Below are 57671 nucleotides of genomic sequence, written 5' to 3' on the forward strand. Positions count from 1 at the left end.
ATGCTCCTCTTACCGTTAGAATGCTTTTTTCGGGTTCGTATTGTGGGCGATGCACTCCCGCACTGCAACCAGATGAGCAGACATTAGCACGATCGTTCTATTTACTTGATACGGTATCGGCCTGCTTTTGACGGTCTTACCGCACCTGTCAACCGCATCTGTAATAACAACCGAACAAGGAACGACAATGGGCCGTTCGATTAATCTGGAAGGCAAGGTTGCGCTGATCACCGGCGCCTCGAGCGGGTTGGGAAAGCGCTTTGCTCAAGTGTTGTCGCAAGCGGGCGCCAAGGTCGTGCTGGCGAGCCGGCGAACCGAGCGTCTGAAGGAATTGCGCGCCGAGATCGAGGCGTCCGGTGGCGCGGCCCACGTCGTGTCGCTCGACGTGACCGATTATCAGAGCATCAAGTCGGCCGTCGCGCATGCGGAAACCGAGGCTGGCACGATCGACATCCTGGTGAACAATTCGGGTGTGTCCACCACGCAAAAGCTCTCCGAGGTCACGCCCGCCGACTTCGAGTACGTGTTCGATACCAACACACGCGGCGCGTTTTTCGTCGCGCAGGAAGTCGCCAAGCGCATGATCATGCGCGGCAACAGCGCGCAGAAACCGTCGTACCGGATCATCAATATCGCGTCTATGGCGGGCTTGCGCGTGTTGCCGCAGATCGGCCTGTACGCGATCAGCAAGGCGGCCGTCGTGCATATGACGAAAGCCATGGCGCTGGAGTGGGGCAAGCACGGCATCAACGTGAACGCGATCTGCCCGGGCTATATCGACACCGAGATCAACCACCATCACTGGTCGACGGAGCAAGGGCAAAAGCTCGTGTCGATGCTGCCGCGCCATCGTGTCGGCAAACCGGACGACCTGGACGGGCTCCTGCTGCTGCTGGCGGCCGACGAATCGCAGTTCATCAACGGCTCGGTGATTGCGGCCGATGACGGATTCGGGCTCTCCTGAGCGCAAACCGGCTCTGCCGCCCACGCAGTGCGAGCCGCGCGGGCCGGATTAGCGCCCGTTCGAAGAAACTGTTTTACGCGCTCTGGCCTTGGCGCCGCATGAGCGCGCACGCTATGTTGCTGTTTCTCCCTGTGCCGGCCTGCGTACCGGCTTCAACCTCGTTTCAACCCGATAAAGAAGTGCGATGAGCGATTTTCACGCTGTTTTTGAGATGTCGATGCCGATCCGCTGGGGCGACATGGACGCCTTCGGCCATGTGAACAACACGGTCTATTTCCGCTACATGGAGCAGGTGCGGATTTCCTGGTTCGAGCAGTTGGGTCTGGCCGGCAGCAATGCCGACGGACAGGGGCCGGTGATCGTCAATGCATCGATGGAGTTTCTCAAGCAACTGCATTATCCCGGCGACGTGATCGGCCGGATGACCGTGGCCACGCCCGGCCGCAGTAGCTTCGACACGGGGTTTGAGCTCGTGCGAGCGGATGACCCGAACACCGTGTATGCCCGCGGCGCAGCGCGCTGCGTATGGATCGATTACGCGGCCGGCAAGTCGGTGCCCGTGCCTGACCTGCTGCGCGCGACCATCGAGCGCGCTGTTTTGGTCAAGGCGGCCTGAGCGGCGATAGCGCGAATCCCGGCGCGCATCCGTCAGCGCCTCTTTTCAATGCCCGAGCAGGCGCTGCAATAGCTCCGTCGCGTTACCCGTATCGTATTTACGCATCAGCCGCGCCCGGTAGACATCCACCGTGCGCGGGCTGATATCCAGCACGCGGCCGATCTGCTTGCTGGTTTTCCCCGTCACCAGCTGCGCGGCGATTTCACGCTCGCGCGGCGTCAGTTCGACCGCCACGCGCCGCGTCGCGCTCAAGTCCTCGAAGGTCCAGACACCCGCGGCGTGCGCGTCGGCGCGCTCCTGCGCGCGGCCCGTCACGTGGCACCAGAACAGTTCGCCATTGGCCCGCTTCATGATGCGGTCGTCCGCGTAACTGCCTTGTGCAGTCATGATCGGCGGAATCCGCGCGCCGATCCGCTCGAATTCATCCGTCGATGGATACAGCACCTGGAACGACTGGCCGAGCAGCGACTCGCGCGTGCAGCCGAAAATCGACGCGAGTTCGTCATTGCAGTCTTCGATAGTCCGTTCGCGCGACAGCACGAGTCCGATCGGAGCGAGGTGGAACGCGGTTTGGTAATCCAGTGCGGGCATGGGCTGGCGGCAAGTACTTATGTATTTTTGCGTATTGTGCCGCATGGCGCGCGCAGCGTACTCTTTCGACCACACGATAACGCGGCCAAGCCGTCCGCGGCGGGCGTTTGCGCGGCGTGCAGGGAAACCTGACCGCACAGGCCGCCGGGGATGACTAGAATGACGTGTCGGGCTCGAGCCCGCGGAACGTCATACGGGCTGTAAAGATCCGGATTCGGGTTTCCATAAAGGAAGGGACAAACTGATGAACAAAGTCTATCCAGGCGCCGCCGAGGCGCTGAAAGACATCGTCAAGGACGGGCAGACGTTTGCCGTCGGCGGCTTTGGGCTGTGCGGCATTCCTGAGGCGCTGATCGGCGCGCTGCGCGATTCGAAGGTGCAGGGCATCACCTGCATCAGCAACAACGCGGGCGTCGACGGTTTCGGCCTCGGTCTGCTGCTCGAAACGCGTCAGGTCAAGAAGATGATCTCGTCGTATGTCGGCGAGAACAAGGAGTTCGAACGCCAGTATCTGGCCGGCGAACTCGAGCTCGAATTCACGCCGCAAGGCACGCTCGCCGAGAAGCTGCGCGCGGGCGGTTCGGGCATTCCGGCGTTCTTCACCAATACCGGCTACGGCACGCTGATCGCCGAAGGCAAGGAAACTCGCCAGTTCGGCGAAAACCACTACGTGCTCGAACACTCGCTGACGGCCGACGTCGCGCTGGTCAAGGCGTGGAAAGCCGACAAGTCGGGCAACCTGATCTACCGCCGCACCGCGCGCAACTTCAACCCGATGTGCGCGATGGCCGGCAAGATCACCGTCGCGGAGGTGGAAGAAATCGTCGAAGTGGGCGAGCTCGATCCGGACGCGATCCATACGCCAGGCATCTTCGTGCAGCGCATCGTGCTCAATGCGCATCCGGAAAAGCGCATCGAACAACGCGTCGTCCGCGCGAAAGGAGACTGATCATGGCATGGACTCGTGACGAAATGGCCGCGCGCGCGGCGAAGGAATTGCAGGACGGCTTTTATGTGAACCTCGGCATCGGCTTGCCGACGCTGGTGGCCAATCACGTGCCGGCGGGCGTCGAAGTGTGGCTGCAGTCGGAAAACGGCCTGCTCGGCATCGGCCCGTCGCCGACCGAAGAGGAAGTGGACGCCGACCTCATCAACGCCGGCAAGCAGACGGTGACCACGCTGCCGGGCTCGTCGATTTTCTCGTCGGCGGATTCGTTCGCGATGATTCGCGGCGGCCACATCAACCTGGCGATTCTGGGCGCGATGCAGATCAGCAAGAAGGGCGATCTGGCCAACTGGATGATCCCGGGCAAGATGATCAAGGGCATGGGCGGCGCGATGGATCTGGTCGCGGGCGTCAAGCGCGTGGTCGTGCTGATGGAGCACGTCGCGAAGGGCGACCAGCACAAGATTCTCGAAGAATGCACGCTGCCGCTCACGGGCGTGGGCGTGGTCGATCAGATCATCACCGACCTCGGCGTGATCGAAATCACGGAAGACGGTCTGAAGGTGACGGAGCTGGCGCCGGGCGTGAGCGTCGAGGAAATCAAGGCGAAGACGGGCGCGCCGCTCGATGTAAGCGCGGTGAGCTGAAGGGCTTGCCGTTGTCAGGCTGTCTGAAGCGGTCTGCAGCTGTTGGATAGGCCGTTGGGCTTGCCCTCGCGGCAGGAGGCGGCACAGTGGTTCCCAGGCGGGCGAGGCGTGAGTCTCGCCCGCTTTTGTTTGTCTGGCCCGTAGCCGCTTTGAGTTGTCCTATGCCGTCCGGCCGACTCTTGCCGCGCGGCAAAGCGGTTTACAATCGTTTGAAGATTGGATGCTTATCGATCCTGCTACGCCCAGGCCGAACCCGCAGCGCTTTTGCAAGGAACCCAGATGACCGCAACCACGTCCGTTTCCACCGCCGGGCGGCCCGCGCCGCGTCAACGCTATGTGCAGTGCGCGAGCGCCGGTGGCTTGCACCGCATCGCCTATGCGGAGTGGGGCGACCCGGCCAATCCGCGAGTGCTGCTGTGCGTACACGGCCTGACCCGTTCAGGGCGCGATTTCGACCGCCTGGCCGAAGAGTTTGCCGGCACTTACCGCGTGGTTTGTCCGGATGTCGCCGGGCGGGGCTTGTCATCGTGGCTCGCCAACCCCAACTTCTATGTCGTGCCGCAATACGTCGCCGACATGGTCACGTTGATCGCGCGCCTGAATGTCGAAACGGTCGATTGGTTCGGCACCTCGATGGGCGGCCTGATCGGACTCGCGCTGGCCGGCCTGCCGGAAACGCCGATTCGCAAGATGCTGTTGAACGACGTCGGTCCGCATCTGGAGCCAGCTGCGGTGAAGCGCATCGGCGACTATCTCGGCAAGCCCGTGCTGTTCGAAACGCTGCAGCAAGGCATCGACTACGCCGCGTTGCTCGCGCAGACTTTCGGCCCGCTCACGCCGGAAGAATGGCGCGAGATCAACACGCCGCTTCTGCACGAACAGGACGGCAAGTGGCTGTTCCGTTACGACCCGCGTATCGCGCAGCCCTTCACCGCGACCACCGAGGAAGCCGCCAAACTCGGCGAGGCCGCGCTCTGGCATTCGCTGGCCGCTTTCCAGGGGCCGGTGCTGGTGGTGCGCGGCGAGCAATCTGATTTGCTCTCGCGTGAAACCGTCGCGAAGATGGTCGAGACCGGACGCGCCGTATCGAGCGCGGAGATTGCGGGCGTCGGGCATGCGCCGGCGTTCCTGTTGGCCGATCAGATCGACATTGCGAGGCAGTTCTTTATCGGACCGGCCGCTGACGCGTCATAATATGCAGTTCCGCCCGGCGTCCCCAGACGGGGCGCGATGCGGAACGCATCTCCGATCAACTTTCAACCAACTTCAGGATCCTACATGGCAGTCATTCGTCACCACGTCGGCAAGCGCCTCTCGGAAATCGCCGTTCACAACGGTACGGTGTACCTCGCGGGTCAGATCGCCGAAGACGCGGATCAGGACATCACGGGCCAGACGCGCGAAGTGCTTGGCCACATCGACCGTTTGCTGGGCGAAGTGAACAGCGACAAGTCGCATTTGCTGTCGGTGCAGATCTTCATCTCGGACATGGCGCATTTTGCCGGCATGAACGCCGTGTGGGACGAGTGGGTCGCACAAGGCGCCACGCCGCCGCGCGCTACGGTCGAAGCGAAGCTCGCCAATCCGAAGTGCCTCGTCGAAGTCGTCGCGGTTGCTGCGCAGCGTAGCTAAGCCAGTCATGTGTTGTTGAAATTCCGTTGATTCGTTTGGCCCGGTGGGCCATCGCACCATGAATACCGAAATCGTTACGAGCACGCCGAACCCCCTCCCTTCTTTCGACGAGGCGATGGCGTTCGTGCGTGAACATGCGGGCGAGGTGCGGCTCTCATCGGGCGAAATGCTGGCGGATCACGCGGCGGGTACGGCGTCGATCATGCGCAAGCTCAATGTCGATCCGCCGGCGGTGCTGGCGGCGGCTCTGTTTGCGCTGACGCCGCATCTGCAAGACCCGGAGCGCGTGATCGCCGACAACTTCGGCGAAGAAGTCGCGCAACTGGTCGGCGACGTGCGCAAGCTGCTGCGCCTTGGCACGGTGAGCTTGCGCGCCGCTCAGAATGCCATGCCCGAAGCCGGGCGCGACGCCCAGGCCGCACGGCGCGCGCAGGTCGAGGCGCTGCGCAAGATGCTGCTCGCGTTCGCGCAGGATATCCGGGTGGTGCTGATCCGGCTTGCGTCGCGCCTGCAATCGTTGCGTTATTACGCGGCGGCGAAGATCACCCCCTCGCCGGACGTGGCGCGCGAAACGCTCGATATCTATGCGCCGCTCGCCAACCGTCTGGGCATCTGGCAACTGAAGTGGGAGCTCGAGGATCTCGCGCTGCGCTTCGAAGAGCCGGTTACCTATAAGCGCATCGCCAAGCTGCTCGACGAAAAACGCGTCGAACGCGAAAGCTATGTCGCGCAGGCTATCGAACGCCTGCAAAGGGAATTGGCCGCCGCGCATATTCGCGCAGAGGTGAGCGGCAGGCCGAAACACATCTACAGCATCTGGCGCAAGATGCGCGGCAAGGAACTGGATTTCGCCGAGCTGTACGACGTGCGCGCATTTCGCGTGATCGTGCCGGACATCAAGGATTGCTACACGGTGCTCGGCATCGTGCACAACCTGTGGCAACCGGTGCCCAAAGAGTTCGACGACTATATCTCGCGGCCGAAGCCGAACGGCTACAAGTCGCTGCACACGGTTGTGATCGGCGACGACGGTCGCGCGTTCGAAGTGCAGATACGTACGCAGGAAATGCATCAGTTCGCCGAATACGGCGTGGCCGCGCACTGGCGTTACAAGGAAGCGGGCACGCGCGGATACGCCGGCCAGTTCGCCGCCAACGAGAAGTACGACGAGAAGATTGCATGGCTGCGCCAATTGCTCGCGTGGAAAGACGAAGTCTCCGAAGGCGAGCACGGCGAGAAGCGCGCGGCGCAGCCGTGGGAGCAACTGCGTCAGGCCACGCTCGACGACGACCACATCTACGTGCTGACGCCTCAGGCGCGGGTGATTCCGTTGCCGCACGGCGCAACGCCCGTCGACTTCGCGTATCACCTGCATAGCGAACTGGGGCATCGCTGCCGTGGCGCACGCGTGGATGGCGCGATGGTGCCGCTCAACACGCCTCTGCAGAACGGTCAGACGGTCGAGATCGTTGCGGTCAAGGAGGGCGGTCCGTCGCGCGACTGGCTGAACCCGCAACTCGGCTATCTGCAAAGTCCGCGCGCGCGGCAAAAAGTGCGTGCGTGGTTCAACGCGGTGGAAGTCCAGGAGCACATCGCGAGCGGTCGGGCGATGGTCGAAAAGACCTTGCAGCGCGAGGGCAAAACGTCGGTCAATCTCGATCAGCTCGCGGCCAAGCTCGGATTCAAGACCACCGACGACCTGTTCTCGGTGGTGGGCAAAGAAGAATTCAGTTTGCGGCTCGTCGAGCAGGCGCTGCACGATGCGCCTCCGCCGGAACCCGTGGTCGAGGCGCCCGAGCAATTCGAAAAGCGCAGTAGTGGCGCGAGCGTGGCGCGCGGCGCGTCCACCGGCGTGCTGGTGGTCGGTGTCGACGCGTTGCTCACGCAACTCGCGCGCTGTTGCCGGCCGGCTCCGCCCGACGATATCTGCGGCTTCGTCACGCGCGGCAAGGGCATGTCGATTCACCGCAGCGATTGCGCGACGTTCCTGCGCATGGCCGAGCGCGCGCCCGAGCGGGTGTTGCAAACGGCGTGGTCGGCCGAGGTGATGAGTGGGCGCGGCCAGTCGGTCTATCCGGTCGATCTTTCGATCGACGCGACGGATCGGCAGGGCTTGCTGCGCGATATTTCCGAAGTGTTCGCGCGCGAAAAGATGAACGTGATCGGCGTGAAGACGCAGACGCGCCGTAACGCTGCGTTCATGCAATTCACCGTCGAGGTGTCGAGCGCCGCACAGATTCAGCGCGCCTGTACGCTGCTCGGTGAAGTGACGGGTGTGGTGCGCGCATCGCGCAAGAGTTGATATATGTTCGAGACGGTGCATCTTGGCGGGGGTATTCCGTGGGCGCGCACGAATTCGCGAGTCAATATTTAAAGTCGGCGCATAAAAGTACTTGCCAAGCGGTGTGGGGCTCCATATAATCTCGTTTCTTCAGGCTCGTAGCTCAGCTGGTTAGAGCACCACCTTGACATGGTGGGGGTCGTTGGTTCGAGTCCAATCGAGCCTACCAACGAAAGAGAAATTCCGGTTTTGCCGGGGTTTCGCAAGCTGCAGCAAGCGCCTTTGGCGCAAAAGGCGAATACGGTTATGACACCGCGAACGTTGACCGAAACCACTTCGGAGCGACGCTAGTCGAGGACCACTTTCGCCAATGTAGTTTGCAGGAAATGTGAATGCGGCCCCTCGAAAGCGGGGCCGCATTTTTTTTGGGCTTTTTCACCTGGTTGTATGTGCCGCCGCCGGTCGGCACCACGGAGAACGCAATGGTTTCGATACGTCTGCCTGACGGTTCTGTTCGACAGTACGAGCATCCGGTGACCGTCGCCGAAGTGGCCGCCTCGATCGGCCCCGGCCTCGCGAAGGCCGCGCTCGGCGGCAAGATCGACGGTGAGTTGGTCGATACGTCCGCGCTGATCGATCACGACGTGGCGCTCGCCATCGTCACCGAGAAAGACGCAGACGGACTCGATATCATCCGTCACTCCGCGGCGCATTTGCTCGCGTACGCGGTGAAGGATCTGTACCCGGAAGCGCAGGTCACGATCGGTCCGGTGATCGACAACGGCTTTTACTACGACTTCGCGTACAACCGCCCCTTCACGCCGGAAGATCTCGAGAAGATCGAAAAGCGCATGCAGGAACTCGCGAAGAAAGACGAGCCGGTTTCGCGCCGCGTGGTGTCGCGCGACGAAGCGGTGGACTACTTCAAGAGCATTGGTGAAAAGTACAAGGCCGAGATTATCGAATCGATTCCCGCTACCGACGAAATCAAGCTTTACTCGCATGGCGGCTTCACGGATCTGTGCCGCGGCCCGCACGTGCCGTCCACCGGCAAGTTGAAAGTTTTCAAGCTGATGAAGGTGGCGGGCGCCTACTGGCGCGGCGATTCGAAGAACGAACAGTTGCAGCGGATCTACGGTACGGCCTGGACGAAGAAGGAAGATCAGGAAGCGTATCTGCACATGCTCGAAGAGGCGGAAAAGCGCGACCACCGCAAGCTCGGCAAACAACTCGATCTGTTCCACATGCAGGACGAGTCGCCGGGCATGGTGTTCTGGCATCCGCGCGGCTGGACGTTGTGGCAGCAGGTCGAGCAGTACATGCGCCGTCGCGTGAACGACGCGGGCTACCTCGAAATCAAGACGCCGATGATCATGGACCGCTCGCTCTGGGAGGCGTCGGGCCACTGGCAGAACTATCGTGAAAACATGTTCACGACGGAATCTGAGAAGCGTGACTACGCAATCAAGCCGATGAACTGCCCGGGTCACGTGCAGGTGTTCAACCACGGTCTGCGTTCGTATCGCGATCTGCCGCTGCGTTACGCGGAATTCGGCTCGTGCCATCGCAATGAATCGTCGGGTGCGCTGCATGGTCTGATGCGCGTGCGCGGTTTCGTGCAGGACGACGCACACATTTTCTGTACCGAAGACCAGTTCATCAGCGAATCGATCGCGTTCAATACGCTGGCAATGAGCGTCTACAAAGACTTTGGCTTCGACAATGTCGAGATCAAGTTGTCGCTGCGCCCGGACGCGCGCGCTGGCACGGACGAGACATGGGATCGTGCGGAGCAGGGTTTGCGCGAAGCGCTGACGGCCTGCGGCGTAACGTGGGAAGAATTGCCCGGCGAGGGCGCGTTCTACGGCCCGAAGGTCGAATATCACATCAAGGACGCGCTCGGCCGTTCGTGGCAATGCGGCACGCTGCAGCTCGATATGGTTCTGCCGGAGCGTCTGGGTGCGGAATACGTTGCCGAAGACAACAGCCGCCGCCGTCCGATCATGCTGCACCGGGCAATCGTCGGATCAATGGAGCGTTTCCTCGGTATCCTGATCGAGCACCATGCTGGGGCAATGCCTGCCTGGCTTGCGCCAATGCAGGTCGTGGTGATGAATATCGCCGAAAGTCAGACCGAATATGCGCAAGCTCTAGCCCAATCGTTGCAAAAACAAGGGGTTAGAGTGGAGGCCGATTTGCGCAACGAGAAGATTAGCTATAAAATACGCGAGCACACGCTGGAAAAGGTGCCGTACCTGCTTGTGGTCGGCGACAAAGAGCGTGAAGCCCAAACGGTAGCCGTGCGTGCCCGTGGTGGTGTCGATATGGGCGTGATGCCCCTCGACACCTTCATTGAGCGTCTGCGCCAGGACGTGCAGTCGTTCAACTGAGCCACTTGGCAGCCCGGCTCGTTTTTTTAATTTTTAGAGGAAACGTAACATCGCTACTGATAAGTCTGCGCACCGCATCAACGGTGAAATTACGGCACCCGAGGTGCGTCTGGTCGGCGTCGAGAACGAACCGCTCGGCATCGTGAAACTCGCCGATGCGTTCCGCATGTCGGAACAGCAAGACGTGGATCTGGTCGAAATCGCTCCGCAAGCGGTCCCGCCGGTTTGCCGCTTGATGGACTACGGCAAGTTCAAGTACTCGGAAGCGAAGAAGCAACACGAGGCCAAGCTGAAGCAGAAGATCGTCCAGGTCAAGGAAGTTAAATTCCGCCCGGGCACGGACGACGGCGATTACAACGTCAAGCTGCGCAACCTCATCCGCTTCCTCGACGACGGCGACAAGACGAAAATCACGTTGCGTTTCCGTGGCCGCGAAATGGCTCACCAGGAAATCGGTATGCGCATGCTCGAGCGCCTGCGCACGGACCTCGACGAAGTCGGTCAGGTCGAGCAGATGCCGAAAATGGAAGGGCGCCAGATGATCATGGTGCTCGCTCCGAAGAAAAAGAAGTAACCGGCTGAAGCAGCGGCACGCCATGTGGCGTGCGCTTCGGTTGTGAAAGATTTAAACGGTGCGGCACCGGGTGTCCGGTGCGGTATCGGCAGGTTTCGGAACGGCGCGTGTGCAAATCAACGCGCGCCGCTTCCTGAAAAGCGGCTGCCGGCTGTTCAGGCGGTCTGCATACCAAGTGGAGTGGGTTTCGAAGGGCGGGTAATGGCCAACTGGCCGACCGCACACCCATATCCATCTAATAATGGAGTTGTCATGCCGAAGATGAAGACCAAGAAGAGTGCTGCAAAGCGCTTCGTGGTGCGTCCGGGTGGTACCGTCAAGCGCGGTCAAGCCTTCAAGCGCCACATTCTTACCAAGAAGACCACCAAGAACAAACGCCATCTGCGCGGTTCGACGGCAGTTCATGATTCCGATCTGAACTCCGTGCGCGCAATGCTGCCGTTCGCTTAACCCTTAACCGAAACTCATAGGAGCGAAACATGCCTCGAGTAAAACGTGGGGTTACCGCACGGGCCCGTCACAAGAAGATCATCAAGCTGGCCAAGGGTTACCGCGGCCGTCGCAATAACGTCTATCGCATCGCCAAGCAGGCGGTCATGCGCGCAGGCCAATACGCCTACCGCGATCGCCGCAACAAGAAGCGTGTGTTCCGTGCATTGTGGATCACGCGTATCAACGCGGCGGTGCGTCAGCACGACATGACGTACAGCGTGTTCATCAACGGCCTGAAGAAGGCTTCGATCGAACTCGACCGCAAGGTGCTGGCTGACATGGCTGTGTTCGACAAGGCTGCTTTTGCTGCGATCGTTCAGCAGGTGAAAGCCGCCGTTGCAGCCTGATTGCGCTTTGGGCAATTAAACTGCGTGGTTCGTTGCAGCGAACATCCGGTAGTCTCGGTGACGCTGCAGCAAAAACGGGGCTCCTCACCGAGCCCCGTTTTTGTTGGTAGAACCGGATTTGCTTCGATAGAACACTGACGTTGAAATGATGGGATCAATGGATCTGGACCAGATTGTCGCCGACGCGCAAAAAGCCTTCGCAGAAGCCTCCGACGTCACCACCCTCGAGAACGAGAAAGCCCGCTTTCTCGGCAAATCGGGTGCGCTGACCGAGCTATTGAAGGGCCTTGGCAAACTCGATCCCGAAACGCGCAAGACCGAAGGCGCACGGATCAACCTCGTCAAGCAACAAGTGGAAGCCGCGTTGACGGCCCGCCGTCAGGCGCTGGCCGACGCGCTGCTGAATCAGCGCCTTGCCGCTGAAGCCATCGACGTCACGCTGCCGGGTCGCGGCACCGGCGCAGGCAGTCTGCACCCGGTGATGCGCACGTGGGAGCGCGTCGAACAGATTTTCCGTACTATTGGCTTCGACGTGGCCGACGGCCCCGAAATCGAAACCGACTGGTACAACTTCACCTCGCTGAACAGCCCGGAAAATCATCCGGCGCGTTCCATGCAGGACACCTTCTACGTCGACGGCAAAGATGCCGACGGCCGCCAACTGCTGTTGCGCACGCACACCAGCCCGATGCAGGTTCGCTACGCGCGCACCAACACGCCGCCTATCAAGGTGATCGTGCCGGGCCGCACGTACCGTGTGGACAGCGACGCAACGCATTCGCCCATGTTCAACCAGGTCGAAGGCCTGTGGATCGACGAGAACATCAGCTTCGCGGATCTGAAGGGTGTCTACACCGACTTTCTCAAAAAATTCTTCGAGCGCGACGATATTCTCGTGCGTTTCCGTCCGTCGTATTTTCCGTTCACCGAACCGTCGGCCGAGATCGACATGTTGTTCGAAACGGGCAAGAACGCCGGCAAGTGGCTCGAAATTTCGGGCTCGGGCCAGGTTCACCCCACGGTGATCCGCAACATGGGCCTCGACCCGGAGCGTTACATCGGCTTTGCTTTCGGAAGCGGCCTCGAGCGGCTCACCATGTTGCGTTACGGCGTGCAAGACCTGCGTCTGTTCTTCGAAAACGACCTGCGTTTCCTGCGGCAATTCGCCTGAACCGCTCGGTCGAACGCGACAAGCATAGAGCGCGGCAACGCACGCAGTGCGAGCCGCCACAGCGTCCCCGGCAGGGCCCGATGAATCTCAGAACACCGAGTCACGCCAGCTGCTGCCGGACGTGGACCTAACCTGATCAGAACGTACACAGAACCATGCAATTCCCGGAATCCTGGCTGAGAACCTTTGTCGATCCGCAACTGACGACCGACGAACTGTCGCACGCGTTGACGATGGCGGGTCTCGAAGTCGAAGACCTGCGGCCGGCAGCGCCGCCGACCTCGAAGATCGTCGTCGGCCGGGTGCTGGAAGTCGTCAAACACCCTGACGCGGACAAGCTCAACGTGTGTCAGGTCGACGCCGGCACGGGCGCGACGCTGAACATCGTGTGCGGTGCGCCGAATGTGGCGCCGGGCATCAAGGTGCCGGTCGCGCTGGTCGGCGCGCAACTGCCGCCCGCTGAAGAGGGCGGCGCGCCGTTCGCGATCAAGCTCTCGAAGCTGCGCGGCGTGGAAAGCCAGGGCATGCTGTGCTCGGCACGCGAACTCAAGCTCTCGGAAGATCATAGCGGCCTGATGATCCTGCCGGAAGATACGCCGATCGGCCAGGACATCCGTGAAACCCTCAATCTCGACGACACCGTTTTTGAGATCAAGCTGACGCCGAACAAGGCGGATTGCCTCTCGGTATTCGGCGTGGCGCGCGAGACCTCGGCGATTACCGGTGCGCCGCTGCGCCCGCTCGTCATCAAACCGGTTGAAGTCAAGCTCAACGAGACGCTCCCCGTCAAAATTTCGGCGCCCGATCTGTGCGGCCGTTTCTCGGGGCGAGTCATTCGCGGCGTGAATGCCCGTGCCAAGTCGCCGCAATGGATGGTGGAGCGACTCGAGCGTTCGGGTCAGCGCAGCATTTCCGCACTCGTGGATATCTCGAACTACGTGATGCTCGAGTTGGGCCGTCCGTCGCATGTGTTCGACCTCGACAAGATCCACGGTGGCATGGATGTACGCTGGGGCCGCAAGGGCGAGACGCTCAAGCTGCTGAACGGCAACACGGTGGAGCTCGATGAAACCGTCGGCGTGATCGCGGACGAGCAGCACATCGAAAGTCTCGCGGGCATCATGGGCGGCGACAGCACCGCCGTCACGCTCGACACCACCAACATCTATCTCGAAGCCGCGTTCTGGTGGCCCGACAGCATTCGCGGTCGCTCGCGCAAATACAATTTCTCGACCGACGCCGGCCATCGCTTCGAGCGCGGCGTGGACTACGCGACTACCGTCGATCATATCGAACGCATCACGCAACTCATCCTCGACATCTGCGGCGGCGAAGCCGGCCCGGTCGATGATCAGATCGTCAACGTGCCGAAGCGCGAGCCCGTCACAATGCGCGTCTCGCGCGCGAATCGCATCATCGGCATCAAAATCGGCGCGGACGAAATCGCGCAGATTTTCACGCGCCTCGGCCTGTCGTTCGAGCAAGGTGAAGATACGTTCTCGGTGATGCCGCCGTCGTACCGTTTCGATATCGAGATCGAAGAAGACCTGATCGAAGAAGTCGCGCGTATTTACGGCTTCGAGAAAATTCCGGCGCGTCCGCCGGTCGCGACCAGCGAAATGCGCGCGACCAACGAAACGCAGCGGTCGATCCACGTGATCCGTCACGCGCTCGCCGCCCGCGATTACGCGGAGACGGTGAACTTCAGTTTCGTCGACGCCGAGTGGGAGCAGGACTTCGCCGGTAATGACAAGCCGGTACGTCTGCTGAATCCGATTGCAAGCCAGTTGTCGGTGATGCGCACTACGCTCTTCGGCAGCTTGATCCACGTGCTGCGCACGAACCTGAACCGTCGCGCGGCGGATCGCGTCCGCGTGTTCGAAGCCGGCCGCGTGTTCCTGCACGATCCGTCGATCAAGGCCGGTGAACTGACGGTTGAAGGCTTTGCACAGCCCAAGATGATCGGCGGCCTCGCGTACGGTCCTGCGCTCGACGAGCAGTGGGGCGCACCGACGCGCACGGTCGATTACTTCGACGTGAAGGGCGATCTGGAAGCCGTGCTGGCGCCGGCGGTCGCGCGTTTCGTCAAAGCGGAACATCCGGCATTGCATCCGGGACGCAGCGCGCGTATTGAATTGAATGGCCGCGCAGTCGGCTGGATTGGCGAATTGCATCCGCGCTGGATGCAGAAATATGATTTGCCGCATGCACCGATTCTGTTTGAAATCGAAGCAGAGGCGTTAATGCAGCGCGTATTGCCCACTCCGTCGGAAGTGTCTAAATTCCCGCCGGTGCGTCGTGATATTGCCGTGGTTGTCGATCAGAAAATCGAGGTTCAGGCACTGCTGGACGAGCTACAGAATGCTCAGTCCGAGCCCGCCTGCAAGACGGTTCAGAAGGTTGCGCTTTTCGACGAATTCCGTCCAAAATCAAACACTTCCGGTGGCTTGGCTGCTCACGAGAAAAGCCTTGCGTTCCGTGTGACCTTGCAAGATACTGGCGGAACCCTTCAGGATGAAACGGTCGATCTGGCTATTCAAACTCTGGTGGAACGTCTTGCTCGAGTATATGGCGCACGGTTGCGCGGATAACCCGCATTTAACAATTGCACGGCTGTTTCCGCATCCATTGTTTTCTGCTTGGCGCGCCATTTGATAGATATGAATGAAATGAACTCGAGTGATTTCGAAGCCCTTCTTACGGCGCAACGCAGCGCCATGATTCGCGATATTCCGACATCACCCGCCGTCGCTTCTGCTGAAACGCCGACACTCACCAAGGCGGAACTCGCGGAGTTGCTGTTCGACAATGTCGGGCTCAACAAGCGGGAAGCGAAAGACATGGTCGAAGCGTTTTTCGAGGTGATCCGTGATGCTTTGGAGAGCGGCGACAGCGTGAAGCTGTCGGGGTTCGGCAACTTTCAGTTGCGTGACAAACCTCAGCGTCCCGGCAGAAACCCGAAGACCGGCGAGGCGATTCCGATCGCCGCGCGCCGCGTTGTGACGTTCCATGCAAGTCAAAAGCTGAAAGCGCTGGTCGAGAACGGCGCTGAAGCGAGCTTCACGCGCTGATCGATTAGCGCGTTCCCGCGCAACCCACCACGACGGCTAACTGACGATGACAGCGACGATCGAAAAAGTCGTCTTGCCTCCGATTCCGGCGAAGCGCTACTTCACGATTGGTGAGGTCAGCGAACTATGCGGTGTGAAACCGCATGTGTTGCGCTACTGGGAACAGGAGTTCACGCAGTTGAGGCCGGTCAAGCGGCGCGGTAATCGCCGGTACTATCAGCATCATGAGGTGCTGTTGATCCGGCGGATTCGTGAGTTGTTGTACGAGCAGGGCTTTACGATCAACGGGGCGCGCAACCGGCTCGAGTCACATGGCGGTGGCGCGCACGCTGCGCCGGCAAGTGTATTCGAGGAAGGCGAGGGCGCAACGTTGCCCGCGGCAACCACGGGTGCTGCCACGGCCTCGGTGGATGTCGAGCAGTTGCGTAAAGAATTGCTGCACGTGATCGATTTGCTGAGCCACTAATCGCCTTTGTTAGCAGAAGGCGGTTCTAATCGAATGAAGTGTCTGTTATAATTTCTTGCTGTTCGGGGCGTAGCGCAGCCTGGTAGCGTACCTGCATGGGGTGCAGGTGGTCGGAGGTTCAAATCCTCTCGCCCCGACCAAAGATCAAAGATCAAAGCCGCAGTGCCGTAAGGCACTGCGGCTTTTTCATTGGCCGCCGCCTAAAAAAGTCAAACGGCCAGTCAAACGATCCCCAGGCGGCTCCGCGCCGCATGAGCTCGCGCAACGTAAAGCAAGCCATCGGCACCTCAACTATCCAGTCGATCCACCAGCGCAAACGGAATACTCTCAGCAAACAACTCACGGTCTCCCGTCGCGCTCGTTTGCGTATTCAACTGCAGCGCGAAATTCAAACCGGGACTCCGCGTGCTGGTGGTGCGCTCCTTGACCTTAAGCTCAATGGGCATCCACGAAGCTGGCTCGTTCAGAATGCCGTTCACCTTTTCATCGATCTCCGCACGTCCTGCAACCGCCTCGCCCGGCGGCAATTGCTTCGACATCGCCGCCAGCATGTCGAGTTGTTTTGCCGCGCTACGCCGCAATCGGTAGCGGTGAAAGTAAGTCTGGTTCGGTCGCCGGTTCGCCTTCACATCGCCAAGATGCCGGTCGAGCCGTTGTTCCGCCAGCGTGCGCGCCGGCGGTTGCTGTGGCTCGGGTCTGCCATTCAATCGCGCCTCCTGTCGTTCGCCTTCCTGTTCAGCGTTCACCTGCTCGGTGAACAGATCGACCCACTGGTCACGGCTCGCATCGAGCGCACGCGTATAGGTTTCGGCGCTCGAGTATTCGGTGTCCAGTAAGCACGCGCGATGCATCAGCGAACCGTCTTCGCGAACCAGTTGCACTTTGGCGAGCCGGCTGTCGTCGTTGAACGTCATGGTCGCGGACGGCGCGTCGAGCGAGACGATGCCGACGCCCACGCTCGACTCTTTCGCGCCGACGGGCTGCGTCGCACTGACGGTCCCGCTCAGCCGTCCGATCAGACGCGAGCCGGCGCCGACGCGATGTTGCTCGACCTGCACGCGCCCGCTTCGCTCGTTCGAATCGAGCGTCTGTCGTGCGGTTTTCTCGTAACCGATACCGACGTTGGCGCCGGCGCGAAACGGCGAACCGGTCTTCGGCACGCTGACGGAGAGGCCGAGATCGGCGGACGCGCCGCGTTTGACGGTGCGCGCCACCGTGTCGGTCCAACTGATCGACACATCGGGATCATCGAAATAGCGTTCGGCGAGCCGGGCCCAGGTGCCGCGCGAGCCACCCGAGTTAGCGCCGTGCGCCTGGGTCGCTTCGTCGAAGACATGATCGATGATGCCTTCGAGTTTTTCACGCATTGCATTGTCATCGTAGCCGGTGCCGTTCGGATTGACGCGACGTGCGACACGCAGCGACACGCCGCTCGGCTCAGACAATTCCTGCGAGTGCAGCACGGCCTGGGTGGTCAGTCCGGCGCGCAACTGGGTCAAGCCGACGTCCATGTCGTAGCCCACCAGCACGCCGACCCCGGCATGCCGCACCTGCGTTTTCGCGGTGCCGACGAACATCTCGACGCCGTGCGTGCCACGGCTCAACTCGACCACCGCTTCACGGCTCTTCGACGCGCGCAGATCGACACGTGGTGCGATCGGCACGCCGCCGGTGTGCAGCACCTTGCTGAGATTCGCCGACAACCCGCGCGTGCTCACACCGATACGGCGGCCGTCGGTAAGACGCAGACGCGAGCTCGATTGCAGATCGTGCGCCACGTCCTTCAGCGTTTGCCGGACCGCGGCGACGCTGTCCGCATCGGCAGCCGGCGCAGGCGGCCGCGCCTGGTCCTTCAGTTTCGATACGTGGGCCCAGAACGGCGAATCGGCAGGCACCTTCGCGACCTTGCCCCACGCGGCGAGCCGCTCCAGAGTGAACGGTTGTTTCGCGATCGACCGGAACGGCTTGCTGCGCGCCAGCGTATGCGGATCTGCGTTGGCCCAGCGCGTCGTCTCGCTTTGCAGGCGCGCGAGCGTGGCGGGCGAGCCGACGTCGCGCGCTTGCAATTCGGCGCACAGCTGTTGCGCGCGTTCGGTGACCTCGTGCAACTGATCGGCGTCGAGCTTTCCATTCGGAAAGCCGCCCGCTTCGAGCCAGACATGCAGCGCCGCGAGTTCGGCAATCGACTGTTCCGGGCGCGCGTGCGAAAGCGCGGCCGCGGCGCGCATCTCGGGCCGCTCGCACAGCGGCGGCAACGACTCACGCAAGGCCTCTTCGAACTTGCCCTGCTCGGTGCCGATGGTCTTGCGCGGCACGCCTTGCGTGCCGAAGCGCAGTGCCGACAATGGCGAGCTGCGTTTGCCGGCGAGCCGCGGCAAGAACGTCTTCCAACGGTTGTCGCCGACGCGGTCGATCGTCTTCGCTGAGAATTTGTTCAGACGTTCGCGCGCCTGTGACAGCTCGCTGCCGCGTCCGTCTTCCCGAAAATTCTGGCGCCATGCGAAGAACGCGCCTTTCTGATCCGCGCTCAGCGCGCCGCGGCCTTGCGTGGCCAGCGTGGACGCTGCGTCGTAAGCCTGCCACGCGAGCGGGCTGTCATGCGTCAGCGTGCCGGCCACGGGCGCCGAGCGCGCGGCGACCGCGGCGGGCGCGGGGTCCTGCGCCGGGCCTGCGCCGTATAGAGGCGGATCGAGCGCGTCGGCGGCTTGCAGCATCATCCGCTGGGCGAGTTGTGTCGACCCATCGCCGGGCTGCGCCTGTCCGTGATGGCGCAACTGGTTCAGCGCGTCGAAACCGGCGTCGGTGCGCGCCAGCGTGCGCGCGACTCGCCATGCGCCGGCTTCGGCCGGCGTCGTCGAGCGGGCCGAGTGCATCTGCGCGAAGTCGAGCTGTTCGAGTGCATCGAGCACCGCGTTGGCGCTGTGCGCATCACCGATCTGCGCGCCGTGTAACGCTTGCGCGAGCAATGCGCCGCGTTGGGTCTGTGTGGCGGCATGCGGGCCGCTCAACGCGGCCAGCCGATGCGCAAGCTCGCCCTGCGCGAGCAGGTCGTGGTCAGGGCCCGGCAATTGACGGCCCACGTAGTCGCTCAGCGCGGCCGCGCCGGCCATCGCGTCGAGCGGGATCGTGGATGCGGCGTTTGCGTTGGCATGCTCCGCAGCGAGGCTCGCCGCCGGGGAGGACGAAGACCGCGCGGTCTTGCCAAGCGCCTGGCGCATTTCCCGTTCGCTCCTGGCCAGCGGAGTCCCGGCCGCGTTCGACGCCACTACCGGTTTGGCCGAATAGCGCGCGCCATTCGCGGTGAAATCGGCCGGCGCAAATGGCTTGCCGTGCTGGCTCGATTGCGAGAGCGCCGTGCTGATATCGAACTTGCTCGCGCGCAGCCGCGCGCCGGCACGCGAGAGCTTGTTGCTGAACCTGCCCAGCAGCGTTTCGTCGACTAGCGGCCGCCCCTGAGGCGCACCCATGTCTGGCAAGGCGGATGCGCCGCCATGCTGATGAACGGGCGCTTCAGTCGCTTCGGCCTCGGGCGAGGGGATCGAGTGCGGCGGTACTGCGTGGATGTCGGACATGGCGCGTGAGGTTCAACGAGCGGCAGTTGAACTCACGGTACGAAGCGCATGTGACACCCCCAGGCAGGGTGCGAAGCGAAGTCATCTTGCGCGAAGCAGCCCCTCGGGCGCGGATGCATCGAGCGCTTCGAGATCGACGGTGATGCGCAGTTCGAGCCGTCGTGCGCGGTGGTGCCGGGCGCGCAGCAGCGCGTCTTCGAGCAGCGGCCTGACCACCCGTGGATTTTCGCCGCCGCGCAGACGCACCATCGCAATCAGACGCAGCAGTTCCGGCACGTACCAGAGCTCGCCGGTGCGCTCGCTGCGGCTGACCGCTTCACCGAGCGTCGCGCCGAGGGATGCCGCCAATTCAGGTTCGTCTTGCAGCGCGATGCGCGGCAGCAGTGTGGCGATAAAGGCGATGTCGGGCACATAGATGCGTTCGCGCGCAATCCGCTTCATCGCGCCGGTAATCAGCCGCCGCGAGGCGTCCTGATCGCCGCGCCGGGCGTCGAGCCAAAGTTGAAAGTCGAGGCCGAGACGCAGCCAGCGTTTGACGCCGGCTGCTCGCGCTCGCGTCACCAGCGCCGCCGCGCAGGACTCGGTGAGCGCAATGTCGTCGTCGAGTGCGGCAAGCGCGCAGGCGAGCGCGAGCGCGATGCAGCCCGCGAGCGGTTCGCTCTCGTCGGCGGGATCGCGGATCGTGACGCGCAGGGGCGCTGCCATATGCGGTTGACCGACCAGCCACAGCGCGACGGCGTGAATCGCCCGCGCCACGAGATGCAGCGACAGCCCATAACTGGTGGCCACCGCATTGGCCTCGCGGCTGACGTCTTCGTCGATCTCGGCGGCGGCTTCGTCGTTGAGCCCGACAACCGGCGCGAGCAGACGGATCGCGGTATCGAACTCACCCGCATATGCCTTGACGATGCCTTCGATGCGCTGCGCGTTGATGCTCACCGCCTGGCTGTGTGTCACGGGCGCAATTTCGCTGAATTCGCCGGAGAGGCGCCGGCAATGCTCGACTTCGCCGGCGTCGAGCGCGCACATTACGAGGCAGAACAGCGCACGCAGGCGGTACGGCGTGTCGGCGCAGATATTGGCGAGCTCGTAGGTGCGCTGCCAACTCTCGACGATCTCGTTCGACGCGCTGCGCTTGAGCATCAGCGCGCGGGCGAGCACGGCGCGCAGGCGCATCTCGTCGCGGATACGGCGCATCGACACACTGTCCACGCGCGCGAGCACCGCGCGCACCCAGCCGATATATTCGTCGACGAGCGCGAGCGCGCCCCACATCGGCGCCGTGTTGTCGAGCAACTCGATGCACAGTTCCACCTTGTCGACCGAGACGGCCCATTCGAGCGCCGCGCGCAGCGCGTCGATATCGTGGCGGCTATGCGCGCTGGCCATCGCGACACCCGCGCCGAAGCGGCGGGCCATGTCACGGGCGACGAACTGCGCGTGGTGCAGATCGGCCTCGGCGCTTTCGCGGTTCCGCTCGAGAGCGTCGAGCGCAAAGCGGCGCACGGCGGGCGGCAGGCGCAGCCGCAAGGCACCGTCGCAGTCGACCGTATTCACGAGACCCGCATCCATCAGTGTGTGAAGCTGACGTTCCAGCAGGCGCGGCTCGGGAGGCCCGAAGCCGTAGTCGCTGCCGAACGCGCCGAGCATTTCGCAGGCGGCGTCGTGCGAGAACGCGGTGGCGAAAATACCGAGCCGGCGCAGCATGGTGCGGGTCGGGGCGTCGAGCGCGGCATACGACAGGTCGAGCATGACGTGAACGATCGCTGCGCGCGGCAGCACGATGCGGCGGCCGCCGCTGCGATGCGTCATCACCGTATCGAGTTCGCGCGCGAACGCCATGATCGCGTCTTCCGGCGGCACGCCTGCGCGCACCTGTCCGGCGATCGTCGCCGCAGCGAGTTCGAGCGCGAACGGCACGCCATCGACCCGCCGGCAAATTAGCGCGGCCGCCGCCAAGGTGGCCGGCGCGATGCTGTCCGCTTCGGGCAGCGGTGCATGCAAAGCGGCCGGCTTCAGACAGTGCGCGAGCCGCGTGAAGAGCAAACGCAGCGCGTCGTAGTCGAGCGTGGCGGGCGTGCCGTCGATCTGCTCGGGCGGCGCGCGCAACGCGGCCACCGGCACGGCCGTTTCGCCGCCGATGAAAAGCGGCGACTCGCAGGTGGCGATCACATGCAAGCCGCCTGTGTTTGCCACCAGAGTATCGATGAGCTCGGCCGCCGCTTCGCTCAGATGGTCGCAGTGATCGACGATCAGGAGCATGCGGCGTTCACCGATCTGTGCGGCCAGGTTGGCCGGCATCGGCAACTCGCTATCCGGCTCCAGGCCGACGGCCGCACCGATCGCGTTCGCAATGCGGTCGGGCTGTGCGAGCGAGGCAAGCGCCGCACAAAAATCACCGTCCGGAAAATGTGGCGCGAGGCGGCTCGCCGCTTCGATCGCGAGGCGCGTTTTGCCGACACCGGACGCCCCGGTCAGGGTGACGATGCGGCGCGTGGGCACCAGTGCGAGCAATTCGGACAACTCGGCATGACGGCCGATAAACGGCGACGGGTCGATGATCTGCGAGCGCAGCGACGTGACGGCGCTGGTCGGCAGCAACGCCGGAAATGCGGAAGCAGTTGGTGCGGCTGCGGCGGCCAGGCTCGATGCGGCGGTGACCGGCGCGAGCCGCGCGGAGGTAGCGGCTTTGGCATAGCCGGGACGCGCGGAGGCAGAACTGGCGCCACGCCACGTCGCGCTATAGGGCGCCACGTGCGGCGAACCGAACGTGAGTTCCGCCGAGATCGGCGGGCTGGCCGCGGCGGTCGCCGCGAACGCGGTGGCGAGCGACGCGGCAATGCTGCCGGCATTCGCCACCGGAAGATCGAGTCCGGCGTCGGGCGTTTCGAGTACGCGGATTTCACCCGCAAAGCGGTAACCGCGGCCGGCCACGGTCACGATCAGATCGCGGTCGTCGTCGAGCGCGCGGCGGATCGCGGAGATTTGCGCCTGCACCGTGTTCGCGTCGACATTGCTGCCCGGCCAGACGATTTCGCGCAACTCGGCGGTCGACACCACGCGGCCGCGCGCCTCGAGCAGGGCAGCGAGCATCGCGAACGGGCGCGCGCCGAGTTCGATGACGGCGCCGTCCGAAATCAGCAGGCCCACTTCGCGCGCGAGCCAGAATCGCGAAAAGGCGATCACCTGACCGGTGAGTCGCGGTAGCGACATGATGGGTCTCCGGCGTAGTTGTGTTTCGGTCCACCGGCGAGGGGTACTCGCGAGGCACGCATAACGAAAGACCGCGGTGCGGTATTCGTCAGACCTTTGTATTATCGCTCGGGAAGTGAACAATTGCTTGTGTAGCGGACACTTCTTCATTCCGGCTCGGGCTGCACGTCGGCGCGGATCGACTCCGTCAGGCGTCCGCGAGATCCCACTGCATCGTGTTGCGCAGCCACGCGACGCCTTCGCTGGGTGGCTCCGGCGGCACCGCTGCGGGGCGCGTCAAGGCGTAAAGATAGCTGTGAGCGGCGGCGAGGCCGCGGTTCGGCCGCGGCTCGTGATTGGTCAATATCGCTTCCTGAACGAAACCGAGGCGCTCCATCGAGCTATGCGCGGCGCCGTCCACGGCGCAGCACGCGAAGACGCGGTACACGCCGGGTTGTTCGATCAGCCAGTCGATCAGTTCCTGCAACGCGAGTATGCCTGCCCGGCGGCGTCGGGCGCCGCCATGCCGGCTGATGATCACACCGATCTCCACGCGCGGCAGCGTCGGCTTCAATTCGATCAGCGCGGTCAGCCGACCGGTTTCCTTGCATTCGAGCGCGTAGCGGATCAGGCTGCCGTCGTCCCAGCCGCGTAGCGCCTCGTCGACAAATTCGACGGTCTGCGCCACGCCGGTATGGCGCAGCACCGGCAGGTCGCGCATCGTGCCGGCGTCGCCGAGCATCTGATCGAACAGGGCGGGGGCATCGGCGAGGGTGAGCGGGCGCAGCCGCAAATAAGGCGTTTCCATGCTGTCGAGCGGGATGAAGCGCATGAGTCGGACTCCGAATGAGCGGCGAACCCGCGCAGTGTGCGGCCCGCGTGTGACTTGCGCACGACGGGCCGCGAACCGGCGTAAGGGGGTGCGAAGCTGTCTCCGGCTTCGCTTCGGCACACACCGGTTCGCACTGTGGCCGCGAGTGTCGTACGCCGGCTGTAAGGTCGAACAGAATGCCTGTTCGACGTCCCGTCCCGCGCTTCGTCACTGCAGCGCGCATTGCTATCAGGAGCCTCGCACCATGCCGGATTCCCCGTCGATTTCACGCTCGAGCAGCACGCTGCCGCTCTCCAATGTCGGCACGCAGTCGTCGCCTGACAGCGGCGGCCGCCCACCTGTCGATGGGCAGGCGCATGCCAGTCAGCAGGCGGATGCGAGTCTCAGCCAGCTGGCCGCCAACGGCAGCGGCGAGGCAAGCGGCAAGCGCAAGGGCGCTTCTTTCGCGGCTAACACCTCTTCAGCGGCGGCCCGGCCTGCGGTGCCTCAGCAAGGTGTCGGCGCGATGCCGGGCGTCGGGCCGGGCAGCCCCGGCCGCTTTGGCGCGTTGGCGCAGGGCGGGCTGGTGCAGGGCGGGCTGGCGCAGGGCGCGGCGAACGTGGCGACCAACACCACCGGTCTGGCCTCGGCAGGGTTGAACGTGCTGGGCGGCGTGATGCAACTGGAGCAGGCGGCGGTCAACCAGATCGCGGAGCTGTTGAAGCAGGGCGCGCGCAATATCGAAGAAGCGTCGAAGGGCTAAAGCGGGCTTAGGCCCGCAGCCAGAAAAACTCCCCGGAAGCGATGCCTTCAAACATCTCGTCGCTCGATTCGACGATGTTCTGCCGCCAGTAGCGGCCATGCTCCGCGTAGTGGGCGAGCAGATCGGCGAGCCCTTCGCCGTTCAGACCGTCGGCGAACGGCAAGCGCAGGACCAGCACCACGCCGCCCGTGTCCGTATCCAGTCCCAATTGCGCCTGGTCCTGCGCATAGATCAGCAGGTTGGCTTCGAGCATGAGCCGGAAGATGACGAGCGTGCGCCCGGCCGTCACCGTGCCGAAATGAAAATTCGCATACATCGCGTCGAGGTCGCGCTCGAAATAGTCGAGCCGCACGTCGAAGCCTTCGACCTCGATCGACCGTGTGCGCAGCACGTGCTCCGCGTCGCCGAGACCGACGGTCGCGCACAGGTCCATGATCAGACTGGTGTAACGCTCGCTGCTCATCCTCGTACCTTGACTGGGCGATGCGCGCGGGGTTCGGCGCGCCGCGGACGCGAGCCGCGTGCCGCCTGCGGCGAATGCCGGGAACGTTGCAAATAGGACGGCCGTATCCCGCGCGAAGCGGGACCGGCCGTGTGCGGACCGCCGCCAACGGCGAGCGGCCCGTAGCTGCGATGCCTAGCTGCCGCGCGACGCATCCTTCACGTTGTTTGCGCCGCTCTTTGCGACGTTCGCCACCGATGCATACATGCTTTGCTCGACTTGCATCTGGGCGGACATCATCGTCATCTGGTCCATTTCCTGCGTGAGACCAGCCATCATTCCGCCTGCGCTTCCTACTGACATAAAAACCTCCAGTGACTATGGGTAGAGAGTGAGTGGCCTATATCGAGACCTGCCGCCGCGCCGGTTGCTCGTGAGAGCAGGCCGCCGCGGCAAGCGCGTTGCCCGCGGAGCCCGGTGCGTGATGAGCACGAGATTCGCGGTGAGCGGTCGCGTCGCCTGATCAGGCGTGCGCGCCGGCCTGTTTTTCCTGCAGCCGCGCGATCACCCGCGACGCAGCGAGAAAGCCGCGGTAGAGCTTCGCCAGATTGCTGCGATCGAGGTCGGTTGCGCCCTGGGTTTCGCTGATGCGCTGCGCGGTTGCGTCGAGCGCCTGACGGATCGCTTCCACCTTCGGCGCGCCGTTCGGATCGCCGAGCGTCTTCTGCAAGTCGTTGAATTCGCTGGCGTGGGCTTCGAGTTGCTCGTACATGTCGATCTCCAGATTGAACGGGGCGGTGTGCGGATGTTGAATCAGCTGGACGGACCGCGCGGCTGCGCAGGTGGCAGCGTGGCGGGGTCGGGTAGCGGCACGACGCCGGCCGCGCTGCGGGTGACGGTGTCGTTGTCGACGACCGAGGGGTTGGCCGGGCTGATCCGATGCGATGGGGTCGCCGCGGCTGCCGCGTGCGCGGCTTGCGGGTTGCCGTTCGCGTCTGTATTGCCGTTGCCGTTGCCATTGCCATTGGTAAGCGCCGCGCCGCTTGCGCCCCCCGTAGCCGAAGCCGCGTTCGCCGCATCGCTTTCCGATGCCGGCGGATCGACCGCGTAGATATGCTTGACGCCGTCCGGCGTCTGCGCGTACCGGACGTCGTCGGAGGAAATCATTTCGGAGTACGACGCTGGGGTCGTATTGCCCGCGGCGACGTTAGCGTTCTCGGCGGCCTCGACCACCACGTTCTTCACGTTTGCGTCGAGATCCGCGCGCACGCGCGCCAGCGCGGCGTCGAGATCGGCGCGGCTGCTGACGGCGCCGGTCACCGCGAAGTTGCCGTCGCCGAGATAGCGAACGTGAGCGCCGGCAACGCCGAGCGAATCCTCGATGCTGCGCGCGTCGTTCTGCGCGACGTCGTAATTGCGCGAGATGCCCGTCGTCGAAATGCGCGCGAGCAGGTTGCGTACGGCGTCGTCGTCCGCGGGGCTCGTCACCATGCCGGTCACCACCACGGTGCTGCCGACCGCGTGCGCCTGCAAACCGCTCACATGGGCCGCGGCCAATGCCTCGCTGACGCGCTGCGCGCGGTCGTCGGCATTGCGCGGCAGGGCGGCGCGGCTCATCTGCGTGGTGGTCAGCAGCGAACCGGCGATGATCACGATGCCGAGCACGAAGCACGCCACCACGGCGCCCACATAACGGCGGCGTTTTTTGCGCTCGGCCGCGAAGCGCGCTTCGGCTGGGCGGGTCAGCAGCATCGACAGCAGATCGAGATCGGATGGCCACACGGCATCGTCCGCCCCGACGCACAGGATCATGTCGTCGAATTGCATCGGCACGAAGTCCACCAGCAGCACCACTTCTTCGGCGCCGGCCGGCTGCGCGTCCGCCGTGCCATGCGCCTGCGCCAAGGCCACGCGCTGCGCGCTGACCACGCCGCTCGCGTCGACGTGCAGCAGCGCATCCGCGCCCCGCCAGTCGGTGAGGCGGATATCGGCGTCGTCGTCGGCGCCGACACGGTGCGTGCCCGGCGTGAGCTGCAAATGCGCTCCCGCGTGAACGCCCGTCAGTATCCGCAGCAGTTTCATCGTGCTCGCACAAGGTGGGTGGGTGGACCGCCGGGGCGCGCGCGGCGCACGGCGCAAGCGGCCCGATCGACCTTAATGTAGCTGCCCGTCATGGCATGTCCCGCAGCGGATGCGAAGGCGCCGCATGGGATGCGAAGCCGCGCGGCAAAACGCCTAGCGGTTGCCGCCGGGAAAGGCGCGGCGCGCGCGTGGTGGTGACGAGGTCGAGGTCGAGGTCGAGGTCGAATACGGCTGCGCCGCGCCGGGTGCCGCCGCATGGGCGCTCGTTGCCGCGGCCGGCTGCGCCGTGCCGGAATCGAGCGCACCCGGGGAGGTTCCAGGCGTCTGCGCCGCCCCCGGCCCCGCCGACCGACCGAGCGCGCCAACCCGCAGCGCGCATAACGTGTCGATCGAGCGGGCGAGTTGCGGCGCGTTGGACGGTTTGTCGGCATGCAGCCATAACAACGGAAACAGCAGGTTGAAACGCTGCACCCGTTCCGGCGCCGGCAGTCGGGTAACACTCTGGCGAGCACCCTCGGATACCGGGCCGCCGGCGCGCTCACGCAACGCGGCCACACCGCACCCGGTCCCCGGCTGTGACGCCGCAATGCTGCCGATTTTCTGCTGCACGCCAAGCAGGTCGATCGCCTGTTCCAGCACGCGCGCGTCTAGCGGTATCTGTGGATTGCCGGCCAACTGCTCGCGCAGGTTCAACATATCGGTGCGCCATGCGTCGCGCACCGCCGCGGCGCGCGCGATTTCCTGGCCCGGCTGCGCGTACTGCGCAGCGATCGCGTCGAGCCGGCCGGGCGGCGGAGGCGGCACTGCGCCGCGATCGCCGCGCGCCTTGATCGCCGGCGCCGCGCCGGCATCATGCTCGTCGCCGTGATCGCCTTGTGAGTGATTTCCGCCGCCGCCACGTCCGCCGCCGTCGCGGTTGACCTTCTGGCCCTCGGCATGATGCGCTTCGGCGTCCTCCGGGCCGTCGTCGTCGAGCGCGGCGCTGTTGCCGCGCTGCTTCTTCGCGGCGCGCCGCTTGCGCGCCAGCTGATCCGCCATTCTCTTTGCGCGGACCGAGCTCACCGACGGACCACGCTGGGCGTCGCTGCCATAAGTGAAATTGGTGGTGCCGCGATACAGCGCCGCGAACTGCGCACCGTTGCGCGCACCTTGCGCGTTGGCGGCTTTCTGCTGCGCCTGGGCGACGTGCTGCGCCTGGGCCGCGGCCGTCTCGCTGCCTTGATGAGAGATGCGGCTCATGTCGATCGCCTCGCGGGTGGGTCAGGCAGTGCGCCGCTTTACAGCGGCACGGCCGCCTGCATCATTTCGTTGGCGAAATGCAGAATCGCCGCGCACGACAGCGGTGCGGCGACCACGATCGCCACAGTCACCGCGATTAGCTTGACCGCGTGCGACAGCGTCTGGTCCTGCATCGACGTGATCGCCTGCAGGAACGACACGCCTAGCCCGACCACCGCCGCGACGATCACCGCCGGCAGCGAAACGGTCAGGCACAGCAGCATGCCCTCGGTGGTGAACCGGATCAGCGAATCGATTTCCATGTGAGTTTTCCTGCGGGTTTTCCGGCTGATTGTCCTGATGCGTGACTTCGGAAACTGCGCTACCTGTAGGACATCACGAGACCGTGGATCAACGTCGACCAGCCGTCCATCACGACGAACAGCAGCAGCTTGAATGGAATCGCGACGTTGGTTGGCGTGACCTGATTGAGGCCCATCGCGAGCAGCACGTTGGCAATGATCAGATCGATGACGATAAACGCGATGTACAACAGAAAGCCGATCTTGAACGCGTCGGTCATTTCCGTCAGCGTGAAGGCGGGCGCGAGCACGATCAGATCGTCTTCCTTGATCTGCGCGGCTTCGTCCTTCGGCCACACTACGGAAGCGGAGCGCAGGAAGAAGCGTTTTTCGCGCTCGTTCGTGTGCTTGACGAGGAACGCGCGGAACGGCTCGCGTGCCGCGCCGAACGCCTGGATCAGCGCCTGCGAAGGCTGCGCCGCGAGCTGCTGGCCTTCGAGCGATTTTTCGGCGAGCATGCCGATCGGCGCCATCACGTAGATGGAGACCAGGATCGCAATGCCGTTGAGCACCATGTTCGGCGGCACTTGCTGCACGCCGAGCGCATTGCGCAACAGCCCCAGCGCCACGACGATCTTCGCGTAAGACGTGACGACCATGGCAACGAAGGGCAGCAGGCTGATCGCGACGACGACCAGCAGCAGCCCGGTGATATCACTGAATTGGACCATGCCTGTGCGCCATGCGAATGATGCGGATACCGAGATGCTCGCCGACCGTCACCAGCTCGCCATAGCCGATGGTCTGTCCGTGCGCGACGAGCCGCAACTGGGCGTCCGCCACGGGCACCGGCAGCTCGAGCACATAGCCGGGGCCGAGCGTCGACAATTGGGCGAGCGGTAGCGCCACCGTGTCGATCTCGAACTGCACCGGCAGTTCGAGTTCGCCGATCCGGATGGGATCGGCGGGGTCGTCGATGGCGAGCCCGGCGTCGGCGCTCGCCGGGTCCAGCTCTTCTGACATGTTCGGCTCCTTGACGATGACGAGCGACGGCCCGTCGATTTCCACAGCGGCACACAAACGGGTGAGCCCAGGGGTTCCCCACGCGGCGACGGCACGTGGCCGCGCATGGGAAGCAGATAAGTCGTTCGAGGCATCGAGCAGCGTTGCGTCGAGCGAAGGGAAGGTGGCGCGCAGCAGCACGTCGCCCGGTTCCAGCGCGTTCAGCGTGTCGACGGGCAAGCGCTTGAGCCCGAGAACCAGGCAGCCGGGGACGGCGAGGTCGAAGGCGGTTCGGGTTGCCTGAGCGAAGGATGCGGAGGTTTCGACCGATGTGCATGACGCGCCCGGAACATCCGCGGCGGGCGCCACGGCTGATGGAGCCAAAGCAGTGGGTTCGGTACGCAATAGCCGGTCGAGCAGGTCGTAGCACGCGGGATCGGCGCTGAGCGCGATCCGATGGCGGCGTTCATCGAGTGCGAACGAAAGCGCCACGACAGGCGAAACGTCCGAAGCCTCGCCCGTTGGCCTGCGCGTCGAAATCGCGCCGCTCAGGCGGCCGCGGCGAGCGGCTATGACGCGTGGATCCCCGAAGCCCGCGCGGATCAATCGCTCGAACAGCGGTTCCAGCACGACGCCGGCAACCGCGTGGCGCAACGCGACGTCGGCGGGCGGCTTCTCTGCAAGTGCGTTGCTGTCCGGCCACGCGGCGATGGCGAGGGCCGGATAGGCGTGCAGGTCGAGGGCCACGCGCACGGCGACGGGGGATATGGCGTTCTGAGGCGCGCACGTCAGTTCGATGACGCCGGGGTCCGCGTAAGCCGCATCGACGCTATGTGTATCGACCAAGGCCGCTTGCCATTCGGTGACGCCGAGCGCCGCATGTAGATATCCGGCGACGCGCGCATCGCAGAGCGTGCGCGTCACGCGAGCGGCGGCGGGCGTGACCGCAGGCAAACGCAGCGGCGCGATTGGCGCGACTGGCGCGACAGATGCGATTGGTGCGATCGAAGCGACCGGCGCCACAAAAGCGACCGATGCAACCGATGCAACCGATGCAACCGATGCAACCGATGCAACCGGCGCAACCGGCGCTCCGGCAACCCCCACGTCACCCGCAATACGTGCCATGTCCGCTTCCCGCGCACGCGCGGCATGCGGATCGGTCGCGGCTTCGTCTTCGGTTGTCGGCTCGTCGAGCGGATAGGCCATGCGTAGGGAATCTGTCACCAGACCGTGAGTTCGATTTCGCGGGCTTCACCCCACGCGCGCAGCAACGTGTCGAGTTCTCGTTCGAGCAGTGCGCTGTGTTCCAAGAGTAGTTGCCTCGTCGCCGTATCCGGCGTGTCGAACCGAAGCTGCAGACTGAAACGCGAAAGCGTCAGATACAGCGTGGTCTGCGGCAGCAGTGTCTGATCGAGCGGCAACTGCACTTCCCAGTTGCCGGCTTCGGCAATCGAAGGATCGCCGCAGAACGCGCCGATCTCCCGCGCAAGCGAGCCGAGCAGTTGCACGAAGCGCTGCTGCTGCCGGTAGACGGCGGTCACGACCGGCGCCGCGGCATCGGTGACGCGCGCGCCGATCGCCAGACGCTCGGGCGAGGGCATGCCAGCCGCGCCTGAAGAATCCGCGTGAGCGCCGCAGGCGACGTTCGCGGAAGCGTCCGCGCCCGCATCGCCGCCGCTGTGCGCGAACGGGCGCGGTGCGGGCGGCGCAGTCGCCTGCGCGCCGACTTCGAGGGCATCGTCGTCACCGCCTTGCGAGCCGGCATGCGCATCGGTATTCGCCTTGCCGTTGAGCCGCTGCAATGCACGCCGCCGTCCGAGCAGCGACGCATAGTCGAAACCCCGTCCACCCGGCCGACGCGATCCCATGGATGCGTCGGTCTCATCGGGCGTCTCACTGTCCGCCTCGCCGGGAATCACGCGCACGTGGCGCGAAACGATATGCGTCATCGCGACGGCCTCAGATCGACACGCGGCCGAGCGGCCGCAATTCGACGTGCTCGCCGAGTTCCTGATACGAATACACCGCGAGCCAGCCGAGCCGCGCCTCGATCATGCGCCGCACGTAACGGCGAATATCCATCGACGTCACCAGCGCCACCCCTTCGCGCGGCGCGGCGCCGACGAAGGACTGGATCTTGTCGATCAGCAAGGTGGCTTCGTCGGGCGGCAAGGCGAGGAAATTGCCGGTCGGCGTCTGCTTGATCGACTGACGGATATGCTGCTCCACCGGCATGTCGAACAGCACCGCCGACAAGGTTCGCGCGCCGCTCGCGGCACGATGCGCGAGAAAGCGCGAGAGATCGCCGCGCACGTATTCTGTGAGCATCAGCATGTCCTTCTCTTTCGGTCCCCACGCGATCAGACTCTCCATGATCGTGCGGACATTGCGGATCGAGATCTGCTCTTCGAGCAGGCGGCGCAGCACGTCGGCGATCCGTTGCGGCGGCAGCACCTTCTGCACTTCGGCAACGAGGCCCGGATAGTCGCCCGCCAGCTGATCGAGAATCCACTGCACTTCCTGAATGCCGAGAAAGAGCGGCGCGTGGCGCCGCATCAGCGCCACCGACGCATGCGCGAGGGCCTGTTCCGCGCGCCATACCGGTGTTTTGGGCGGCACCGCGCGCTCTTCGAGCCAACGCGTCGGCGTGCCGCTCGTGTCGAGCGGCGGTCCCGGTTCGCTTTGAGCGATGAGCGCGTCCATGGCCCGGCTTTCTTCGCTCGTGAGCGTGACGGGTGCGGCCGAATGCGCGAGCAGGCCGGCTTCGGGCAACATCACTTTGCCGGCGGGGAGTTCGAGCGTGAGTTGCGGCACATCGTGCACGAGGATCTGGCAGGTGGAGGGCGGCAGCGCGGCATAGGTCCACATGGTGATGCCTGGAAACGGCAGGCCGAGTTCTTCCTGCAAGCGCGCGCGTTCGGTTTCGAACGACTTGTCGAGTGCCGGCATGGTCAGCCGGGCGACCAGGTCCGGCGCGATGCGAACGCCGAGCGGGCAGGTGAACTGCGGTGCGCGCGCGAGAATCGCGGGCACGTCGATCTTCGAACCCGAGCGTTGCATGGCGTGCAGCGATTCGCGTTCGTGGTTCTGCTGCTGCGGCTTCTTTGCGTTCAGGCGCCATGCGGTGAAGGCGAGTGTGCCGGCGAGCAGCAGGAAGAGCGCAGCGGGAAAGCCGGGCACCGCGGCAAAGCCCAGCAGCAGTACGGCTGCGAAATACAGCGCGCGCGAACTGGAACCGAGCTGGCGGCCGATCTCGTCGCCGAGCGAACCGGGCTTGAGCTGCCGTTCATCCGCGACGCGCGTGATCATCACGCCGGCCGCCACCGACAACAACAGTGACGGAATCTGCGACACCATCGCATCGCCGACCGAGAGAATCGAAAAGCGATTCGCCGCTTCGCCCGCGCTCATGTTGTGATAGGCCACACCTACTGCGATCCCCGCGACGATATTGATCATCGTGATGATCAATCCGGCGATCGCATCGCCTTTGACGAACTTCATCGCCCCGTCCATGCCGCCGTGCAGCTGGCTTTCGACGGCGAGCGTCGCGCGTTTGCGGCGCGCTTCTTCCGCGGTCAGCAGATTGGCGCGCAGGTCGGCGTCGATACTCATCTGCTTGCCCGGCAGCGCGTCGAGCGTGAAGCGCGCGCCGACTTCGGCGACCCGCTCCGAACCCTTCGCGATCACGATGAACTGCACGGTGGTGATGATGACGAATACCACCAGCCCGACCACCAGATTGCCGCCCACCACCAGTTCGCCGAAGCTCTCGATGATATGGCCGGCCTCCGCATGCAACAAAATCGACTTGGTCGACGCGATGTTCAGCGACAGCCGGTACAGCGTGGTGAACAGCAGCAGCGAAGGAAATGCCGAGAGCGACACCACGTCCGGCACATACATGGTCACCATCAGCAAGGTCACGCTGATCGTGATGTTCACGCCGAGCAGAATGTCGATCAGCGTCGGCGGCAGGGGCAGGATCATCAGCGAAATGATCGCGACGATCAGCGCCACGATGCCGATTTCACCGCCGGCAGGAAGTTTCAGCGTCTTCAGCATGGTGGGTCTCGTCAGTGGAGGGCGGGCGGCGGACCGGGCAGGTGCGTTGCGGAGGGATCGGCAGGCGCTGCGGCGTCAACGGCCGGCTCGCCCGACGCGCGGCGCGCGCCGATCGCATCGACCCAGCGCAGAATCGCCGCGACCGTCTCGAACAATTCTTCGGGAATCGGCTGATCGACGCCGACCTTGTACAGCGCCCGCGCAACAGGCGGATTGCCGATGATCGGCACGCCCGCGTCGCGAGCCGCACGGCGCAACTCGGCGGCGTGCTCGTCCATGCCTTTGGCGATCACGCGCGGCAGCGGATGTTCGTCGGGCGCGTAGCGCACGGCCACCGAATAGTGAGTGGGATTGACCACCATCATGTTGGCCATGCCGACTTTCGATTGCGGCGGCGCATTCAGCATTTCGCGCGCGAGGCGCCGCCGTTCGCCCTTGATGCGCGGATCGCCTTCCTGATTCTTGTGCTCGCGTTTGACCTCGTCTTTCGACATCTTCATCTTCTTGAGGAACATGAAGCTTTGCAGCTTGACGTCGGCGGCGCCGACCAGCACGAATACGGCCGCGGCAACCATGAAGAGCTTGATCAGCAGGTCCCAGAACATGCGCGCGAGTTCCGGCAGGGGCTGATACAGCGAGCCGACGATCAGTGGAAAAAGCCACTTGATGGTTTGCCACATCACGCAGAACACGATCACCGCCTTGACGATCATCTTCGCGCACTCGATCAGCGTGCGAACCGAGAAAATCCGCTTGAGGCCCGCCATCGGGCTGACGGCCTTCGGATCGGGCGTGATCGGTTTGGTGGCGATCTGCATGCCGACCTGGCCGATCGAACCGGCGATCGCGGCGAGCGCCGCAATGCAGATGCACGGCACGATCGCCGACAGCGCGAGGCCGCCGATCCTGTAGAACTGCGTCTGCAGATTGGTCAGAGAATGATCGCCGTTCACGAAGCCCGTGGCGATCAGCACCGCTTCGCGCATCGCATCGCTGAAGTGGCTCGCGCCGGCCATCAGCAACAACACGACCGCCGACATCGAGATCGAATCGGTCAAGTCGCTGCTGCGGGACACCTGACCGTCCTTGCGCGCGTCCCGCAGCTTTTTCTGGGTTGGCTCTTCGGTCTTTTCGTCGCTCATGTCGGCTCGGGCGCAATGGGAAGAAGGGCGTGGGCGGGCGGGGCAGGCGGCGGGTTCACGCATCGAGCGCGAGGCAGGCGCCGCTTATTCCGCCTGACGATAGCGCCCGCTGTCTTCGCGCGAGCCCGTCGAAGCGAAGCGGGCGCGCGCATTACGAAGCGGGCGTTCGGCTTCGCATCGCATGCGCTCACTTCGCATCCAGCGGCTTGCCGCCGCGTGCCGGTTGCTATGTTTGCGTCATCCCTTCCGACCGGCTGCAAACGGCCCGGTCGGCCTCAACGCTTCTGTCAGGAGCCCCTCGCCATGACCGTCAGCACGCCGGAATATCTGAACTGCAGCCCCGATGTCGTCGGCGGCCTGATCGAAACCGTGTCGACCGCGTTGCTCAGCAATTTCCCGAAGGTGTCGGCCGACCCGTACGACATCGAACTCGTGCTCGACGCGCTGCGTGTGCTGCGTCCGCGGGTTGCCGAGATCGACACGCTCGACGGCATTTTGCATATGGTGCGCGGCCACTGGGACGACGCTATCCACGTGCTGCGCCAGGTCGGCGAGAACGCGCCGCGCTTCGGCTACGCCAAGGCGCTGCTCGCGTTCTGTCTCTCCGCGAAGGGCGACCCCGACTGGAAGCAATGCGCGAGCGAAGCCATGGAAAACAATCCGACACGCGACACGCAATCGCTGGTTCGCGCGCTCGAAGCGCGCGAAGACCTGCTTAACGCAATGAAGGTGAAGCGCGCCGGCGGCCAGTTCGTCACGCCGAAATCCGTGGAGGCGCTGGCGGAGTTCGACGCGCAAACGACCGGGCATGTCGAGTCCGAAGTCCAGCCGGGCGCTCAGTCCGCGCCGGTCTCGCCCGCGCCGGTCACTGCCGATTACGCGCACCAGTCCTTCCTGCGCGCCTGATTTTCGCCGCCAAGCCGCGACTGGTTTTTCCACCTGTTTCCGGAGCCGCACATGACTGTCAATGCCACCACGACCGCCTTGCAGGCCTCGCTCGAGCAGATGTCGCAAGGCGCGGGCGCCGCGCCGGCCGCGCAGAGCACGCCCGAACTGGCCGACAAGTTCCAGTCGCTGATGCAGAAGGCGCCGATGAGCGCGCCCGCCACGCCGCAGCAGGACGGCACCGCGGTCGCCTCGAAGCTGGTGGCGTCGCAGGACGCCGAGTTGCAGCACACCGTCAACGATGCGCTGCAACTCGCCCAGCAGGCGCCGACCATGACCATGAACGAGATGAGCGCCGGCACGATCCGCATGACGCTCGAACTCGCCAGCACGCAACTCGACCTGGAAGCGAAGATGGGCGTGGTGGATTCGTCGAAGTCGGCGATCGAAACGCTGATGAAGAACCAGTAGCGCACCTGCGCACGCCACCCCGCCGGTGGCGCAGCGCCTGCGCGAACCCTGAGCACTCGATGCGAGACGCCGCCACCATGTTCGACCGCCTGCCGATTCGCCGCCGCGCCACACCGTTCGTCTGCGTGCTCGCGTTATGCGTGCTGCTGAGCGGCTGCAAGAAAGAGCTGTACGGCAACCTGTCCGAGCAGGACGTCAACGAGATGGTGGTCGCGCTGCTGGAGCGCGGCGTGGATGCGTCGAAAGATACGTCGGATGCGGGCAAGACCTGGTCGCTCGACGTCGACGACGCGCAGATGGTGCGTGCGATGGAAGTGCTGCGCGCGCGCGGTCTGCCGCACAACAAGTTCGACGATCTCGGCGCGCTGTTCAAGAAAGACGGTCTGGTGTCGACGCCGACCGAGGAGCGCGTGCGCTTTATCTACGGCACCTCGCAGGAGCTGTCGTCGACCTTGTCGAAGATCGACGGCGTGCTGGTCGCACGCGTGCAGATCGTGTTGCCGAACAACGACCCGCTGGCGCAGACCATCAAGCCTTCGTCGGCGGCGGTGTTCATCAAATATCGGCGTGACTCGGACATTGGCGCGCTGGTGCCGCAGATCAAGACGCTCGTCATGCATAGCGTGGAAGGGCTCACCTACGATCAGGTCAGCGTGACGGCGGTCGCGGCGGACCCGGTCGAATACTCGCAACTGCCGCAGAGCAATGGCATGCCCGCGTGGCTGATGGGTGTGCTCGCCGGCGTGGTCGTGCTCGTCGCGACCGCGCTGCTGGTGCTCGCGCGCCGTGGCGTACTGGCGGGGCGGCCGGGCGGTAGGACGGGCGGCGAAACGGGCGGCAAAACGGGCGGTGCTGCGACGGGGGGGCATGCAACGGGCGAGCCCGCGAGCGGCCGCATGGCTGGATTGCTCGCGCGTTTGCGCCGTCTGCGCCCCGCGAACTGATCCGGCGAAGCGGCTGCGATGAACGCCCCGACCGATTTGCCTTTCATGCGGGTGGCCGCGGCGCTCGACTGCTATCGCCGCAACCTTGCGAGCGTGGCGCGCTGGGCCGATCCGTCCTGGAGCGCCGCCTTGCTCGGCGCCAATGCGGTGCAGTTGCAACACTGGCAGGGCGCGCTCGAGCGTGCCGGCGCAGCCGCCGTCGAAGCCTGTTCCCATGCCCTTGCCGATGCCGCCGGCGTCAGGCCGCCTGCGTTCGCCTCGCTGACCCATGCCGCGCTGAAGCCCTCGCCTGCGGGCACGGCTCAGCCCAATGCGGTGCTGCTCGACGTGCTGCCGGCCGGTCGCTCGCTCCAGGTTCTGCGCATGCGCGCATTGTCGTTCCGGCGCGCCGAGGTGCGCCGTTTGATCGACAAGCGCACGCGATCGCAACTCTCGGAATGGACGGGTGTGGGCATCGACCGCCTCACTCAGGACGCCCATCTCGCCGATGCGCCCGATATCGCACGATTGGCCGCGCGGGCGGCGATGCCGCCGTTGACAGCACTTGATGCCGGCACGCTGGCGGCGGAAGGCTGTGCGTTGCTCCTGCGTGACCTGGGCCGGGTCAACGCAGCAAACGGTGCAGGCAGTGCGAACGACAGCATGCGTGTGGCGTTTCCCTTGCTGAGGCTCGCGTTGCCGCGCGCGCTGCTCACGCCGGCATGGCTCGCGTGCGTGCCCGACGAGCTCGACGCGCCCGGTTCCGCCAGGTTATTCGCGCGTCTATCCGATCTGCTACCGGAGTTTGCATGGCTATTTGGTTGAAGCACGCGCGCTCCGCCTTGGGCGATATCGACGTCTGTGGTTCGTCAGCCCGGGTCGGCGCGGCCGCCGATGTAATTCCCCGCGCGACCTTCGGCGAACTGGTCTCGATCGATGCGGCGTATGCGGCGCTCGCCGCCGATCGCGATGCGCTGCTTGCGAGCGCGCGCGAGGAGGCGGCGAGCATCGTCGACGCGGGGCATGCGCGGGCCGCAGCCATCGCCGAACAGGCGCAACGCGAATACGACACCGCCAGCGAGCAGGGCTATCGCGACGGCTGCGACCGCGCGCTCGCCGACTGGATGCAGCGTCTCGCCGACGTCGCGGACGCGCAGAGCCAGTTGCAGATCCGCATGCGCGAGCGGCTGGCGCAGATCGTCGCGTCGGCGGTCGAGCAGATCGTGCGCGTGGAGCGGCACGAGGCATTGTTCGAGCGCGCGCTCGCCACCGTCGACCGCATCGTGGAAGGCGCGACCTACCTGCGTGTCGCGGTCCACCCCGACGACTATGCCGAGGCCAAGGCCACCTTCGACCGGCTTGCCTCGCGCTGGCGCGATCTCGGTCAGCCCATACCGCTTTCGGTGATGGCGGACAAGCGGCTCGAGCCCGGCAGTTGCGTGTGCGAGTCCGACTTCGGCACCGTCGACGCGAGCCTCGATACGCAATTGCGCGCCATGCGCAGCGCCGTGTCACGTGCGCTGAAACGCTCGGTCGAAGAAGCCGATGCGCAGGGCGAAGAGCGGGCGCGCGGCGATGCGGATAACGACGCCGACGACTACGACAGTCGCGCTGACGGGGAAGCGGCATGAGCACGCCGTGGTTCACCCGGACGATCGATTTCGACCGGCTTACCGACGAGATCGAACGCGAGATTCTTGCTGTTCCGGGCGTGACGCGCACCGGTAAAGTACTGGAAGTGATCGGCACGCTGATCAAGGTGGCCGGTCTCGATCTGTCGCTCGGCGAGTTGTGCGAATTGCGCGCGCCGAACGGCACGTTGCTTCAGCATGCCGAGGTGATCGGCTTCACACGCGAGGTCGCGCTGCTCTCGCCGTTCTCGCGCCTCGAAAACATTTCGCGCTCGACTCAGGTAATCGGTCTCGGCCGCTCGCTCGCCGTGAAAGTCGGCGACATGTTGCTCGGCCGCGTGATCGACAGTCTCGGCGAACCCGTGGATGGCGGCCCGCCGATTCATTCCGACACGCTGCGGCCGATTTTCGCGGCGCCCCCCGATCCGATGAGCCGCCGCATGATCGAGGCGCCGTTGCCGACCGGCGTGCGCGCCGTCGACGCGATGATGACGCTCGCCGAGGGCCAGCGTATGGGCATTTTCGCGCCGGCCGGCGTGGGCAAGAGCACCTTGCTCGGCATGTTCGCGCGCGGCGCTTCGTGCGACGTCAACGTGATCGCGCTGATCGGCGAGCGCGGTCGCGAAGTGCGCGAGTTCGTCGAGCTGATTCTCGGACCCGAGGGCATGGCGCGCTCGGTCGTGGTATGCGCGACCTCGGATCGTTCGTCGATGGAGCGCGCCAAGGCGGCCTACGTCGCGACCGCGATTGCCGAGTACTTTCGTGACCGCGGTCAGCGCGTGCTGCTGATGATGGATTCGCTGACGCGCTTCGCGCGCGCCGGCCGCGAGATCGGTCTTGCGGCCGGCGAGCCGCCCGCAAGACGCGGCTTCCCGCCGTCCATCTTCGCCGAATTGCCGCGCTTGCTGGAACGCGCGGGGATGGGCGAGACCGGCTCGATCACCGCGCTCTACACGGTGCTCGCCGAAGACGACAGCGGCAGCGATCCGATCGCCGAAGAAGTGCGCGGCATTCTCGACGGCCATATGATTCTGTCGCGCGAGATCGCGGCGAAGAACCAGTACCCCGCGATCGACGTGCTCGGCAGTTTGTCGCGCGTCATGCCGCAGGTCGTGCCGGACGGCTACGTGCAGGCTGCGGCACGGATTCGCGAACTGATGGCGAAGCATCGCGAGGTGGAGATGCTGTTGCAGATCGGCGAGTATCAGCCCGGCTCCAATCCGCTCGCCGACGAAGCCATCGGCAAGGCCGATGCGATCAGGGCGTTTCTGTCGCAGCGCACCGACGACTACGCCGCGCCGGGCGACACCGAAGCGCTGCTGTACGAATTGAGCGGGCTCGGCTGATGGCCGCAGGATCGATGGGCATGCAGCAGCGGCGCATCGTCGCGCTCGAGCGATCGTGCACGCGGCGCCGGCGTCTGGACGAAACCTTGCGCGCGACGCTTGCGGCGCAGCGCAATGTGCAACTTCAACTCGAAGCCGCGCGTGATGCCAAGGCCGAGCGACACGCGCACGAGGCCGGCGTGCTGCAGTTCTACCAGCATCGCATGGACGGCATGATGACGGGCAGCGAGCCGTTCTCGCTCGACGATCTGAACAACTGCCGTTTGTATATCGGCGTGGTGAGCGACCGGTTGCGCCTACTCGAAACGGAACTCGCGCAGGCCGAAGCCGCGGTAAAGAGCAATAGCGCCGCGATCGCGCAGACGCAACGCGACATCGCGCTGAATCAAGGCCGCATCGATTTATGCGGCGAGCGGATTCGCGACATTCGCCGCGTTCAGGACAATGCCGCCAGCGACGCGAGCGACGAGGAGGCTGAAGAAACCGCGCTGGCGCGACGTTTTCAGGCGCGCGGAGCGCACCCATGAACGACATCTTTTCCGCGCTGCCGCAACTCGGCACGCTGCTCGTCGGCTACATCACGTTGATCGGCGTGTGCTCGCTGCGCCTGTTCATCGTGATGTTCATCTTCCCGCCGACCGCGGACGGTTTGCTGCAAGGCGTGGTGCGCAATGCCGTGGTGGTGCTGTTCAGCGCCTATGTCGCTTACGGTCAGCCCGTCGCGTTCATGCAATCGCTGCACGGCGTCATGCTGCTGGAAGTGGGGTTGCGTGAAGCGCTGATTGGACTCGTGATCGGCTTTGCGGCCTCGGTCGTGTTCTGGGTCGCGGAGGGCGCGGGCACCTATATCGACGACCTGACCGGCTATAACAACGTGCAGATCACCAATCCCACCCGTCAGGAGCAATCGACGCCGACCGCCACGCTGCTCGGACAGATCGCCGCCGTCGCGTTCTGGGCGCTCGGCGGCATGACCTTTCTGCTCGGCACGCTGTATGAGTCGTATCACTGGTGGCCGATCGTGTCGGCGGGGCCGAACGTGTCGAACATACTCGAATCGTTCGTGCTCACGCAGACCGACACGCTGATGCAAACCATCGCCAAGCTCGCCGCGCCGATGATGTTCATTCTGCTGCTGGTCGATTTCGCCTTCGGCTTTGCCGCGAAGTCCGCCTCGAAGCTCGATCTGATGACACTCAGTCAGCCGGTCAAGGGCGCGGTGACGGTGTTGATGCTGGCGCTATTCGTCGGCATCTTTGTCGACCAGGTGCGCGATCAGGTGACCTTGCGCGGTCTCGAAGCGCAGTTTCGCGTACTGAACGAAAAGACGAAAACGCCGGCCCCTTCGGAGACACCGAACGCATCGAGCACGCCGAACCTTGCGACGCCGTCAGGCAAGCCTTGAGCTTGCGTTGAGAATGCGTGGCGAAACGCGGCTGCGCGGCCGCATCGATGCAAAACTCAAACCTTCTCAAATGCGCCGCAAATATCAGATTAATTGAAACTTCGCTTCAGGCGGCTCGCTACATTGACTCCACTCGACGCATCGCGCATGTCGCCTGCGACGCGTTCCCGCACTCAGAGGAGTCGTCCATGTTCTCGATGCTTTACTTCCCCGTGGTATCCGCGCTCGCGACGCCCGCACCGTCTGCTCACCCGGCATTGTCCAGCCGTTTTCTCGAGACGTTGCTCGACGGCAAGCTGAACGCCGCGAGTCAGCTCGCGAGTCGCTGGGCCGACGAAGCGGGTCACGCCGAATTCGCCCCGCATGCGCTGCAACTGCACGCCGACATGCAACTGATGCTCGGCATCGAAGTCGAGGCCGAGGAGAACTACCGTCGTTCGCAAAAGCTGAGTCGCTCGTCCAAGCATGCCATTCGTACCGCGTCGTGCCGCAACGCCGCCTGGCAGGCGTTTTTCCGGCATCGCCTCGGCACAGCGCTGGCGTGCTTTTCACGTGTGGCCGATGAGCCCGGCATCGAACCGGCGCGCGCCGTGGAAGCGCACTTCGGCATTGTCTGCGTGCTCTACGAACTGGGCCGCACGAGCGAAGCCGCCGACGCCATCGACGATCTCGTCGAACGGGTGGAGCGCGATCTCGACGATGCAGCGGGTCATTGGCATGCATTGCTCGGCACGCTGCGCTTCGACCTCGCCGTGCAGATGGAAGTGCGTAACGCGACGGCGTTGCGCGATCATGTCTACTGGCAATCGGGCTTGTCGAGCGAACGCGTGCCGCGGCCGGGCCGGGGCGCCGATGCAAGCGTGGACAGTCTCGCGCGCGCGGTGTTCGGCGTGCGCTCGCCGCTGCTGCGCGCGCGCATCGACTACCTGCAGCAACTGCGTCTGGCCGCCTGCGCGGATCGTGACGCGATCGGCGCATTGCAGCAGCATCTGCATTGGTCGCGCGAGCAGGGAATCGGCGACTATCAGCGCACGCTGCGCCTTGAGATCGCGCTGGCGACGCTGGCGGGCGCGGCGCCTCATCTGGCCTGCTCGATTCTCGAACCGCTGCATCAGATCGGCCGCAACGGCACCACCGGCCACCGTCAGCTCGAATATCTCTACTGCAGCGCCAAAACGCGCCAGGCCGAAGGCCGCGCGCAGGAGTCGCTGCAACTCTATAGCCGCTATGCGCTCGTGGCCATGCAATGCCTGCGCGAAGATTCGCAAACGCGCGCGCCGTTCCTGCAGCGCGGCGCGAAGGCCTCGCCCCAACTCGACGATGTCGGCGCGCGTCTGCCGGCCAAGTATCGCCGCGCATACAGCTACGTGCTCGACAACCTCGACCGGCGCGATCTGTCGGTCCGCGAAGTAGCGGCCGAGATCGGCGTGACCGAGCGCGCGTTGCAGAGCGCGTTCAAGAATTTCCTCGGCCTGTCGCCGACCGAACTGATCCGGCGCCAACGCATGGAGCGGATTCGCGCGGAACTCACCGACCGGTCGTATTCGAGCGATCGCGGCGTGTTGGGCGCCGCGAGTAAATGGGGCGTGCAAAACCGCTCGACGCTCGTCAACGGTTATCGCAAGCAGTTTCATGAAGCGCCGTCCGAGACGCTCGAGCGATAGCGCCGTCGCGCTTGCGGCTCGGGTTGCTGCTCCGGTTGCTGCTCCGGTTGCTGCTCCGGTTGCGCTGGGGCGCTCGCGGTTTTTCCATCACCCTCACACAGTCGACTCCATGAAATCGAAGACGCTGTTCTGCGCCGCGTGGCTCGCGGCGTCCCTCACGTTGAGCACGCTGCAACCCGCCAGTGCGGCGCCCGTGCGGTGGCGCGGTACGACGGTGCATATCGCCGTCGAAGGCAAGGATCTCAAAGACGTGCTGCGCGATTTCACCGCGAGCCAGGGCGTGGCCGCGTCGATCGCGGGCAATGTTCAGGGCGCGGTGACGGGCCGCTTCGACATGTCGCCGCAGCGCTTTCTCGACACGCTGGCGTCGACGTTCGGTTTCGTCTGGTTCTATGACGGCAGCGTGCTGTCGATCAGCAGCGCCAACGACGTCACCCACCAGGTGATCAAGCTCGATCACGCATCCGCTTCCGATCTGCGAGCAGCGTTGCATACCATGAGTGTCGACGACGCGCGCTTCCCGGTCGTATACGACGAGAGCGCGGGCACGGCGATCGTCAACGGTCCGCCGCAGTATGTGCAGATGGTGAGCGAGATCGCAAAACGCCTCGACGACAATGCGAGCCGCCGCAGCGGCTCGGTGATTCGCGTGTTCAAGCTCAAGCACGCATGGGCCGCCGATCACAAGGTGCAGATCGACGGCAACACGATCACCGTGCCGGGTGTGGCCACCGTGCTGTCGAACATGTATCACGCCAGGCAGGAGAAGGGTGGCGGTCAGTCGCAGACCTCGGTAGCGCCGAACATGCAGCGCGTGCCGGCCATGAACGACGTGGGCGGAGGCAATAGCGGCGGCGGCCAGATGAACCCGCCGTTGCCGCCCAATATGGCCGACGGCCAGGGTGGGGCGCTCGGCGGGCTGGTCGGTAATGCGCAGCCGTCCAACTACGGCAGCACCGGCAACGTCGGCTACGCGAATGCGCCTGGTGCTTCGCAGACGAGCCCGCCGAGCGGCGGCGATCTGACCTTGCCGATCATGCAGCCCGATCCGACCACCAACTCGGTGCTGATCCGCGATACGCCGCAGCGCATCGACCAGTACGCTTCGCTGATCGATCAGCTCGACACGCGGCCCAAGCTGATCGAGATCGAGGCGCACATCATAGAAATCGACGACGACGTGCTCGCGCAAATCGGCGTGGACTGGCGCGCGCATAACAGTCATCTCGACTTCCAGACCGGTACCGGAACGTATCAGCAGAACAGCTACGCGAACGGCTCGATCAACCCGAACTTCGGCACCACGACACTCGCCGACGGCACCACGGTGGTCTCAGCGACACCGGTCGGCGCCTCGATTACCGCCGTGCTCGGCGATGCGGGGCGTTATCTGATGGCGCGCGTCAACGCGTTGCAGACCACCTCGAAGGCAAAGATCGATGCGTCGCCGAAGGTCGCCACGCTCGACAACGTCGAAGCCGTAATGGACAACAAGACCAAGTTCTTCGTGCGTGTGTCCGGTTATACGTCGGCGGATCTGTACAGCGTGTCGACCGGCGTCTCGCTGCGTGTGCTGCCGATGGTCGTGCAGGAGGACGGCCAGATGCGCATCAAGCTCGAAGTGCATATCGAAGACGGTCAGCTCACCGGCCAGCAGGTCGACAACATTCCGGTCATCACCAGCAGCGAGATCAATACGCAGGCCTTTGTCGGCCAGGGCGAGAGCCTGTTGATCGCCGGCTATAGCGTGGACAACAACTCGAACGGCGTGACCGGCGTGCCGGGCTTATCGAAGATTCCGCTGATCGGCGCACTGTTCCGCTACAACAACGATGAGCGCTCGCATATGGAACGCGTCTTTCTGTTGTCGCCGCGAGTGCTGGATCTGTAATCGGAAGGCCGCTGCTGAACGCGGGGGCACGTGCGGCGTCAAGTTCGACGTCGTAAGTGCCCCCACTTGCGATTGGCACACCCGATTTCCTCAGCGGTGGTGTGCGTCCCTTTGCCCGTGCATTAGCGCCGCCGCCCGTTGCTGCCCAGCAGCGCGGCGGGAATCGGGAACGACGTCAAGGCCGACGAAGCCTCGCTTACCGACGATTCGGCACCGCGCGTGCCGATGCCCGCAACCGGGTTCACGATATGCGCGGTGCCGCTGTGCCACATGGCGGCATACTGAGCCCACGGTTGCGCGCTGCGAGCGGCTTCACTGTCTTTTTCGTGGACATCGAGCGTTCGGGAAACGCGCGCGGTTTGCCGGATGCCTTGTCTGTTCCCTTCGTCGCGAGCGATATCGACGACTTCTGTGATCGCCTCGATCGCATCGACGGCCCGCTCGGCCTCGCTGATCACCGGCATGATGGCATCGGCATCCTGCTTGCCGTCGCACAACTCGACGCGATATCCGTGTGCATACATCGTGCGTAGCTGAACGCCTGACGCGCCGTTCAGCCCCAGCTTCTTGCGCAGTTTGTAGATGTGCTGTTCGAGCGTGCGTCCGACGATATCTTCCGTACTGCTCCAGATCGCACCGGCAATCTGCCGGCGGCTCACATATTCACCCGCGCGCGAGAACAGCAGCCAGGCGATGGCGAACTCGCGAACCGTCAGGCGGATTTCGCGTTCGTCCACCAGCACCGTGCCGGTACGCCGGTCCAGCCGGTAAGGGCCGAGTTCGGCCCGATCTTCGGATTGCAACGGCGGCGGCGACTGAAAGCGGCGCAATGCCTGGTAGGTGCGTACTTCGAGTTCTCCCTGGTCGATCGGTGAGAGCACGACGTCGTCGGCGCCGACTTCGAAAGCGCGCTCGATGCTGTCGCGATCGGCAAACGCGCCGATCACGATCAACGGCGCGCGGCGGTCGCCATAGCAGGCTCGCCGTGCGAAGACCGCGCGCGTCGCGTCGATTCCCGTTGCCGCGTCCACAAGAATGGCGTGATAGTCCTCCCGATAGATCGCCCGTGAGAGCGCGACGTCATCGAGGAAGCGGCAGCATTCGATCGTATCGTCGCGAAAGCATTGGCAAATCAGATTGAACAGGCTGCTGCTGGTAGTCATCACGGCGAATTTCAACATGCCCTCCGGGGATTGATGCATAAGGTTGCTTCCCAAACCGCGTTGCTTGTCCCGAAAATTACGGTCCTTAAAATATCAGGGCTGTAACGAATTGTTTCGCCCTGACATGCACTGAAGCAGCATGAAAGATTCGGAATTTGTTTCGCATCGTTTCAATCCGGTCAATAACCGGACAGATCGCGGCTATTAGCCGGGAGATGAACGGCTAAACTAGAATTCGGCATCAATTACCTTATTGCTTGCCTTAATGAGTAAAAGAGACCCGGGCCGCCGGGAATCGCATGCGAAGCAAGGTTCGCAGCACCTTTCAGGTTCGCAAGCCGTATTTATCTTTGTTGAGCATCTCGAATGCGCGTTTTGTGAATGCGGCTTCGCATTTGCCTGAGCTTTGTTGAATCTGTGAGCTGACCGGCTAATTACACTCGCATGAGGCGGCCGCCCAATGCGGCGCCGCGCCGTGTTTTTCCTGTGCCGATTCCATTGCGAGTGGTCTCATGTCCTTTCTGTTAAACGCCTGGCATGTCGCCGCTTTTGCGCACGAGGTTCGCGCCGACCTGCCGCTCACGCGCACGCTGCTCGGGCGGCCGGTCGTGCTGTATCGCGATGCCGGACAGCGTGCCATCGCGCTCGACGATCGCTGCGCGCATCGCTTCGCGCCGCTCTCGAAAGGCCGTATCGTCGACGGCGTGCTCGAATGTCCGTATCACGGTCTGCGCTTTAACGCGAGCGGGCAGTGCGTGCACAATCCGCACGGCGACGGCCGCGTGCCGGCGGGTGCGAAGGTGCGTGCGTACCCGTCGATCGAACGTTACGGCGCCATCTGGTTCTGGCCGGGCGACCCCGCCCGCGCCGACGCGGCGTTGGTGCCGTCTTTTCCTTTCGTCGATCCCGCGACCAACGTCACGCACGACGGTTATCTGCATACGCGCGCCCACTATCAACTGAGCGCCGATAACCTGCTCGATCTGAGCCACTTCCAGTTCCTCCATCCCGATACGCTCGGCAGCGAGGCAATTGCACGCGGCGACGTGCAGTCGGGCAGTCTCGGAGATACGGTCTGGGTTCGCCGCAGCATTTACGACGAAGCGCTGCAGCCGTTCGTCGCGCAAGGCTTCGGGATTCCACCCGGCACGCGGGTGGATCGCTGGATGGATGTGCGCTGGACGCCTCCCGGATTGCTCTCCATCGTGGTCGGCGTAACGGCGGCGGGCATGCCGCGCGAAGCGGGGCTGATCTCGCCGTCCGCGCATTGGCTGACGCCGGAAACCGAGTGCACGACACACTATTTCTTCGCGTTCGGTCTGCCCAGTGAGATGGGCGACGCGGCGCGCGGGCTGGTGCGCTATGCCGTCGAAGGTCTGATGAAGCCGTTCGAGTGCGAAGACTTGCCCATGCTCGAAGCGCAGCAGAAGAATCTCGGCGACAACGACTTCTGGGCGATGCAGCCGGCGCTGCTGCCCATCGACGCCGGCGCGATTCGCGCACGACGCGTGATGGAGCGGCTGATTGCGGCGGAGCAAGGGGCGAACGCAGCGCAGGCGCGCACGATCGCGATTACGCCGGTGGCGGACACTTCGCAAGCGTTGGCGTGATGAGCGCCGTTCCCGCCACCGCGGCGCGCGGTGAATCACTCAACACGGTATGGGTGGAGTTCATCGTCGAGATGTTGAGCGCGGCCGGTGTGCGTCATGCGGTGTTGTGTCCCGGTGGCCGCGCGAGCGCGATGTGTCTTGCCCTCGACGCGCATCCACGAATCGCCGTCGAGATGATCAGTACGGACGAGCGCAGCGGCGCGTTCGTCGCACTTGGGATCGCGAAAGCGAGCGGCGCACCGGTCGCGATCGTCACGACGTCCGGCTCGGCGGTTGCCAATGTCTTGCCGGCCTTGACCGAAGCGGACGCCTGCGGTGTGGCGCTTGTCGTACTGACGTGCGATCGGCCGCGTGGGCTGCGCGGCGCTGGCTTTGGACAGACGGCGGACCATCTCGGTGCGACCCGCGCGTTCGTGCGCGCACAGGCGGACCTGGCCGATCCCGAGGACTCCGCACGAGCCGTGGAGCGAGCGCGCGGCGAGATCGCGGTCGTGCTGGCCGCCATGTTCGAGGGCGTGCCCGATCTCGGCGACAGCCTGTCACGCGCCGACGCGCATCCATCGTCGATGCGGCCAACGCGTGGTCCAGTGCATCTGAACGTTCCGCTGGCCGGTGTCTACGACGCACTCGAAACGCAGCCGGTGTCGCTCGGGACGGTCCGCGCGGCACGAGCCGCACGGACCGAGGCCGACAGCGGCGCATGTGCGCCCACTGCTTCGCAAGATCGCAGCGCGTCTCTATACGCCGACTCCCGCTTATCCGACAGGTCTGCCACGCTGATCGTCGAACGCCTCATGGCGCGTGTGCTCGCGAGGCGCGGCAGCCGACCGCTCAGTGACGGTCTCGACGGGTTGATCGTGGTCGGCCCGGAACCGGGCGTGCCACCCGAGGCGATCTTCGCGCTGGCCGCGGCGAGTGGTTTTCCCGTGCTTGCCGATGCGGGCAGCGGGCTGCGCTCGGGGCCGTTTGCATTGGCGCCGCAAGCGGCTGCGCACGGCGCGGCGGGCGCATTGATCGTCAACGCATTCGATGTGTTCGGCGGCGCGGCGCGGCTCGCGTCGGCGCGCGCGGAACTGATCGTGCGCTTCGGCCTCGCGCCGGTCATGCCGGTGCTGCACGCGTACCTCGAAACGCATGCCGACGTGCCCACCATCAAGATCGCGCCTTGTCGTGTCGCGCATGACTATCTGCACCCGGCGCTGGATCCGCGCGATGTGGTGGTCGCCGCTTCGCCAGCGACACTGGATGAGATGGCTGCGGCGTTGTGCGAGGCCGTGCCCGTGCCGTTACATCGGACTGCCAGTACCAGTGCCAGTGCCAGTCCCAACACAGCGGCGAAGCCTGCCGCGCCCGTCGCCTTTTCCTGGCGTGACCGCTGGGCGAGCGTTGCCGCCTACGGTGCACGCGAACGGCGCGCGTGCGTTGCGGCGCTCCCCTGGGGTGAAGTGTCGGCGGTTCATCGCGTGCTGGCTGTGCCCGGCTTTGCCTTCGTCCATCTCGGCAATTCCATGTCGATGCGTCACGCCGATATCGGCTACGACGTGCGTGCCGCGCGCCAGACTATCTATGTGAACCGCGGCGTGAGCGGCATTGACGGCACGCTGGCGACGTTCATCGGCGAAGCGCTCGCGCGCCGCGATGCGGGTCTGTTGCTGCTCGGCGATCAGGCGTTGATTCACGATCTCTCCTCGCTGGCGAGCGCGCAACGTGTGAGTACGCCGGCCTGCCTATGCGTGCTCGACAACGGCGGAGGCGCGATCTTCGACTTCTTGCCGATCTCGCGAGCACCGGCTTATCGGCGCACGATCCGCAATCCTTACCAGCTCAATATCGGCGCACTGGCGCAGGCGTTCGGGCTGGCGCATCGCCGTGTCGAGACGCGAGACACGCTGGACGAGGCGCTCGCAGAGGCGCGTGATCACGCCGGCGTGACGATCGTCGAAGTGGCGGTCGATCCGTACTCCGGTGCGCTGCAAATGCAGCAACTTGCTCAAGCGTTAGGTGCGGCATGATGGATTGGGACCTTGCCGACAGCCCATTGCAGCGGTCGCTCGCCGCGCTGAACCGATATGCGGACGCTCCCGCGCCAGACGAGGTATTTCTCGACGACATGCGGCGACGCATCGACGCGGCGCGGCGTGCGCCCGTGCGCAGCGATCCCGGAGAAAATCGAAACGCGCCGCGCAACACATCGCGCGACACGCCGCGCGTGCTGTTGCTCGGCTACAGCGGCGCGGGCAATACCGGTGCCGATCTGCGTACGATCGAGACGATCGCGCAGTTGCGTCGTCTGCTCGCGCCGCGCGAGCCCCGTATCACGCTGTTCGCGCTGGGCGACTGCTTCGATCATCCGCTGCTTGCCGGCACGCCGCGTCTCATGCCCGCGCTGCCGTATCTGCCCGATGCGCTCGACGCCGCCGTGCGCGATGCCGATCTCGTACTGAACGTGGAGGGCTCGACCTATACGTCGAAGTTTTCCGACTCGTTGGCGGGCGTGCTGATCGGCGGAATCGCGCTCGCGCATGCGCACGGGCGGGCGGCGATTGCGTACGGTGTCGATAGCGGCACGATGAGCGCAGCGCTCACGCGCTTTGTCGAACGCCACGCGCAGGCCGGAGAAGTCATTTGCCGCAACGACGCGGCGCGCGCGCAACTCGCGTCGCTCGGTGTGAGCGCGCAAGCGGGCGCCGATACCGCGTGGACCTATCGGGCACGCTCTGCAGTGCGCGATGGGGCTCACGATGGGCCGCACGGCCCACGGCGCGCGGTGCTCTGTCCCAACAATCCGTTCTGGTGGCCGGTGCACGCCGACGCGGCGCGAGCGCGTGATCTCGACGCGCGTGGCGAAGTATCGCCGCTGCGCTATGGGCCGTTGCATTTCCACTGCTGGGACGCGTCGCGCGCCGAGGCCTATCACGCCTATCTGGATCGATTCGCGCGGATTGCTGTCGGCTTGAGGGAGCAGGGGTACATGCCGGTGCTGGTGGGCATGGAGCAACTCGATCGCGGCGCCTGCGCCGATCTGGCGGCCCGTGTGCCGTTCCCGATCGAGATCGTCGCGCGCGGCCCGCAGACGCTCGACGAAGTGGCCGCCACGGTCGCGCATGCCGCATGTGCGGTGACGACACGCTATCACGCGGCAGTGCTCGCGATCTCGCATGGCGTGCCGGTGTTCGGGCTGTCGATGGACGCGCGCATCGAGCGCTTGCTGAGCGAGGCGGGTTGCGCGCGATGGAGCGCGGCCTGCGATGACGTCGGCGGCGCGCAGGCCGCGCTCGCGGCCATTGCATCGCTGCGGGATGAAGGTGTGCGCGGCGCGTTGCTTGGCGCATACGGCGACTATGCGCGCCTGCAACGCGCCCGCTTTGACGGGATGGGTGAGCGGGTGCGTGCCGTGCTCGAAGGCGCGGCGCGCCTCGATCAAACCTGGGCCGACAGATAGCTCAGTTCCCGCTGCGCACTAACCTGCTTGACCGCCTGCGCGGTGCCGACATACGAAAGCCCCGACGTGCGCGAAGCCGAATTCGACTCGTAGCTATACAGCACGTGATTCGTCCAGCTTGCCGGCGACTCGAGCAGACGCGCGATCTCGCCGCGAATCCGCAGCATCTCCCTCTGCTCGTCGGCGCTCGGCGTGCGGCCGCCCTGCTCGTACATGCGCAGCGTGCCGCGATACGCGTTGATCTCGGCGGCCGCCTGCGGCACGATGCGCTGCCGCTCGCCGTAGTACTGATTGCCGCGAGTCGCGTTGAGCTTGACCTTGGTCTGGTACAGGTTCAACGCCGCCTGGTCGCCGTTCATCGAATGAGTCCATTCGTCATTGCGACTGTCGATATATTGCAGGTAGTTGCCGACGCTCGTGAACTCGGTATCGCGATAGGTGCGCTCGGGCACGATGTCGCCGCTTTCTTCATAGAGCCGCAGCGTCGAACCGGTGCCGGTCTGCATCAGGGTCGTGCCGAACCCCACCAGCGGCGCGCTCGAAAACGACAGTGAGTTGAACGGCCCGACGTTGCCGATCGGCACGGGCGGCGGGCTCGCCACCAGCGTGGCGCTGCCGTTGACCGCGAAGCGATGCCCGCTGCTCGATTTGTCGACGTTGCGCGCGCCGCTCTGATCCGTCGCATGTGCCTTGCTCGAACTGAGCACGGCCTCGGCCGTGACGAGCGGCCCGAACTTGACGTTGGCCGGGCTCACGTAACGCGCGCCTCCCGTCACGGCAACCGAGCCGTAATTCGAACGGCTCTTGTTGTCGACCCAGCCGATCGACACGTCCGGATCGGCAAAGAACTTGTCCGCCATGCCGTTCCACATTTCGTCCTTGGTGCGCGGCAGTTGTCCTCCGGGACCGGCTCCGCCGAGCGTGCGCACCACGTCGGTCATCTTGCCGCGCCACGCCTCGGGGTCGTTGCTGCCGGTCTGGTCGAACGGCGTGCGGATCACCACGCCGCGGGGATTGCTGGTGTCGCGTCCGCCGATCACGGACCCGTAGCCGCTTGCCATCGCCTTGCCGCCCGCGAGCGACCAGCCAATGAAGCCGCCCACGCCCAGGTGCGCGGACTTGCGGTTGTCGGTGCCGATGAACATCTCGCCGTGATGCGAGGTGGAGCCGACTTCGAGTAGCGCGTGACGGCCTTTCAGATAGCGCACGTCCGGCGCCACCGACGCGCTCGGCGCGCCGACGAGCCCGAGCGCGGTCGCGATATTCTCGGAGATGTTCGCGTCCAGCCCGTACACGCCGCCGCTCGACATCTGCACGCTCCACGTCTTCGGCACGTGTTCGACCAGATGGCACAACGAATCGATATTGCCTTGTGGCGTGGCCGGCGTCGCCACTGGATCCTGGCGGATCGCCTGCATACGGTCGAGATTTTCGCCGAGCGTGCGGCCGGTCGCGCCGATCGGCGCATTCATGTCCGCGCCCGATTCGGTGGCCCAGGCGCGCAGCGTCTCGGCGTTCATTTTAGGCAGATCGCGGAACGCCGGGCTGTCGCGCACCGTGTTCCTGTCGACGTTCAGCGCGCCGGCAACGTCGCGCGCAATCTGGTTTCGCTGCAGACGGCCGAATTTGGTGTCGTCGCGCAACCAGCCCTTGGTGCCGATGCTCGCCTTCCAGTTGCGCAGCGCGGCGGCGCGCACGGCGGCGTTCATCGTCGCATTGTTCGGCGCTTCGCCGCGCCGCCGTTGCTGCCCGTTCACCACCTGCGTATTCAGCGCATCGACCACCGTATCGATGGATTGCAGCGTGCTGAAGTCCTTGTCCGGATGGTCCATCAGTCCGCCGGCAGTACCCATGCCGAGCGCCGAGATCGGGTCCTTCTCGTGGCCGAAGCTCTGCTTGACGCCGCTGCGAAAGCGCTGCGCCGTGCGGTTCATCCACGAACCGGTGCGTGCCGAGGTGGCATTGCGCTGCGCGTGCTTGACCACCGAGAACATCCGGTTCTGCACCTGGCCGACATCGGCTTCGGCGATCCCGTTGCGATGCGCCAGGTACGCCGAACGCAAACGCGTGTCCGGCTGCGCGCGCGGATTGTCGAGCAGCGCGTTGCCGCACAGCATCGCCTTGGCGGTCTGCGTATGCGGCGCCAGCGCGAGGCTGATCGCGGCTTGCTGCTGGCTTTGCGCGACCTGGGTGTTGGGGTCGCGTTCGGCGGCCGGCAGCATGGCGTTGGCCGCTTCGCCGAGTTCACGCAGCGAGCCGGGTTTTTCCATGCCGTTCGGCCATGCCGACAACAGTGTGTCCGCGGCGCGCCAGGTTTGCCAGTCGGCTTGCGCGTGGACCTTGCGGTCGCGCTCGGTGGGCGCCTGGAGATTGCCGCCCAGCGGCGGCGCCGCCTCGACGTCGCGCAGCGCGTGGAAAGCGGCTTGCGAGCGCGCCATCGCGCAGCGGGTGGCAAACGCATCGCGCGCCTGCTGCGCGTTGGGATGCGCGATCGTGCCTTGCAGCACGCCGAGCACGTCGTTCGCGCGCTGCACGTTGCCGCCCGTCGCTTCCGCCAGCGCGTGACCGAGAAAACGCGCCTTGGCGAGCGGCGGATCGCCGCGCCGCGCTTGTGGAATCGCTTCGCGGATGTCGTGCAGCAGCGCGTTGCGGTCGGTTTCGAACTGGGTGCCCGGTTCGGCCGGAAAGCTCGCGGCAAGATGCGCGTCGGCCGCGGCCTCGTTGCGCAGTTCGGTGCTCGCTTGCGACGCGGCGCGCTCGTTCTTGCCGACCGCGCTTTTCACATTGGTGTTGTTGTGCGATTTGACGCCAAGCGGAGGGCTCGCATTGGGCTTCGGCGTGTGCATCTGCTTCGCGCTCGGCTCGATCTCCGGCGCGGGCCGCGACGCGCGCACCGTCGTGCGCGTATGAAACGGCGTATAGGCGCGGCTCGCGCCGCTGCCGGTCAGGTCGTTGAAGGGCGAGCCTTGCGGCATCGGGTCACTGCGCGTCTGCCCCGTTGCAAGCGGCGTCTGCACCGGCGCGCTGGGCAGATGGTTGCGCAATGCGCGCAGCTTGTCGAGCGGGCCGCCGACCACGCGCGTTTCGGGCAGGGGCGTATTGGCCTGCGGCTGATTCGGCTGTGGGGCCGCGGGTTGCTGCTGTTGCTGAACCGGCGGCGCGCCGCGTGAGAAAGGGTTGCGAATCCCGAATGGCACGAGCGGTCTCCCAGGTGAGGACGGTCGCATCGGCTGATTGCCGACGATGACGAATTTTCATCGCCACGTCACACGGCGGTGCTGCAAGTCCGAAGTTTGGAACGAGGATGCGAACGTGTCGGCGGCGAATGGGGCGCGCGGGCAAGCGTGTCATGCGTGCTGAATGGGTTCAGCGCTTTATTCACCACGCGCATCACCACGTGAGCGTGGCTTCCCATTGCGGGCGCGACGCCGCTGCTCGTTGCGCGCCCGCTCCAGGCGCATCGCCGGCGAATGCGGGCATCACGTCGCGTGCGAAGCGGCGCATCGATTCCATCGCCATGTCGTGCGGCATCGAACCGAACCAGAAACTTGCGCTGAAGTAGTCGCAACCGAGGCCGCCTTGAATGCGGCGCAACTGGCGGATACATTCGTCGGCGGTGCCGATCACGAGGAAATCGTTGCGCAGCACGTCATCGGAGGGTTCGTCGGGCAGGGGCTGCGTCGGCACCATGCCGTCCACCACGTCACCCATATCGTGACGCAGGCGCAGCGTCGCGCGTCCGTTCCAGCGGGCATGCTCGACGGCCTCGCGGGCCTGCGCTTCGTTTTGTGCGACGAACACCGGCCGCTGTGTGCCGATGCGTACTGTCGAGAGCCCGGTGGCGAGGTCCGGATAGTGGCGCCGTACGTCGGTCAGCTTCGAAATGGGTTCGAGCACGCCGGTGAAGAGGTTTGCGCGTCGCCGCACGGCCTGTTCGACCGACTCGCGCCGGCTTGAATTGACGACCAGCCACACCGGCATCGCGCGTTGCAGGGGCTGCGGCACGAGGCCGGTGCGGGGAATGCTGAAGTGTTCGCCGTGATGCGAGAACAGAGGTTCGCGTAGGGCCTGCAATAGCACGTCGATCGCTTCGTCGTCGCGGGCCGAGGTGGCGCCTTTGACAAGTTGGAAGCGCTCGTACTGGTAGCGCTGATAGCCGCTGCCGAGGCCGGCCTCGACGCGTCCGCCGCTCAGCACGTCGAGCGTGGCGAGTTCTTCCGCGATCACGAGCGGATGATGCAGCGGCACCGGCACGATCGCCGGGCCGAGACGCAGATGGCGGGTGCGCGCGGCGATATGGGACAGCAGCATCAGCGGCCGCGACGAGTGCGAATAGTTCGTGAAGTGATGTTCGGCAAGCCACAGGTGGCTGAAACCGAGCGTATCGGCGGCTTCGGCCATGGCGATCGCGCGCTGGTACAACTCGGCGGCGGGCTTTGGCTCGGGCGCGGGCAGCGTCATGAACAGACCAAATTGCATCATCGACTCCCATATACAGCAGTCGGCCGGCGTCAGCGCTTGAGCAGCGCTACCGCGGTCCCATTCGACGCGGGGGTTACCGCGAGGCCTGATTCGCAGGCAGTGCAGCAGGCGCGTGGCCCCTCGCGCGGTAGAACATATACGTCGCGCCGTACGGCACGAGCAGATGCGCGCCTTCGAGTTCGCACAACGGTTGGGGCGGCAAACCGCCCGAGGTGTCGATGCGCTGGATCGAACTGACGTCGGCGAAACGGCCTTCGCCGGGGCGTGGGGCGGCGACTAAGCGGGCCGTGTAGCGCACCCAGGTCAGCGCATTCGCACCAACCTGGCTTTCGGCGGCGATATTGCCGATCACGTAGCTGCCGTCGTAGGAGAGGAAGTAACGGCCCGGCGCGACGGTGCCGACGCTTTTTCCTGCGGCGTCGACGAGAATTGCTTCGGAGCCCAGAGGATCCCAGGCCAGTTGCGTACCGTCGCGGGCGACGCCGGGCAGCGTGTCCGGCCGCGCGGTCACGCCGAAGGCGGGCGGGCTCGTCCTGATGCGCCGGCACACGTAGGTTTCGTCGCCGTGGGTGGTCATGACTTCCTGGAGTACTTCGTCCTGGCTGGCGCGCAATGCCGCGGGTAGGGATTCGTCGGAGGTCGGCGGCGGTTTGGGCGCCGTCGCGCAGCCGGTGAGGGCGAGCAGGCAGCAAGCCATGAGGCACAGCGTCGAGGGGCGCGGCGGCTGCACGGGGCGGGGCGGAAAACCGGTCATGGGAGCAAGGGGCGGGCGGGCAATATTGGCATCACACCTGATCCGGCGCGCTACTGCCTCGCTCGATACGAAAGACTGGATCGAAAACCGCACGCAGGTACGACGGGCACACATACTTGCCGGGCAGGACGGCAGGACGGCAGGACGGCAGGACGGCAGGACGGCAGGACGGCAGGACGGCAGGACGGCAGCGGCAGCGGCAAGCGGCAAACGGCAAACGGCAAACGGCAAACGGCAAACGGCAAACGGCAAGGCGCCGGTGGTTCGCATGAGTATGCATTCATTCGCGCCTCAGTCGAACCGTGCCCGGGCTCGGCGGGATACTGGCCTCGCTTGCCGCCGCGCCCGCCATCTGGCGGGACAGCTTCTGCGCAACGCCCTCTGCGCATAACGGCCCGAGAGCCCACCCGAACCGGCGATGGAATTGAATCTTCCGAATCCTCCGCGTCCTGCTTCCGCTTCTTCGTCCGGCCCCGATCCGCGGCTATCCATGCTAGCCGTCGATAACGAGCGCGCCTATGTCTACCAGGCCATGATCCGCCGCTACATTGGCGGCGCGGCCGACCTCGATGATCCCGCGCATCGCGCGCCGGCCCGAGCCGCGCCGATCACCGCCGACGATTGCGCCGAGCGGCTCGCCGAGGCGGACCGTGTGTTCGCTGAATGGCTTGCGCCGCGCCGCTGCTCGGCTGCCGATATTGCCGGCATCGAGCCCTCACGCATGGCGCACGCGCTCAACCACATGCACCAGGAGTCGCGCCGTCTGACGATGTGCGATGACGTGCTGCTCGATAACGTCGTCGAGTTGGCGCGCGTGGTGATCGACGAACGCGTGCCCGGCGACTTCATCGAAACCGGCGTATGGCGCGGCGGCGTGACGATTCTGATGCGTGCCGCGCTGACCGCGTTCGGCGGCGTCGGCCGCGGCGTGTGGGTGGCCGATTCGTTCGCGGGCCTGCCCGCGCCGGACCCGGTCACCGACCTACGCGATGCGATCTGGCATCACCTGATGCGCGCGGTCGGCCTCCTGCGCAGCGATCTGGCGACCGTGCGCGAGGCTTTCGCGCGCGTGGGTCTGCTCGATCGCCGGGTGCGCTTTCTGCCCGGCTGGTTCGCCGACACCTTGCCGGATGCGCCGATCGAGCGCCTTGCGTTGATGCGGCTCGATGGTGACTGGTACGAGTCGACCCGTGTCGCGCTCGAGTCCTTGTATCCGCGTCTT

At 64.8% G+C, this 57671-nt stretch carries 49 protein-coding genes and 2 tRNA genes (1 of these 51 running past the window's edge); 32 read left to right on the plus strand and 19 right to left on the minus strand.

Features of this window, described 5'->3' with window-relative positions; all coding sequences use genetic code 11:
- Nucleotides 1–187: 187 nt before the first annotated feature.
- On the plus strand, nucleotides 188–964 hold the full coding sequence (locus P0D70_RS20220; RefSeq protein ID WP_091792678.1) for an SDR family oxidoreductase: 777 nt from the start codon (nucleotides 188–190) through the stop codon (nucleotides 962–964).
- 184 nt (nucleotides 965–1148) lie between these two features.
- Entirely contained in the window at nucleotides 1149–1580 is a 432-nt protein-coding gene (locus P0D70_RS20225; RefSeq protein WP_091792679.1) for an acyl-CoA thioesterase, read from the plus strand.
- 45 nt (nucleotides 1581–1625) lie between these two features.
- Here P0D70_RS20225 and P0D70_RS20230 read toward each other — a convergent pair whose 3' ends face one another.
- Nucleotides 1626–2171, minus strand: coding sequence for a LuxR C-terminal-related transcriptional regulator (locus P0D70_RS20230; RefSeq protein ID WP_408185789.1), 546 nt, complete (start codon nucleotides 2169–2171; stop codon nucleotides 1626–1628).
- Between the two features lie 244 nt (nucleotides 2172–2415).
- Between P0D70_RS20230 and P0D70_RS20235 the strand changes: the two genes are divergently transcribed.
- From P0D70_RS20235 to P0D70_RS20305, 15 genes are all read left to right on the plus strand, one after another.
- Nucleotides 2416–3120, plus strand: coding sequence for a CoA transferase subunit A (locus P0D70_RS20235; RefSeq protein WP_028200192.1), 705 nt, complete (start codon nucleotides 2416–2418; stop codon nucleotides 3118–3120).
- A gap of 2 nt (nucleotides 3121–3122) precedes the next feature.
- Nucleotides 3123–3764, plus strand: coding sequence for a CoA transferase subunit B (locus P0D70_RS20240; protein ID WP_007181111.1), 642 nt, complete (start codon nucleotides 3123–3125; stop codon nucleotides 3762–3764).
- Between the two features lie 279 nt (nucleotides 3765–4043).
- Nucleotides 4044–4958 (plus strand): alpha/beta fold hydrolase, encoded by a 915-nt coding sequence (locus P0D70_RS20245; protein WP_408185790.1) that lies wholly within the window; start codon nucleotides 4044–4046, stop codon nucleotides 4956–4958.
- Between the two features lie 84 nt (nucleotides 4959–5042).
- On the plus strand, nucleotides 5043–5396 hold the full coding sequence (locus tag P0D70_RS20250) for a RidA family protein (RefSeq protein ID WP_091792683.1): 354 nt from the start codon (nucleotides 5043–5045) through the stop codon (nucleotides 5394–5396).
- A 58-nt stretch (nucleotides 5397–5454) separates the two neighbouring features.
- Nucleotides 5455–7698 carry a RelA/SpoT family protein gene (locus tag P0D70_RS20255; protein WP_408185791.1) on the plus strand — a complete coding sequence of 748 codons (2244 nt, stop codon included), beginning with the start codon at nucleotides 5455–5457 and terminating at the stop codon, nucleotides 7696–7698.
- Between the two features lie 131 nt (nucleotides 7699–7829).
- Nucleotides 7830–7906: transfer RNA gene (locus tag P0D70_RS20260), tRNA-Val, on the plus strand.
- 253 nt (nucleotides 7907–8159) lie between these two features.
- A complete protein-coding gene (thrS, locus tag P0D70_RS20265) occupies nucleotides 8160–10067 on the plus strand; it encodes a threonine--tRNA ligase (RefSeq protein WP_091792685.1) in 1908 nt (635 codons plus the stop codon).
- Between the two features lie 49 nt (nucleotides 10068–10116).
- Entirely contained in the window at nucleotides 10117–10641 is a 525-nt protein-coding gene (infC, locus tag P0D70_RS20270; RefSeq protein WP_074263967.1) for a translation initiation factor IF-3, read from the plus strand.
- Nucleotides 10642–10893: 252 nt separating this feature from the next.
- Nucleotides 10894–11091, plus strand: coding sequence for a 50S ribosomal protein L35 (gene rpmI / locus P0D70_RS20275; RefSeq protein ID WP_006052501.1), 198 nt, complete (start codon nucleotides 10894–10896; stop codon nucleotides 11089–11091).
- 29 nt (nucleotides 11092–11120) lie between these two features.
- Nucleotides 11121–11480, plus strand: coding sequence for a 50S ribosomal protein L20 (gene rplT, locus P0D70_RS20280; RefSeq protein ID WP_006052502.1), 360 nt, complete (start codon nucleotides 11121–11123; stop codon nucleotides 11478–11480).
- A 157-nt stretch (nucleotides 11481–11637) separates the two neighbouring features.
- Nucleotides 11638–12651 (plus strand): phenylalanine--tRNA ligase subunit alpha, encoded by a 1014-nt coding sequence (pheS, locus tag P0D70_RS20285; protein WP_007181117.1) that lies wholly within the window; start codon nucleotides 11638–11640, stop codon nucleotides 12649–12651.
- A gap of 155 nt (nucleotides 12652–12806) precedes the next feature.
- A complete protein-coding gene (pheT, locus tag P0D70_RS20290; protein WP_408185792.1) occupies nucleotides 12807–15242 on the plus strand; it encodes a phenylalanine--tRNA ligase subunit beta in 2436 nt (811 codons plus the stop codon).
- Nucleotides 15243–15311: 69 nt separating this feature from the next.
- On the plus strand, nucleotides 15312–15722 hold the full coding sequence (locus P0D70_RS20295) for an integration host factor subunit alpha (RefSeq protein ID WP_091792687.1): 411 nt from the start codon (nucleotides 15312–15314) through the stop codon (nucleotides 15720–15722).
- A gap of 46 nt (nucleotides 15723–15768) precedes the next feature.
- Nucleotides 15769–16188 carry a MerR family transcriptional regulator gene (locus P0D70_RS20300; RefSeq protein WP_091792688.1) on the plus strand — a complete coding sequence of 140 codons (420 nt, stop codon included), beginning with the start codon at nucleotides 15769–15771 and terminating at the stop codon, nucleotides 16186–16188.
- A 63-nt stretch (nucleotides 16189–16251) separates the two neighbouring features.
- Nucleotides 16252–16328, plus strand: a tRNA-Pro gene (locus P0D70_RS20305).
- A gap of 147 nt (nucleotides 16329–16475) precedes the next feature.
- On the opposite strand, the gene P0D70_RS20310 is transcribed toward P0D70_RS20305, so the two are convergent.
- From P0D70_RS20310 to P0D70_RS20320, 3 genes are all read right to left on the minus strand, one after another.
- The gene (locus P0D70_RS20310) at nucleotides 16476–19760 is read right to left on the minus strand and encodes an autotransporter (RefSeq protein ID WP_408185793.1); all 3285 of its coding nucleotides are present in this window, start codon (nucleotides 19758–19760) and stop codon (nucleotides 16476–16478) included.
- A gap of 81 nt (nucleotides 19761–19841) precedes the next feature.
- The gene (locus P0D70_RS20315; protein WP_408185794.1) at nucleotides 19842–22973 is read right to left on the minus strand and encodes an ATP-binding protein; all 3132 of its coding nucleotides are present in this window, start codon (nucleotides 22971–22973) and stop codon (nucleotides 19842–19844) included.
- Between the two features lie 187 nt (nucleotides 22974–23160).
- A complete protein-coding gene (locus tag P0D70_RS20320; protein ID WP_408185795.1) occupies nucleotides 23161–23784 on the minus strand; it encodes a GNAT family N-acetyltransferase in 624 nt (207 codons plus the stop codon).
- A gap of 244 nt (nucleotides 23785–24028) precedes the next feature.
- Here P0D70_RS20320 and P0D70_RS20325 point away from each other — a divergent pair, with 244 nt between their 5' ends.
- Nucleotides 24029–24526: a hypothetical protein gene (locus P0D70_RS20325; protein WP_408185796.1), complete on the plus strand. Its 498-nt coding sequence runs from the start codon at nucleotides 24029–24031 to the stop codon at nucleotides 24524–24526.
- A gap of 7 nt (nucleotides 24527–24533) precedes the next feature.
- On the opposite strand, the gene P0D70_RS20330 is transcribed toward P0D70_RS20325, so the two are convergent.
- From P0D70_RS20330 to sctU, 11 genes are all read right to left on the minus strand, one after another.
- Nucleotides 24534–24989, minus strand: a complete 456-nt coding sequence (locus tag P0D70_RS20330; protein WP_091792693.1) for a CesT family type III secretion system chaperone — start codon at nucleotides 24987–24989, stop codon at nucleotides 24534–24536.
- Between the two features lie 174 nt (nucleotides 24990–25163).
- Nucleotides 25164–25331, minus strand: coding sequence for a hypothetical protein (locus P0D70_RS20335; protein WP_177204927.1), 168 nt, complete (start codon nucleotides 25329–25331; stop codon nucleotides 25164–25166).
- A gap of 160 nt (nucleotides 25332–25491) precedes the next feature.
- On the minus strand, nucleotides 25492–25740 hold the full coding sequence (locus P0D70_RS20340; protein WP_408185797.1) for a type III secretion protein: 249 nt from the start codon (nucleotides 25738–25740) through the stop codon (nucleotides 25492–25494).
- 41 nt (nucleotides 25741–25781) lie between these two features.
- Nucleotides 25782–27050 carry a type III secretion protein gene (locus P0D70_RS20345; protein ID WP_408185798.1) on the minus strand — a complete coding sequence of 423 codons (1269 nt, stop codon included), beginning with the start codon at nucleotides 27048–27050 and terminating at the stop codon, nucleotides 25782–25784.
- 153 nt (nucleotides 27051–27203) lie between these two features.
- Nucleotides 27204–28289: a hypothetical protein gene (locus tag P0D70_RS20350; RefSeq protein ID WP_408185799.1), complete on the minus strand. Its 1086-nt coding sequence runs from the start codon at nucleotides 28287–28289 to the stop codon at nucleotides 27204–27206.
- A 38-nt stretch (nucleotides 28290–28327) separates the two neighbouring features.
- A complete protein-coding gene (gene sctS / locus P0D70_RS20355) occupies nucleotides 28328–28591 on the minus strand; it encodes a type III secretion system export apparatus subunit SctS (protein ID WP_091792697.1) in 264 nt (87 codons plus the stop codon).
- A 59-nt stretch (nucleotides 28592–28650) separates the two neighbouring features.
- Nucleotides 28651–29301, minus strand: a complete 651-nt coding sequence (gene sctR, locus P0D70_RS20360; protein WP_408185801.1) for a type III secretion system export apparatus subunit SctR — start codon at nucleotides 29299–29301, stop codon at nucleotides 28651–28653.
- A complete protein-coding gene (gene sctQ, locus P0D70_RS20365; RefSeq protein ID WP_408185802.1) occupies nucleotides 29285–30799 on the minus strand; it encodes a type III secretion system cytoplasmic ring protein SctQ in 1515 nt (504 codons plus the stop codon). The genes sctR and sctQ overlap by 17 nt, the downstream gene beginning before the upstream one ends.
- On the minus strand, nucleotides 30796–31524 hold the full coding sequence (gene sctP, locus P0D70_RS20370; protein ID WP_408185803.1) for a type III secretion system protein SctP: 729 nt from the start codon (nucleotides 31522–31524) through the stop codon (nucleotides 30796–30798). Before sctP ends, sctQ begins: the two co-directional genes overlap by 4 nt.
- 10 nt (nucleotides 31525–31534) lie before the next feature.
- Complete coding sequence (gene sctV, locus P0D70_RS20375; protein WP_408185804.1) at nucleotides 31535–33640, minus strand: type III secretion system export apparatus subunit SctV; 2106 nt, start codon at nucleotides 33638–33640, stop codon at nucleotides 31535–31537.
- Between the two features lie 11 nt (nucleotides 33641–33651).
- The gene (sctU, locus tag P0D70_RS20380) at nucleotides 33652–34782 is read right to left on the minus strand and encodes a type III secretion system export apparatus subunit SctU (protein ID WP_091792702.1); all 1131 of its coding nucleotides are present in this window, start codon (nucleotides 34780–34782) and stop codon (nucleotides 33652–33654) included.
- Nucleotides 34783–35085: 303 nt separating this feature from the next.
- Between sctU and P0D70_RS20385 the strand changes: the two genes are divergently transcribed.
- From P0D70_RS20385 to sctC, 10 genes are all read left to right on the plus strand, one after another.
- Nucleotides 35086–35688, plus strand: a complete 603-nt coding sequence (locus P0D70_RS20385; protein ID WP_408185806.1) for an HrpB1 family type III secretion system apparatus protein — start codon at nucleotides 35086–35088, stop codon at nucleotides 35686–35688.
- Nucleotides 35689–35739: 51 nt separating this feature from the next.
- Nucleotides 35740–36138, plus strand: coding sequence for a type III secretion protein HrpB2 (locus P0D70_RS20390; protein WP_408185807.1), 399 nt, complete (start codon nucleotides 35740–35742; stop codon nucleotides 36136–36138).
- A gap of 77 nt (nucleotides 36139–36215) precedes the next feature.
- Nucleotides 36216–37082 carry a type III secretion system inner membrane ring lipoprotein SctJ gene (gene sctJ / locus P0D70_RS20395; RefSeq protein ID WP_408185842.1) on the plus strand — a complete coding sequence of 289 codons (867 nt, stop codon included), beginning with the start codon at nucleotides 36216–36218 and terminating at the stop codon, nucleotides 37080–37082.
- Between the two features lie 18 nt (nucleotides 37083–37100).
- Nucleotides 37101–37886, plus strand: coding sequence for a type III secretion protein HrpB4 (locus P0D70_RS20400; RefSeq protein WP_091792705.1), 786 nt, complete (start codon nucleotides 37101–37103; stop codon nucleotides 37884–37886).
- Nucleotides 37871–38692, plus strand: coding sequence for a type III secretion system stator protein SctL (sctL, locus tag P0D70_RS20405; RefSeq protein WP_408185808.1), 822 nt, complete (start codon nucleotides 37871–37873; stop codon nucleotides 38690–38692). The genes P0D70_RS20400 and sctL overlap by 16 nt, the downstream gene beginning before the upstream one ends.
- A complete protein-coding gene (gene sctN, locus P0D70_RS20410) occupies nucleotides 38689–40038 on the plus strand; it encodes a type III secretion system ATPase SctN (protein WP_408185809.1) in 1350 nt (449 codons plus the stop codon). The genes sctL and sctN overlap by 4 nt, the downstream gene beginning before the upstream one ends.
- Nucleotides 40038–40565: a hypothetical protein gene (locus tag P0D70_RS20415; RefSeq protein ID WP_091792708.1), complete on the plus strand. Its 528-nt coding sequence runs from the start codon at nucleotides 40038–40040 to the stop codon at nucleotides 40563–40565. The genes sctN and P0D70_RS20415 overlap by 1 nt, the downstream gene beginning before the upstream one ends.
- Nucleotides 40562–41443, plus strand: a complete 882-nt coding sequence (gene sctT / locus P0D70_RS20420) for a type III secretion system export apparatus subunit SctT (RefSeq protein WP_408185810.1) — start codon at nucleotides 40562–40564, stop codon at nucleotides 41441–41443. The genes P0D70_RS20415 and sctT overlap by 4 nt, the downstream gene beginning before the upstream one ends.
- Nucleotides 41444–41631: 188 nt before the next feature.
- Nucleotides 41632–43107, plus strand: a complete 1476-nt coding sequence (locus P0D70_RS20425; protein WP_408185811.1) for a helix-turn-helix transcriptional regulator — start codon at nucleotides 41632–41634, stop codon at nucleotides 43105–43107.
- A 109-nt stretch (nucleotides 43108–43216) separates the two neighbouring features.
- Complete coding sequence (sctC, locus tag P0D70_RS20430) at nucleotides 43217–44998, plus strand: type III secretion system outer membrane ring subunit SctC (protein WP_408185812.1); 1782 nt, start codon at nucleotides 43217–43219, stop codon at nucleotides 44996–44998.
- Between the two features lie 122 nt (nucleotides 44999–45120).
- Here the strand turns inward: sctC and P0D70_RS20435 are convergent, their stop codons facing one another.
- Nucleotides 45121–46179 carry a response regulator transcription factor gene (locus P0D70_RS20435; protein WP_408185813.1) on the minus strand — a complete coding sequence of 353 codons (1059 nt, stop codon included), beginning with the start codon at nucleotides 46177–46179 and terminating at the stop codon, nucleotides 45121–45123.
- Nucleotides 46180–46673: 494 nt separating this feature from the next.
- Here P0D70_RS20435 and P0D70_RS20440 point away from each other — a divergent pair, with 494 nt between their 5' ends.
- Genes P0D70_RS20440 through P0D70_RS20450 form a run of 3 tightly spaced genes read left to right on the plus strand, consistent with a single transcriptional unit; the run spans nucleotide 46674 to nucleotide 51213 of the window.
- Nucleotides 46674–47771, plus strand: coding sequence for an aromatic ring-hydroxylating dioxygenase subunit alpha (locus tag P0D70_RS20440; protein WP_408185814.1), 1098 nt, complete (start codon nucleotides 46674–46676; stop codon nucleotides 47769–47771).
- Nucleotides 47771–49783, plus strand: coding sequence for a thiamine pyrophosphate-binding protein (locus P0D70_RS20445; protein ID WP_408185815.1), 2013 nt, complete (start codon nucleotides 47771–47773; stop codon nucleotides 49781–49783). Before P0D70_RS20440 ends, P0D70_RS20445 begins: the two co-directional genes overlap by 1 nt.
- Entirely contained in the window at nucleotides 49780–51213 is a 1434-nt protein-coding gene (locus tag P0D70_RS20450; RefSeq protein ID WP_408185816.1) for a polysaccharide pyruvyl transferase family protein, read from the plus strand. The genes P0D70_RS20445 and P0D70_RS20450 overlap by 4 nt, the downstream gene beginning before the upstream one ends.
- Here P0D70_RS20450 and P0D70_RS20455 read toward each other — a convergent pair.
- From P0D70_RS20455 to P0D70_RS20465, 3 genes are all read right to left on the minus strand, one after another.
- A complete protein-coding gene (locus P0D70_RS20455; RefSeq protein ID WP_408185817.1) occupies nucleotides 51192–54410 on the minus strand; it encodes a hypothetical protein in 3219 nt (1072 codons plus the stop codon). The two genes, P0D70_RS20450 and P0D70_RS20455, sit on opposite strands and share 22 nt — an antisense overlap.
- Nucleotides 54411–54603: 193 nt before the next feature.
- Nucleotides 54604–55695: an LLM class flavin-dependent oxidoreductase gene (locus P0D70_RS20460; RefSeq protein WP_408185818.1), complete on the minus strand. Its 1092-nt coding sequence runs from the start codon at nucleotides 55693–55695 to the stop codon at nucleotides 54604–54606.
- 73 nt (nucleotides 55696–55768) lie between these two features.
- The gene (locus tag P0D70_RS20465; RefSeq protein ID WP_408185819.1) at nucleotides 55769–56392 is read right to left on the minus strand and encodes a DUF3455 domain-containing protein; all 624 of its coding nucleotides are present in this window, start codon (nucleotides 56390–56392) and stop codon (nucleotides 55769–55771) included.
- Nucleotides 56393–56867: 475 nt separating this feature from the next.
- On the opposite strand from P0D70_RS20465, the gene P0D70_RS20470 reads away from it, so the two are divergent.
- On the plus strand, nucleotides 56868–57671 hold the 5' portion of the coding sequence (locus P0D70_RS20470; RefSeq protein WP_408185820.1) for a TylF/MycF/NovP-related O-methyltransferase. 147 nt of this gene lie beyond the right edge of the window; only the first 804 of its 951 coding nucleotides appear in the window; it begins with the start codon at nucleotides 56868–56870; its stop codon lies beyond the right edge, outside the window.

The organism is Paraburkholderia sp. RL17-381-BIF-C, from assembly GCF_046026435.1.
GTDB lineage: Bacteria > Pseudomonadota > Gammaproteobacteria > Burkholderiales > Burkholderiaceae > Paraburkholderia.

Bases quoted from the DNA above. Each gene is read 5' to 3' on its own strand.
- P0D70_RS20220 (WP_091792678.1), top strand. From the start codon at position 188: ATGGGCCGTTCGATTAATCTGGAAGGCAAGGTTGCGCTGATCACCGGC.
- P0D70_RS20225 (WP_091792679.1), top strand. From the start codon at position 1,149: ATGAGCGATTTTCACGCTGTTTTTGAGATGTCGATGCCGATCCGCTGG.
- P0D70_RS20230 (WP_408185789.1), bottom strand. From the start codon at position 2,171: ATGCCCGCACTGGATTACCAAACCGCGTTCCACCTCGCTCCGATCGGA.
- P0D70_RS20235 (WP_028200192.1), top strand. From the start codon at position 2,416: ATGAACAAAGTCTATCCAGGCGCCGCCGAGGCGCTGAAAGACATCGTC.
- P0D70_RS20240 (WP_007181111.1), top strand. From the start codon at position 3,123: ATGGCATGGACTCGTGACGAAATGGCCGCGCGCGCGGCGAAGGAATTG.
- P0D70_RS20245 (WP_408185790.1), top strand. From the start codon at position 4,044: ATGACCGCAACCACGTCCGTTTCCACCGCCGGGCGGCCCGCGCCGCGT.
- P0D70_RS20250 (WP_091792683.1), top strand. From the start codon at position 5,043: ATGGCAGTCATTCGTCACCACGTCGGCAAGCGCCTCTCGGAAATCGCC.
- P0D70_RS20255 (WP_408185791.1), top strand. From the start codon at position 5,455: ATGAATACCGAAATCGTTACGAGCACGCCGAACCCCCTCCCTTCTTTC.
- thrS (WP_091792685.1), top strand. From the start codon at position 8,160: ATGGTTTCGATACGTCTGCCTGACGGTTCTGTTCGACAGTACGAGCAT.
- rpmI (WP_006052501.1), top strand. From the start codon at position 10,894: ATGCCGAAGATGAAGACCAAGAAGAGTGCTGCAAAGCGCTTCGTGGTG.
- rplT (WP_006052502.1), top strand. From the start codon at position 11,121: ATGCCTCGAGTAAAACGTGGGGTTACCGCACGGGCCCGTCACAAGAAG.
- pheS (WP_007181117.1), top strand. From the start codon at position 11,638: ATGGATCTGGACCAGATTGTCGCCGACGCGCAAAAAGCCTTCGCAGAA.
- pheT (WP_408185792.1), top strand. From the start codon at position 12,807: ATGCAATTCCCGGAATCCTGGCTGAGAACCTTTGTCGATCCGCAACTG.
- P0D70_RS20295 (WP_091792687.1), top strand. From the start codon at position 15,312: ATGAATGAAATGAACTCGAGTGATTTCGAAGCCCTTCTTACGGCGCAA.
- P0D70_RS20300 (WP_091792688.1), top strand. From the start codon at position 15,769: ATGACAGCGACGATCGAAAAAGTCGTCTTGCCTCCGATTCCGGCGAAG.
- P0D70_RS20310 (WP_408185793.1), bottom strand. From the start codon at position 19,760: ATGTCCGACATCCACGCAGTACCGCCGCACTCGATCCCCTCGCCCGAG.
- P0D70_RS20315 (WP_408185794.1), bottom strand. From the start codon at position 22,973: ATGTCGCTACCGCGACTCACCGGTCAGGTGATCGCCTTTTCGCGATTC.
- P0D70_RS20320 (WP_408185795.1), bottom strand. From the start codon at position 23,784: ATGCGCTTCATCCCGCTCGACAGCATGGAAACGCCTTATTTGCGGCTG.
- P0D70_RS20325 (WP_408185796.1), top strand. From the start codon at position 24,029: ATGCCGGATTCCCCGTCGATTTCACGCTCGAGCAGCACGCTGCCGCTC.
- P0D70_RS20330 (WP_091792693.1), bottom strand. From the start codon at position 24,989: ATGAGCAGCGAGCGTTACACCAGTCTGATCATGGACCTGTGCGCGACC.
- P0D70_RS20335 (WP_177204927.1), bottom strand. From the start codon at position 25,331: ATGTCAGTAGGAAGCGCAGGCGGAATGATGGCTGGTCTCACGCAGGAA.
- P0D70_RS20340 (WP_408185797.1), bottom strand. From the start codon at position 25,740: ATGTACGAGCAACTCGAAGCCCACGCCAGCGAATTCAACGACTTGCAG.
- P0D70_RS20345 (WP_408185798.1), bottom strand. From the start codon at position 27,050: ATGAAACTGCTGCGGATACTGACGGGCGTTCACGCGGGAGCGCATTTG.
- P0D70_RS20350 (WP_408185799.1), bottom strand. From the start codon at position 28,289: ATGAGCCGCATCTCTCATCAAGGCAGCGAGACGGCCGCGGCCCAGGCG.
- sctS (WP_091792697.1), bottom strand. From the start codon at position 28,591: ATGGAAATCGATTCGCTGATCCGGTTCACCACCGAGGGCATGCTGCTG.
- sctR (WP_408185801.1), bottom strand. From the start codon at position 29,301: ATGGTCCAATTCAGTGATATCACCGGGCTGCTGCTGGTCGTCGTCGCG.
- sctP (WP_408185803.1), bottom strand. From the start codon at position 31,524: ATGACGCATATCGTTTCGCGCCACGTGCGCGTGATTCCCGGCGAGGCG.
- sctV (WP_408185804.1), bottom strand. From the start codon at position 33,640: ATGCTGAAGACGCTGAAACTTCCTGCCGGCGGTGAAATCGGCATCGTG.
- sctU (WP_091792702.1), bottom strand. From the start codon at position 34,782: ATGAGCGACGAAAAGACCGAAGAGCCAACCCAGAAAAAGCTGCGGGAC.
- P0D70_RS20385 (WP_408185806.1), top strand. From the start codon at position 35,086: ATGACCGTCAGCACGCCGGAATATCTGAACTGCAGCCCCGATGTCGTC.
- P0D70_RS20390 (WP_408185807.1), top strand. From the start codon at position 35,740: ATGACTGTCAATGCCACCACGACCGCCTTGCAGGCCTCGCTCGAGCAG.
- sctJ (WP_408185842.1), top strand. From the start codon at position 36,216: ATGTTCGACCGCCTGCCGATTCGCCGCCGCGCCACACCGTTCGTCTGC.
- P0D70_RS20400 (WP_091792705.1), top strand. From the start codon at position 37,101: ATGAACGCCCCGACCGATTTGCCTTTCATGCGGGTGGCCGCGGCGCTC.
- sctL (WP_408185808.1), top strand. From the start codon at position 37,871: ATGGCTATTTGGTTGAAGCACGCGCGCTCCGCCTTGGGCGATATCGAC.
- sctN (WP_408185809.1), top strand. From the start codon at position 38,689: ATGAGCACGCCGTGGTTCACCCGGACGATCGATTTCGACCGGCTTACC.
- P0D70_RS20415 (WP_091792708.1), top strand. From the start codon at position 40,038: ATGGCCGCAGGATCGATGGGCATGCAGCAGCGGCGCATCGTCGCGCTC.
- sctT (WP_408185810.1), top strand. From the start codon at position 40,562: ATGAACGACATCTTTTCCGCGCTGCCGCAACTCGGCACGCTGCTCGTC.
- P0D70_RS20425 (WP_408185811.1), top strand. From the start codon at position 41,632: ATGTTCTCGATGCTTTACTTCCCCGTGGTATCCGCGCTCGCGACGCCC.
- sctC (WP_408185812.1), top strand. From the start codon at position 43,217: ATGAAATCGAAGACGCTGTTCTGCGCCGCGTGGCTCGCGGCGTCCCTC.
- P0D70_RS20435 (WP_408185813.1), bottom strand. From the start codon at position 46,179: ATGTTGAAATTCGCCGTGATGACTACCAGCAGCAGCCTGTTCAATCTG.
- P0D70_RS20440 (WP_408185814.1), top strand. From the start codon at position 46,674: ATGTCCTTTCTGTTAAACGCCTGGCATGTCGCCGCTTTTGCGCACGAG.
- P0D70_RS20445 (WP_408185815.1), top strand. From the start codon at position 47,771: ATGAGCGCCGTTCCCGCCACCGCGGCGCGCGGTGAATCACTCAACACG.
- P0D70_RS20450 (WP_408185816.1), top strand. From the start codon at position 49,780: ATGATGGATTGGGACCTTGCCGACAGCCCATTGCAGCGGTCGCTCGCC.
- P0D70_RS20460 (WP_408185818.1), bottom strand. From the start codon at position 55,695: ATGATGCAATTTGGTCTGTTCATGACGCTGCCCGCGCCCGAGCCAAAG.
- P0D70_RS20465 (WP_408185819.1), bottom strand. From the start codon at position 56,392: ATGGCTTGCTGCCTGCTCGCCCTCACCGGCTGCGCGACGGCGCCCAAA.